The organism is Segatella copri (assembly GCF_019249795.2).
In the GTDB taxonomy this organism is placed as follows: Bacteria; Bacteroidota; Bacteroidia; order Bacteroidales; family Bacteroidaceae; genus Prevotella; species Prevotella copri_B.
The window spans coordinates 720,001-777,671 of the sequence record NZ_CP156891.1 but is presented as its reverse complement, the minus strand read 5'-3'; the positions used below and the strand labels follow the sequence as shown (position 1 = coordinate 777,671).

At 48.6% G+C, this 57,671-nt stretch carries 48 protein-coding genes, 2 tRNA genes, 1 rRNA gene, 1 other RNA gene and 2 pseudogenes (1 of these 54 running past the window's edge); 31 read left to right on the top strand and 23 right to left on the bottom strand.

All coding sequences use genetic code 11. The features are described from left to right. Positions 1-386: 386 nt before the first annotated feature. The 3 genes from rnpB to KUA48_RS03690 all read left to right on the top strand — a co-directional run bounded on the left by rnpB (position 387) and on the right by KUA48_RS03690 (position 1,758). Positions 387-787, top strand: an RNA gene (gene rnpB / locus KUA48_RS03700) — RNase P RNA component class A. Between the two features lie 86 nt (positions 788-873). Then, entirely contained in the window at positions 874-1,311 is a 438-nt protein-coding gene (locus KUA48_RS03695; RefSeq protein ID WP_006847472.1) for a hypothetical protein, read from the top strand. 39 nt (positions 1,312-1,350) lie between these two features. Continuing rightward, entirely contained in the window at positions 1,351-1,758 is a 408-nt protein-coding gene (locus KUA48_RS03690; RefSeq protein ID WP_153073225.1) for a YkvA family protein, read from the top strand. On the opposite strand, the gene KUA48_RS03685 is transcribed toward KUA48_RS03690, so the two are convergent. From KUA48_RS03685 to lon, 7 genes are all read right to left on the bottom strand, one after another. Then, positions 1,668-2,024, bottom strand: coding sequence for a hypothetical protein (locus KUA48_RS03685; RefSeq protein WP_256624445.1), 357 nt, complete (start codon positions 2,022-2,024; stop codon positions 1,668-1,670). The two genes, KUA48_RS03690 and KUA48_RS03685, sit on opposite strands and share 91 nt — an antisense overlap. A 780-nt stretch (positions 2,025-2,804) precedes the next feature. Continuing rightward, on the bottom strand, positions 2,805-4,139 hold the full coding sequence (locus KUA48_RS03680) for an NADP-specific glutamate dehydrogenase (RefSeq protein ID WP_218432766.1): 1,335 nt from the start codon (positions 4,137-4,139) through the stop codon (positions 2,805-2,807). Positions 4,140-4,358: 219 nt separating this feature from the next. Beyond that, complete coding sequence (locus tag KUA48_RS03675) at positions 4,359-5,660, bottom strand: ComEC/Rec2 family competence protein (RefSeq protein ID WP_218432768.1); 1,302 nt, start codon at positions 5,658-5,660, stop codon at positions 4,359-4,361. A 31-nt stretch (positions 5,661-5,691) separates the two neighbouring features. Next, positions 5,692-7,326, bottom strand: coding sequence for a DEAD/DEAH box helicase (locus KUA48_RS03670; RefSeq protein ID WP_218432770.1), 1,635 nt, complete (start codon positions 7,324-7,326; stop codon positions 5,692-5,694). An 86-nt stretch (positions 7,327-7,412) separates the two neighbouring features. Then, positions 7,413-8,654 carry an LptF/LptG family permease gene (locus tag KUA48_RS03665; RefSeq protein ID WP_153073894.1) on the bottom strand — a complete coding sequence of 414 codons (1,242 nt, stop codon included), beginning with the start codon at positions 8,652-8,654 and terminating at the stop codon, positions 7,413-7,415. A gap of 13 nt (positions 8,655-8,667) precedes the next feature. After that, a complete protein-coding gene (gene tgt / locus KUA48_RS03660) occupies positions 8,668-9,795 on the bottom strand; it encodes a tRNA guanosine(34) transglycosylase Tgt (RefSeq protein WP_153085112.1) in 1,128 nt (375 codons plus the stop codon). Positions 9,796-9,797: 2 nt separating this feature from the next. Further along, positions 9,798-12,263, bottom strand: coding sequence for an endopeptidase La (lon, locus tag KUA48_RS03655; RefSeq protein WP_218432772.1), 2,466 nt, complete (start codon positions 12,261-12,263; stop codon positions 9,798-9,800). Between the two features lie 223 nt (positions 12,264-12,486). Between lon and KUA48_RS03650 the strand changes: the two genes are divergently transcribed. After that, positions 12,487-13,233 (top strand): tRNA1(Val) (adenine(37)-N6)-methyltransferase, encoded by a 747-nt coding sequence (locus KUA48_RS03650; RefSeq protein ID WP_203054691.1) that lies wholly within the window; start codon positions 12,487-12,489, stop codon positions 13,231-13,233. 24 nt (positions 13,234-13,257) lie between these two features. Here KUA48_RS03650 and KUA48_RS03645 read toward each other — a convergent pair whose 3' ends face one another. Further along, the gene (locus KUA48_RS03645) at positions 13,258-14,298 is read right to left on the bottom strand and encodes a diacylglycerol kinase family protein (protein ID WP_218432774.1); all 1,041 of its coding nucleotides are present in this window, start codon (positions 14,296-14,298) and stop codon (positions 13,258-13,260) included. A 195-nt stretch (positions 14,299-14,493) separates the two neighbouring features. Here KUA48_RS03645 and KUA48_RS03640 point away from each other — a divergent pair, with 195 nt between their 5' ends. The 10 genes from KUA48_RS03640 (at position 14,494) to KUA48_RS03595 (ending at position 21,663) form a co-directional block, all read left to right on the top strand. After that, the gene (locus tag KUA48_RS03640; protein ID WP_118085927.1) at positions 14,494-15,684 is read left to right on the top strand and encodes an aminotransferase class I/II-fold pyridoxal phosphate-dependent enzyme; all 1,191 of its coding nucleotides are present in this window, start codon (positions 14,494-14,496) and stop codon (positions 15,682-15,684) included. Positions 15,685-16,031: 347 nt separating this feature from the next. Further along, on the top strand, positions 16,032-16,568 hold the full coding sequence (locus tag KUA48_RS03635) for a GNAT family N-acetyltransferase (RefSeq protein ID WP_214462005.1): 537 nt from the start codon (positions 16,032-16,034) through the stop codon (positions 16,566-16,568). 27 nt (positions 16,569-16,595) lie between these two features. Further along, a complete protein-coding gene (locus tag KUA48_RS03630; protein WP_214462006.1) occupies positions 16,596-17,096 on the top strand; it encodes a nucleotidyltransferase domain-containing protein in 501 nt (166 codons plus the stop codon). Between the two features lie 11 nt (positions 17,097-17,107). Continuing rightward, positions 17,108-17,857, top strand: coding sequence for a nucleoside phosphorylase (locus KUA48_RS03625; RefSeq protein WP_214462007.1), 750 nt, complete (start codon positions 17,108-17,110; stop codon positions 17,855-17,857). Positions 17,858-18,208: 351 nt separating this feature from the next. Next, positions 18,209-18,282, top strand: a tRNA-Pro gene (locus tag KUA48_RS03620). Between the two features lie 40 nt (positions 18,283-18,322). Beyond that, a tRNA-Pro gene (locus KUA48_RS03615) sits at positions 18,323-18,396 on the top strand. A 126-nt stretch (positions 18,397-18,522) separates the two neighbouring features. Continuing rightward, positions 18,523-19,089, top strand: a complete 567-nt coding sequence (locus KUA48_RS03610; RefSeq protein WP_118254105.1) for an AAA family ATPase — start codon at positions 18,523-18,525, stop codon at positions 19,087-19,089. A gap of 40 nt (positions 19,090-19,129) precedes the next feature. Beyond that, on the top strand, positions 19,130-19,489 hold the full coding sequence (locus KUA48_RS03605; RefSeq protein ID WP_117728647.1) for a CidA/LrgA family protein: 360 nt from the start codon (positions 19,130-19,132) through the stop codon (positions 19,487-19,489). Beyond that, a complete protein-coding gene (locus tag KUA48_RS03600; protein WP_153073898.1) occupies positions 19,486-20,178 on the top strand; it encodes an LrgB family protein in 693 nt (230 codons plus the stop codon). The genes KUA48_RS03605 and KUA48_RS03600 overlap by 4 nt, the downstream gene beginning before the upstream one ends. Positions 20,179-20,220: 42 nt before the next feature. After that, the gene (locus KUA48_RS03595; protein WP_218432779.1) at positions 20,221-21,663 is read left to right on the top strand and encodes a right-handed parallel beta-helix repeat-containing protein; all 1,443 of its coding nucleotides are present in this window, start codon (positions 20,221-20,223) and stop codon (positions 21,661-21,663) included. Between the two features lie 113 nt (positions 21,664-21,776). On the opposite strand, the gene cdd is transcribed toward KUA48_RS03595, so the two are convergent. The 3 genes from cdd to KUA48_RS03580 form a co-directional block, all read right to left on the bottom strand. After that, positions 21,777-22,259, bottom strand: coding sequence for a cytidine deaminase (gene cdd / locus KUA48_RS03590; RefSeq protein ID WP_118254108.1), 483 nt, complete (start codon positions 22,257-22,259; stop codon positions 21,777-21,779). Positions 22,260-22,283: 24 nt separating this feature from the next. Next, positions 22,284-23,573: a M64 family metallopeptidase gene (locus tag KUA48_RS03585; protein ID WP_153094109.1), complete on the bottom strand. Its 1,290-nt coding sequence runs from the start codon at positions 23,571-23,573 to the stop codon at positions 22,284-22,286. A gap of 74 nt (positions 23,574-23,647) precedes the next feature. After that, positions 23,648-24,571 (bottom strand): glucosaminidase domain-containing protein, encoded by a 924-nt coding sequence (locus tag KUA48_RS03580; protein WP_218432781.1) that lies wholly within the window; start codon positions 24,569-24,571, stop codon positions 23,648-23,650. 147 nt (positions 24,572-24,718) lie between these two features. Here KUA48_RS03580 and KUA48_RS03575 point away from each other — a divergent pair, with 147 nt between their 5' ends. After that, complete coding sequence (locus tag KUA48_RS03575) at positions 24,719-25,135, top strand: 2-amino-4-hydroxy-6-hydroxymethyldihydropteridine diphosphokinase (RefSeq protein ID WP_153083548.1); 417 nt, start codon at positions 24,719-24,721, stop codon at positions 25,133-25,135. A 61-nt stretch (positions 25,136-25,196) separates the two neighbouring features. Here the strand turns inward: KUA48_RS03575 and nrdG are convergent, their stop codons facing one another. From nrdG to KUA48_RS03555, 4 genes are all read right to left on the bottom strand, one after another. Beyond that, complete coding sequence (nrdG, locus tag KUA48_RS03570) at positions 25,197-25,712, bottom strand: anaerobic ribonucleoside-triphosphate reductase activating protein (RefSeq protein WP_022121338.1); 516 nt, start codon at positions 25,710-25,712, stop codon at positions 25,197-25,199. Between the two features lie 2 nt (positions 25,713-25,714). Continuing rightward, positions 25,715-27,934: an anaerobic ribonucleoside triphosphate reductase gene (locus tag KUA48_RS03565; RefSeq protein ID WP_218432783.1), complete on the bottom strand. Its 2,220-nt coding sequence runs from the start codon at positions 27,932-27,934 to the stop codon at positions 25,715-25,717. A gap of 368 nt (positions 27,935-28,302) precedes the next feature. Next, positions 28,303-29,136, bottom strand: a complete 834-nt coding sequence (gene coaW, locus KUA48_RS03560) for a type II pantothenate kinase (RefSeq protein WP_022121336.1) — start codon at positions 29,134-29,136, stop codon at positions 28,303-28,305. A gap of 45 nt (positions 29,137-29,181) precedes the next feature. Beyond that, the gene (locus tag KUA48_RS03555) at positions 29,182-30,648 is read right to left on the bottom strand and encodes a DASS family sodium-coupled anion symporter (RefSeq protein WP_117695224.1); all 1,467 of its coding nucleotides are present in this window, start codon (positions 30,646-30,648) and stop codon (positions 29,182-29,184) included. Between the two features lie 48 nt (positions 30,649-30,696). Here KUA48_RS03555 and KUA48_RS03550 point away from each other — a divergent pair, with 48 nt between their 5' ends. Both KUA48_RS03550 and KUA48_RS03545 read left to right on the top strand, forming a co-directional pair. After that, entirely contained in the window at positions 30,697-30,840 is a 144-nt protein-coding gene (locus tag KUA48_RS03550; protein ID WP_218432785.1) for a hypothetical protein, read from the top strand. Positions 30,841-30,886: 46 nt separating this feature from the next. Further along, positions 30,887-31,174 carry a hypothetical protein gene (locus KUA48_RS03545; RefSeq protein ID WP_022121334.1) on the top strand — a complete coding sequence of 96 codons (288 nt, stop codon included), beginning with the start codon at positions 30,887-30,889 and terminating at the stop codon, positions 31,172-31,174. Between the two features lie 252 nt (positions 31,175-31,426). Here the strand turns inward: KUA48_RS03545 and KUA48_RS03540 are convergent, their stop codons facing one another. Together KUA48_RS03540 and KUA48_RS03535 are read right to left on the bottom strand one after the other, a co-directional pair. Next, positions 31,427-31,969 (bottom strand): DNA-binding protein, encoded by a 543-nt coding sequence (locus KUA48_RS03540; protein ID WP_153096066.1) that lies wholly within the window; start codon positions 31,967-31,969, stop codon positions 31,427-31,429. Positions 31,970-32,006: 37 nt separating this feature from the next. Next, on the bottom strand, positions 32,007-32,099 hold the full coding sequence (locus tag KUA48_RS03535; RefSeq protein ID WP_022121332.1) for a smalltalk protein: 93 nt from the start codon (positions 32,097-32,099) through the stop codon (positions 32,007-32,009). A 780-nt stretch (positions 32,100-32,879) separates the two neighbouring features. On the opposite strand from KUA48_RS03535, the gene KUA48_RS03530 reads away from it, so the two are divergent. The 8 genes from KUA48_RS03530 (at position 32,880) to KUA48_RS03495 (ending at position 41,704) form a co-directional block, all read left to right on the top strand. Then, complete coding sequence (locus KUA48_RS03530; protein ID WP_218432787.1) at positions 32,880-33,887, top strand: hypothetical protein; 1,008 nt, start codon at positions 32,880-32,882, stop codon at positions 33,885-33,887. After that, positions 33,874-34,896 (top strand): hypothetical protein, encoded by a 1,023-nt coding sequence (locus tag KUA48_RS03525; RefSeq protein ID WP_218432789.1) that lies wholly within the window; start codon positions 33,874-33,876, stop codon positions 34,894-34,896. The genes KUA48_RS03530 and KUA48_RS03525 overlap by 14 nt, the downstream gene beginning before the upstream one ends. A 131-nt stretch (positions 34,897-35,027) precedes the next feature. Next, positions 35,028-35,651: a hypothetical protein gene (locus KUA48_RS03520; RefSeq protein WP_218432791.1), complete on the top strand. Its 624-nt coding sequence runs from the start codon at positions 35,028-35,030 to the stop codon at positions 35,649-35,651. Positions 35,652-35,880: 229 nt separating this feature from the next. Beyond that, entirely contained in the window at positions 35,881-37,413 is a 1,533-nt protein-coding gene (locus tag KUA48_RS03515) for a hypothetical protein (protein ID WP_218432794.1), read from the top strand. A 3-nt stretch (positions 37,414-37,416) separates the two neighbouring features. Further along, entirely contained in the window at positions 37,417-38,430 is a 1,014-nt protein-coding gene (locus tag KUA48_RS03510) for a CHC2 zinc finger domain-containing protein (RefSeq protein WP_218432796.1), read from the top strand. 56 nt (positions 38,431-38,486) lie between these two features. Beyond that, a complete protein-coding gene (locus KUA48_RS03505) occupies positions 38,487-38,996 on the top strand; it encodes a hypothetical protein (RefSeq protein WP_153085126.1) in 510 nt (169 codons plus the stop codon). Between the two features lie 377 nt (positions 38,997-39,373). Further along, complete coding sequence (locus tag KUA48_RS03500) at positions 39,374-40,633, top strand: ABC transporter substrate-binding protein (protein ID WP_218432799.1); 1,260 nt, start codon at positions 39,374-39,376, stop codon at positions 40,631-40,633. Between the two features lie 39 nt (positions 40,634-40,672). Further along, a complete protein-coding gene (locus KUA48_RS03495; protein ID WP_118254133.1) occupies positions 40,673-41,704 on the top strand; it encodes an iron ABC transporter permease in 1,032 nt (343 codons plus the stop codon). Positions 41,705-41,790: 86 nt separating this feature from the next. Here the strand turns inward: KUA48_RS03495 and KUA48_RS03490 are convergent, their stop codons facing one another. From KUA48_RS03490 to thrA, 4 genes are all read right to left on the bottom strand, one after another. Further along, the gene (locus tag KUA48_RS03490) at positions 41,791-42,747 is read right to left on the bottom strand and encodes a D-2-hydroxyacid dehydrogenase (protein WP_022120314.1); all 957 of its coding nucleotides are present in this window, start codon (positions 42,745-42,747) and stop codon (positions 41,791-41,793) included. Positions 42,748-42,875: 128 nt separating this feature from the next. Then, on the bottom strand, positions 42,876-44,177 hold the full coding sequence (gene thrC / locus KUA48_RS03485; protein ID WP_006848737.1) for a threonine synthase: 1,302 nt from the start codon (positions 44,175-44,177) through the stop codon (positions 42,876-42,878). Positions 44,178-44,252: 75 nt separating this feature from the next. Beyond that, complete coding sequence (locus tag KUA48_RS03480; protein ID WP_218432800.1) at positions 44,253-45,503, bottom strand: cofactor-independent phosphoglycerate mutase; 1,251 nt, start codon at positions 45,501-45,503, stop codon at positions 44,253-44,255. 21 nt (positions 45,504-45,524) lie between these two features. Next, positions 45,525-47,966 (bottom strand): bifunctional aspartate kinase/homoserine dehydrogenase I, encoded by a 2,442-nt coding sequence (gene thrA / locus KUA48_RS03475; protein ID WP_117695719.1) that lies wholly within the window; start codon positions 47,964-47,966, stop codon positions 45,525-45,527. Between the two features lie 301 nt (positions 47,967-48,267). Here thrA and yfcE point away from each other — a divergent pair, with 301 nt between their 5' ends. From yfcE to KUA48_RS03455, 4 genes are all read left to right on the top strand, one after another. Then, positions 48,268-48,813: a phosphodiesterase gene (yfcE, locus tag KUA48_RS03470; RefSeq protein ID WP_118254150.1), complete on the top strand. Its 546-nt coding sequence runs from the start codon at positions 48,268-48,270 to the stop codon at positions 48,811-48,813. A gap of 109 nt (positions 48,814-48,922) precedes the next feature. Next, entirely contained in the window at positions 48,923-50,602 is a 1,680-nt protein-coding gene (locus KUA48_RS03465) for an NAD(P)/FAD-dependent oxidoreductase (protein WP_006848731.1), read from the top strand. A gap of 13 nt (positions 50,603-50,615) precedes the next feature. After that, positions 50,616-52,175: an ABC transporter substrate-binding protein/permease gene (locus tag KUA48_RS03460; protein WP_256624446.1), complete on the top strand. Its 1,560-nt coding sequence runs from the start codon at positions 50,616-50,618 to the stop codon at positions 52,173-52,175. 31 nt (positions 52,176-52,206) lie between these two features. Continuing rightward, complete coding sequence (locus KUA48_RS03455; RefSeq protein WP_153080773.1) at positions 52,207-52,947, top strand: amino acid ABC transporter ATP-binding protein; 741 nt, start codon at positions 52,207-52,209, stop codon at positions 52,945-52,947. A gap of 142 nt (positions 52,948-53,089) precedes the next feature. On the opposite strand, the pseudogene KUA48_RS03450 reads toward KUA48_RS03455, so the two are convergent. Continuing rightward, positions 53,090-53,740: pseudogene (locus KUA48_RS03450) on the bottom strand (SulP family inorganic anion transporter); the annotation flags it as partial. Here KUA48_RS03450 and KUA48_RS03445 point away from each other — a divergent pair. After that, positions 53,730-54,110, top strand: a pseudogene (locus KUA48_RS03445) (amino acid ABC transporter ATP-binding protein); the annotation flags it as partial. The pseudogenes KUA48_RS03450 and KUA48_RS03445 sit on opposite strands and share 11 nt — an antisense overlap. 142 nt (positions 54,111-54,252) lie before the next feature. Here the strand turns inward: KUA48_RS03445 and KUA48_RS03440 are convergent. Beyond that, positions 54,253-55,950: a SulP family inorganic anion transporter gene (locus KUA48_RS03440; RefSeq protein ID WP_118192188.1), complete on the bottom strand. Its 1,698-nt coding sequence runs from the start codon at positions 55,948-55,950 to the stop codon at positions 54,253-54,255. A gap of 633 nt (positions 55,951-56,583) precedes the next feature. Here KUA48_RS03440 and KUA48_RS03435 point away from each other — a divergent pair. Beyond that, a 16S ribosomal RNA gene (locus KUA48_RS03435) occupies positions 56,584-57,671 on the top strand; it runs 444 nt beyond the window's last position.

The following is a 57,671-nucleotide window of genomic DNA, read 5'->3' as shown; positions in this document are numbered from 1 at the left end:
ACTGCAGCAGCTAATATCATGCCAAAAGTCAGCTTGCCATGCACCGCTCTGTTTTCCGGTTGCAAATATAGGGTCATTTTTTGAGATACGCTTCATTCTCTGCATAAATTTATTCCGTTTTAACATTTTAAATTAACACTTTAACGGCTATTAAACAAGAAATGCCCTAAATTCACAAATATTTGAATGTGAACATGAAAAAGATAGTTTTGTATATGAAACTATCTTTTGTTAATTATTGAATATCTGTTAAAAGATAGAGGCTCAAAAACTCGGTTTAACCGGGGGGAAGAGTGAAAATAGCCTTGCGAATAACTAATGATGCATAAAAAAGTGAGGAATCGTGCGATAGTATCAAAAGTTTTTTGTACTTTTGCATGTCGAAAGCAGTGCTCCGGTCTGTCGCTGGCATCTTTCAGGTGCGAGAGGAAAGTCCGGGCAGCATAGGGCATCCCACTTCCGAAACTAGAAGCTATTGGTGACAGTAGGTGTCGGTAGAAGAAAATAACCGCTTTCACTTATCCCGTTTGTCCAGTCTGGGGTGGTGAGAGTAAGGGTGAGAAGGTGGTGTAAGAGACCACCAGCTGGCGGGTGATCGTCAGGCTGTGCCATCTGGGAGCTGTAAGCTCATGTATACCGCAGATTGAGGGCGGCTCGTCCGATTGCCTTCGGGCTGCTGTGGAGGGTAGAGTGCTTGAGCCCAAGGGTGACTTTGGGACTAGATAAATGACAGACGTTCTTATTTTCAATAGGAACACAGAACTCGGCTTACAGGGGCACTGCTTTTCTTTTCTTTTTCAGCATCGCAGCCTTTATATATAATTAAGGTATAAGATGCATTCATTTTAAACGATTTTAAAAACTAGCAAGATTATGAAACTCAGAGAACCGGAAAAGCAGATATTAGATGATTTCGAACATAAGGTAACGGGCAAGATAGCGAAATATGGCAATGAGCCCGATTTCCCAAAGTTTGAGAACTATGGCATTACCCGCATGGAGCTGGATGATTATCTTTTCGATAAGCAGGCGATACTCGACATGGGTGGTTCCAAGCGCAGCCAGCTCACTATCGGCGGTTTCATCACCGTCCTCCCCGTACTGGTGCTGTCCTGTTTCCCGGATAAGTCACCCGTCTACGACAACGGCAAGATGCTCGCTACGGTCATAGCCGTCATCATCGGTCTGCTGCTGGCGTGTTTTGTCAAGGCACTTCTCCAGATGATCATCGCCTATCGCGTGAACCATCATAAGGAGCCTAAGATGGAGACCTTCATCAAGGCAGTCCTCTTCTACGAGAAGCGGTCGTAACTGTAAACTGTAAATAATAAACTATAAACTATAAGTAGTATGACATTACCAGACTTTATGGACTATAAGGACAAGTTCACCCAGCGTGCATTTGTCGAGAAGATTTCGCATGTTGCCAAACGTGCCGGTGCCAAGATGGTTTATACAGCGCTCATTCTCTATTATACGTTAGAGAGTGACAAGGTTTCGCTGAAGGACAAGGCTCTGATCGTAGGTGCCTTGGGTTATCTCATCAGTCCGCTCGATGTGATTCCAGACGCCATACCTATTGCCGGTTTGGGTGATGACCTGGCTGTATTGCTGTTTGTGCTCAAGAAAGTTTGGGGTGAGGTTTCAGAAGATGTAAAAGCAAAGGCTCAGGACAAGTTGAAGAAGTGGTTTGATGAAGATGAGATTCCATCAGCCGATGACCTCTTGAAGGATTCAGCCACCGATACTCCAGTCTGAAAATGATAATGACCGGAAATGACCATGACCGGAAGAGCGGTGAACTTGTCGGCTCTCGAATAAACACTACCATGTGAGGTGATGTGCTTGGCAAACTTCTCGATGGGCATGATGTCAGTGTACTGTGAGATGGCGAAAGCATTCTGCTTCTCAGTCTTCACGAGTTCCAGGTCCTTTGGGTCAGGATTCTTGCCCTCCTTCTTCGCCTGGTTGATTTCCAGAAGATTTGCGTTCACGCTACGCATTACGATGCTGTAATTAATCATAGTCGTTTATAGTATGTTTAGAGTCCTTTGTTTTGCAACTCCCCAGAACGCCCCGTTCCTGCCGTTTTCGGGGTCTTCATTGATGACCGGCGCCTGCCATCATTTATGGCCCGTGTTGGTCTTAATAGAAGACCCGAGCAAGGCACAAAAGGCTGTTCTTTCGATTGCCGGTGCAAAGGTACGAAGATTTTCGGTAACCGCCAAATTTAAGCATGTGATAAGGAGCGATTTTCAGCAACTTACGATTTGAAAGTTAGTTATGAAGAATAAATTCTATGTTTTATGGGGCGCATCTCTATGTTTTAGCGGCATAGAAAACTATGTATTATGATATAAATCAGCATGTTACAAAGTAATACCCGATTACGGGGAAACGTGTTCAGTATTCAGTATTCAGTTTTTTTCGCGATAGTTACCCATTTTGTGGTTACAAATTGTAAGTAATTATTTTATATTATATATTATTATATATATAATATACCTTCTATGTAGAGGATGGTAACAACAGCGAAAAAAACTGAATACTGAATACTGAACACCCTTTTTAGGCATTATAAGCCTGTAAAGGCAAAAGCTTTCCAGCCTGCCCAACTTTGTGATATATCCATTAGCCACGATTCATGGGCATAATGAATTTGCCAACAAAGCCTGTCCCTGCTTTGATGTAAAGAAGGAGTGGGGGAAGGAGTAGACACAAAAAATAGCGGATCTTCACAGACCCGCTATTTCCTAATTTCCTATTTTTCTATTGTATTAATTTTATTTAAAAATTTTCTAGCCTTATACAATGCCCTGAGCCATCATAGCCTTAGCTACCTTCAGGAAGCCGGCTACGTTTGCACCCTTTACGTAATTTACGTAACCGTCTGGCTCTGTACCATACTTCACGCAGTTAGCGTGAATATCGTTCATGATGTCGTGGAGCTTAGCATCAACCTCCTCACGAGACCACTTCAGACGCTCTGAGTTCTGGCTCATCTCAAGACCTGATACTGCAACACCACCTGCGTTGGCTGCCTTACCTGGAGAGTAGAGAATCTTAGCATCCTGGAATACCTTGATAGCCTCTGGAGTAGAAGGCATGTTAGCACCCTCGCTTACTGCGATTACGCCGTTGGCGATGAGAGCCTTAGCTGCCTCCTCGTTGATTTCGTTCTGAGTAGCTGATGGGAGAGCGATGTCTGCCTTCTCAAACCAAGGCTTAGCACCTGCAACATATTTTACACCATACTTCTCTGCATACTCCTTGATACGGCCACGCTCTACGTTCTTGAGCTCCATGATGTAATCGAGCTTCTCGCGGTCGATTCCGTCTGGGTCGTAGATGTAACCGTCTGAATCTGAACATGTAACTGGCTTAGCACCCAACTGGAGCAACTTCTCCATAGTGTACTGGGCTACATTACCTGAACCTGAAACCAAAACTGTCTTGCCCTTGATGTCAATACCCTTGGTAGCGAGCATGTTGCAGAGGAAGTATACGTTACCGTAACCTGTAGCCTCAGGACGAATCAATGAACCGCCGAACTCCTGACCCTTACCGGTCAAGACGCCCTGGAACTGGTGTGTCAACTTCTTGTACATTCCGAAGAGGTAACCTACCTCACGGCCACCTACACCGATATCACCAGCTGGAACATCCTCGTCTGGACCCATGTGACGATAAAGTTCTGTCATGAAAGCCTGGCAGAAACGCATTACCTCGTTGTTGCTCTTGCCACGTGGAGAGAAGTCAGAACCACCCTTAGCACCACCCATTGGGAGAGTAGTAAGAGAGTTTTTGAATGTCTGCTCGAAAGCCAAGAACTTCAAAATACCCAAGTTTACTGACTTGTGGTAGCGAAGACCTCCCTTGTAAGGGCCAATCACGTTGTTGTGCTGAACGCGGTAACCCATGTTAGTCTGTACGTTGCCCTTATCATCTACCCAAGATACGCGGAACTGGATGATGCGGTCTGGAATGCAGAGACGCTCGATGAGGTTTGCCTTCTCAAACTCTGGGTGCTTGTTGTACTCTTCCTCGATAGTACCGAGAACCTGACTAACTGCCTGAATGTACTCAGGCTCGTTTGGGAATCTTCTTTGGAGATTCGCGATGACTTCTGATGCTTTCATAATCTTTAATCTTTTATTGAGTTTAAATTCTTATTTTTTATTTCTGGTTGCAAAGATACATGTTTTTCTCGAAAACACCAACAAAAAGAAAGAAAAAATGCAGAAAAAGTAGAAAAAAGTTATTTTTTAACATTCTTAACCTCGATTTGTAGCGCTTTTGTGTACGCACACCTTATTATATAAGAGACGTTTTTCGGGGTTTAAGCCTTTATCTCCGTTTTATGGAATCTTGCATTCTGACGACTTCTGTTTATCTATCCTGCGCCATAGGGCATAAATGAGCAGGATGATAGCGTAGAGACCGATTACCTGAGGCAGACTGATTCTTACGTTTTCGATGCTTGCTCCAGGCAGCATGCTGATCAGTTTTATGGCTGTATTCAAAAACTGGGTGATGCTGGTCAGGGCGCCTGATGTAAGGCTGATGAGTGGGGCGGCAACCGGTGCTATGGGCGCCCATAACGTGAGTGGGGAGAACAGGATTAATGCTGCCCCAAGATATAGGATGAGGGTTGCTGCGGGAATGGCGATGTAATTGGTGAGAAGTGAATAGCACGATATTCTGCCGAAGGTGTAGACGATGACCGGAAGGGTTCCTATCTGGGCTGCCAGTGAAACGCAAAGGAGTCCCCATGCCCAACGGATGAAACGGCTGCGGATGGGGAGGAGGGTGTAAAGGGGTGTGAAGAACAACAGAATGGAGGCTACGGCCAGGAACGAAAGCTGGAAACTCAACTCGAAAAGATAGAGCGGACTGATGAAGAGCATAAATATATAAGCTGAGGATAAAGTATTGAGCGGCAGACCGGTACGATGAAAAGCTAAGCTTAAGCTGTAGGCTGAAAGCATGATGGCTGCACGGACTGCACTTGCCGGCAATCCTATGAGAAAAACGTAGGTCCAGATGGAGATGAGGGACAGGATGATGGTGTAAACTGAGTACTTTCTGCCGCCTAGCAGAAAGATGAAAAGCTGGAAGATAATGCCTATATGAAGTCCGCTTACTGCCAGGATGTGACTGGCTCCGGAAATGGAGTAACTGTTTCGGGTGTTCGAGTCGAGTGCGCTCTTGTCGCCCAGCGCCATGGCTGCGATGACTGCATAGTCTTGCTGTTTTACGTGAAGGGAAACCAGTTTGCTTTCAATATTGCTTTTATAGCGTTCGGTATTGATTTTTGCCCGTGTGAGGTAAGGCAGTTCCTGCCAGTTTTTCAGTTGTGTAGAGGTTTGGGAATCAGCTATTTGCTTGCAGGTAAGAAAAGCCCCAAGGCTCAGAATGCATAAATGCATCATCACGCATTGGGAGTAGATGAGAAACTGGTGGCTCCTGCTGAAGTAAGCTTTTTTGCTTAAAAACTTAGTAAGGAAAAAGATGATGCTGCTAAGGGCGCATGAAATGATGGAGATGATGAGCCAGAAGCGCATATTGAAATCATCATAGCCCCATTTGGCTATGATGATTCCGATCGTCAGTGTGAGGCTGATGGTCATGAGCGGGGTGAGGGGTAGCGCTTTCATCATTCCTCTTTTCTTTTAAAAGATAATTTATTTCCTATTTCTTGAATCCGAAGATGCGCTTGATGAATTTCTTCACAGCATTTTCTTGCTTCTGTGGATTTACGATAGGGGTGTGCTTGCGTGCAGCCGACTTGTCGCCCTTTTTCTGGGCTACGCCTCTGCCACGGCCGTTGCTGCCTGGGCGAATATTGTTCTCGGTGCCTGGGCGCTGCTGGTTGCTGTTATTGCGGCGCTTCTGGCTGTTGCTGTTCTTTGGCTGCTCGCCTGGCTGGGCTGGCTTTCTGTTCTGCTGCTTTGCGTTCTGCTGCTTGTTACCCTGCTGAGGCTGCTGTTCGTTGCTGCGTGGTGCTTTTTCCTGACGCTCGTTTGGCTTGTTTGGCTTGCGCTTGTGAGAAGTCTGGTCGCGGTCTTTCTGTCGGCGGTTCTTGGCACTGTTCTTTCCGGCCTCGCCGTTTTTGCCGTTACCGCGTCTGTTGTTTCTTCCGTTTGCGCCTTTCTTCTTCGGCTTGTTAAGCTTGATGTATTCAGGACCTTCGCCGCATCCCTCAGGGAGAGGCATTTTGTCTACCACCTTCTCCAGGAACTTCTCTATCTGCTGGAACCAGTACTGGTCTTCTTCGCTCACGAAGGTGATGGCTCTACCATCGCGGTTGGCACGGGCAGTACGGCCGATGCGGTGAACGTAATCTTCTGTATCGTGAGGAACATCGTAATTGATGACCATCTCAATATCATCGATGTCGATTCCGCGCGCCACAATATCGGTAGCTACGAGAACATCATACTGTCCGCTCTTGAACTTGAACATCACATCATCGCGCTCAGCCTGTTCCAGGTCGCTGTGCATGGCTCCGCAGTTTACTCCAATCTGCTGGAGGGAAGCTGCGAGTTGCTTCACCTTGAATTTGCTGCCGCTGAAGACGATGACGCGTTTCAGGTCGCCCGCCTTGAAGATGTCCTTGATGATGGTCATCTTCTGGGTTTCGTAGCATACGTATGCTTCCTGCTTGATTTTCTCGGCTGGCTTGCTGACGGCAAGTTTGATTTCTACCGGATTCTTGAGCAAGGTCTTAGCCAGTTCTTCTATCTTCTCAGGCATGGTTGCCGAGAACATGATGGTCTGGCAGGTCTTTGGCAGTTTTGACGCGATGGTCTTGATGTCGTCAGAGAAACCCATGTCGAGCATGCGGTCGGCCTCGTCAAGAATGAAGAAACTTACCTTGCTGAGGTCTACATTGCCCAGAGAGATATGGGAGATGAGGCGGCCCGGGGTGGCGATGACTACATCGGCGCCCATGCGGAGGCTGCGCAACTCCTGATCGTAACGGTTGCCGTCGTTGCCGCCGTATACGGCTACGCTGCTCACGCCCTGCAGGTAGTAGCCGAAGCCTTGCATCGCCTGGTCTATCTGCTGGGCGAGCTCGCGGGTTGGTGACATGATGACGCAGTTGATGGCGTCTTTCGGATAACCGCCGTCATCGAGCTTGCTCAATACTGGCAGCAGATAGGCTGCGGTTTTGCCGGTTCCGGTCTGGGCTACACCCAAGACATCGTGACCTTCTAATATCTCTGGAATGCACTTTTCCTGTACTGGAGTGCATGTGTCGAAGCGCATGTCATATAATGCGTCGAGCACGTTGTCGTTTAAATCTAATTCGTCAAAATACATTCTTCTATAGTTTATAGTTTACAGTTTATAGTTTATAGGGGAGCATGGCTGCTATAAACTATAAACTCTTAATTATTAATTGATAATTACCTCGGTGCCTTGCGGTAGCAGAAGTAGGCTACGATGGCGAAGAGGAAGTTTGGAAGCCACGCTGCCAGAACAGACGGGAAGTTGGCCTGGATGGCGAAGGTGGCAGAAACCGTCTGCAGCATGATGTAGCCGAAACTCAGCGCAAGTCCAACGCCCAATGCTGCTCCCATGCCGCCCTTGCGCTTGCGGGCTGAGAGGGAGACGCCGATGATGGTGAGGATGAACGAAGCGAAGGAAGAGGCGATGCGCTTGTGGTATTCTACCTCGTACTGCACTACGTTGCCCGAACCGCGGTTAATCTGCTTGGAGATGTAATCGCGGAGCTCAGGACTGGTGAAGGTTTCCTGCTGACCCTTGGAATAGACCAGGTCGGTAGGTTCCATCATGATGATGGTGTCCTTCTGGGCTCCGCTCGTAATATGCTCCTTCATGCCCTGGAGCTTGCGGATTTTCCAGTTGCTCAGTTTCCAGTGATACTTGCTGTCGGAAATGGTGTCGTACTGGATGTCCATCGCTGTAAGGTGGCTTACGAGTTTCTTGTCCTGGAACTTGTCGAGACAGAATCCGTAGCCGCGTTTCATGCTGTTGTCGTAATGCTGCATATAGGCAATCACTCCCTTGTCTACCTGCAGCTGTACATTCTCGGCACTGGTATTCTTCTTCTTGTTCTTGTACATCGTCTCGAAGTTCTGCCTGATGACGGTTCCGTGGGGAATGACGTAGGCTGAAAGCCCGAAGGAGAGGGCTGAGAGCAGCACGCAGGTAATCATGTATGGGCGAAGGAGACGCTTGAAGGATACTCCCGACGCCAGGATGGCGATGATTTCGGAATTGCTTGCCATCTTGGTGGTGAAGAGAATGACCGCCACGAACACGAACAGCGCACTGAAGAGGTTGGCAAAATAGGGCACGAAGTTGGCGTAGTAATCGAAGATGATTGCGCGCGCCGGTGCATGGTGCTCTGTGAATTTTGACAGGTTCTCGTTGAAGTCGAAGACGATGGCGATGGAGATGATTAGGGCGATGGAGAAGAAATAGTAGCCCAGAAACTTCTTGATAATGTACCAGTCGAGCTTCTTGATGTACCTGAACGGGTTGAGAAACCTGAATATGCGCAGGAACCGGAGCTTGTGAGCCAGCCAGCGCACAGCCCTGATGAGCCACCCGAACTTGCGGGAAGCCCATCGGCCGGTGCGGTAGAGCCGGCGGTGTTTTCTTATTTTCTTAAAATCTTTCATGATGCTTGCTTACTTAAATTCTTCGGCCAAGCTGGTCGATGATGGAATTCTTCCATGCCACGAAATCGCCCTGCTCGATATGATGGCGGGCATCGGTCACGAGGCGCAGATAGAAAGAGAGGTTGTGGATGCTGGCTATCTGCATCGCCAGCAGCTCCTGGGCCTTGAAGAGGTGGTGGAGGTAGGCCTTCGTGGTTACGAGGTCGATGTCGCAGCCGTCTGGATCTACCGGACTGAAGTCTTTCTCCCACTTCTTGTTGCGCATGTTCATCGTGCCCTGATAGGTGAAGAGCATGGCGTTGCGGCCGTTGCGGGTCGGCATTACGCAGTCGAACATGTCTACGCCGCGCTCGATGGCTTCGAGGATGTTCTGCGGGGTTCCTACGCCCATCAGATATCTCGGCTTGTCTTTCGGCAGGATTTCGTTCACTACTTCTATCATCTCATACATCACCTCGGTAGGCTCTCCTACGGCAAGTCCGCCGATGGCATTTCCGTCGGCTCCCTTGTCGGCAATGTATTTGGCTGCTTCGCGGCGCAGTTCCGGGAAGGTGCAGCCCTGAACGATAGGGAAGAGACTCTGCTGATAGCCGTAGAGGGGCTCGGTTTCGTTGAACCGCTTGATGCAGCGGTCTAGCCAGCGCTGGGTGAGCATGAGGCTGTTCTTGGCGTACTGGTAATCGCTCTGTCCCGGTGGACATTCATCGAAGGCCATCATGATGTCGGCTCCGATGATGCGCTCGGTGTCCATTACATTCTCCGGTGTGAAGAAGTGCTTGCTGCCGTCGATGTGGGAGCGGAACTCGCAGCCTTCTTCCTTGAGCTTGCGGATGCCGGTGAGCGAGAAGACCTGGAAACCGCCGCTGTCGGTGAGGATAGGACGGTCCCAGCCGTTGAACTTGTGCAATCCGCCTGCTGCCCTGATGACGTCAAGACCTGGGCGCAGGTAGAGGTGATAGGTGTTTCCGAGGATAATCTGTGCCATGACCTGCTTCTTGAGTTCCTCGAAGTGGACGCCCTTCACGCTTCCTACGGTTCCTACGGGCATGAAGATTGGGGTCTTGATCTGTCCGTGGTCGGTGGTGATGATGCCTGTACGCGCATCGCTTGCTTTATCTGTTACTTGTAATTCAAATTTCATTTCTATTCTTTTTTATCATTTTCCTCAATGCTGAAGTCTGTAGGTTTTTTCACCTTCTCGTCGGTCAGCGCGAACTGCCAGACGTCAGCCACATTCTCTACATAGTGGAAGTCTACGCCCTTGAGATATTTCTCCGGTATTTCCTCTACGTTCTTCTGGTTCTCCCTGCACATCACGATGTGCTTGATTCCTGCCCGCTTGGCTGCCAGAATCTTCTCCTTGATTCCGCCTACCGGGAGCACTTTGCCGCGGAGGGTTATCTCGCCGGTCATGGCTGTGTTGGCACGCACCTTGCGCTGGGTGATGGCTGAGGCGATGCTGGTGGCGATGGTGATTCCGGCAGAAGGACCGTCTTTCGGGGTAGCTCCCTCAGGCACGTGGATGTGGATGTTCCATTGCTCGAAGATGCGGTAGTCTACCTGGAGCAGGTCGATGTGCGACTTGACGTATTCCAGTGCGATAATGGCTGATTCCTTCATCACGTCGCCCAGATTTCCGGTCAGGGTGAGCTTGCCTGCCTTGCCCTTGCTGAGCGAGGTTTCGATGTAGAGGATTTCGCCGCCCACTGAGGTCCAGGCTAGTCCGGTTACCACTCCTGCATAGTCGTTGCCCTGGTAGATGTCGCGGTTGAACGGCGGATTGCCCAGCAGGTCTTTTACTTCGGCAGGGGTGATGGTGTAGTTCTTCAGCTCCTGGTTGCAGGCAAGTTTGTAAGCCATCTTGCGCAGACTCTTGTCAATCTGCTTCTTCAGCTGTCTTACGCCGCTCTCCCGGGTGTAGTGCTCGATGATGAACTCGAGGGCATTCTTGTTGAAACTTACCTTTGGCGAAACCTTGTCGAGTCCGGTGCTTTCCAGCTCTTCCGGTACGAGGTGGCGCTTGGCAATCTCTGTCTTCTCTTCGGTGATGTAGCCGCCTACTTCTATCAGCTCCATACGGTCGAGGAGCGGACGCGGAATGACGCTCAGGTCATTGGCTGTGGCGATGAAGAGTACCTTGGAGAGGTCGTAATCCATATCGAGATAATTGTCGTGGAAGGCATTGTTCTGTTCCGGGTCCAGCACTTCGAGCAGGGCTGATGCTGGGTCGCCGTTGAAATTGCTCTGCGCCACCTTGTCAATCTCGTCGAGGATGAAGACCGGATTGCTGCTGCCTGCCTTCAGCATGTTCTTGATGATGCGGCCCGGCATGGCTCCCACATAGGTGCGGCGGTGACCGCGGATTTCGGCTTCATCGTGCAGACCGCCCAGCGACATGCGTACATACTTGCGCTTCATGGCTGCTGCGATGCTCTTGCCCAGACTGGTCTTTCCTACGCCCGGAGGACCGTAGAGGCAGAGGATAGGACTCTTGCCGCCGCCGTTCAGTGCTCTTACGGCGAGGAATTCCAGGATGCGTTCCTTCACATTCTCCATGCCGTAGTGGTCGTGGTTCAGAATGCGCTTGGCACGGGTCAGACTGAGGTCGTCCTGGGTGTAGGAGTTCCAAGGCAAATCTACCATGGTCTGCAGGAATCCTATCTGTATCGAATAGTCAGGACTCTGCGGGTTCAGGGTGTCGAGCTTGGCAATTTCTTTCTTGAAGATTTTGGCAGTTTCCTCGCTCCAGTTCTTCTTTTTCGCCTTCTCCAGAATCTCCTTCTTCTCCGGACTGGCGTTGCCTTCTCCCAGTTCTTCCCTGATGTTCTTGATCTGCTGCTTGAGGAAGTATTCCTTCTGCTGTTCATCGAGGTCGTAGTGGGTTTTGTTCTCAATCTCAGTCTGGATGCGTAGCAGATGGCGCACCTTGTTCAGGGATCTGATGGCAAGCATGATGCGCTCGCTGAGATTTTCCTCTTTCAGCATCTTGATTTTATCCTCGATGGAGAAAGGGAGGAGGGAGCACATGAAGTTGCACTGCATATGAATGCTCGAGAGTTCGTTGATGGCCTGGATGGCCTCATCAGTATAGTTGGCGTTTGATTTGATATAGTCTGTCGCTTCGTAATGGAAGTTCTCGTAGAGCATTCTGAAGAGTTCATCGTTGTTCTCGTCAGGCCATTTCTCCGGAAGACTTTTTACGTCAATTACTGTGTAAGGTTCTTTTTGAACGAGATGTTTCATCTGACATCTGCCCAGACCCTGGATGATGATGCTCATCTGCTCTGTGCCAGGCATCTTGATCACCTTGATGAGTTTGGCGAAGACACCTACAGGGTAGAGGTCTTCTTCGTAGGGCGATTCTGTATCTTTGTTCTTCTGGCAGAATACGCAGAATATGGTGTCTGGTTTCTTTTCCAGCATCCGGACGAGATTCAGACTTTCCTTTCTGCCCACAACGATAGGGGTCATGTTGGTAGGGAAAACTACAATATCTCGCATGCAGAGGGTAGGGTACAAACCTTCTTCCTGGTCTTCGATCAGGGTTTTCGGGTCGCCCTCGTAATCTGCAATCATTTGTATTCGGGTACTTGTTCTTCTATTATCCATTTTGTTATGATTTCTATTTTCCGTGCAAAGGTACTCATTTTTTATGAAATATCGTGGAAGATGATAGATTATTTAATAATAAAATTGCTTTTTCTATATATTAGTACCCGTTTTTATAGATGTAAGTAGCTGCTTTTGCAGGTGGAAGTGGCAATTTCTGCTGTTTGCGATAAAATAAATCGGCGGCGCATTCGTTTTCTTCTGTAAAGAGACAGAAGAATTTATGGGTAATTTTCGATTTAAACAGTTTGAGATAGAGCAAGACCGTTGTGCCATGAAAGTGGGAACTGACGGCGTTTTGCTGGGTGCATGGGCGCAAGGTGGCAGGCGGATTCTGGACATCGGTTCCGGAACGGGACTGATTTCGCTCATGATGGCGCAGCGTTTTCCTGAAGCTGAGGTCGTAGGGATTGATATGGATGCTGATGCCTGCGGACAGGCGAGGGAGAATGTGATGGCAAGTCCGTTTCGCGACAGGGTGGAAATAGAATGCTGCAGACTGCAGGATTTCGGGGGAACTTCGGAAGCTGCTGAGGCTTTGGAAACTGCTGAAGATTTGAAGTCTGCCGGTGTTTTTGATGCGATAGTGAGCAATCCTCCGTTCTTTGTAGATAGCTTGAAAAATCCGGACAGTAAGAGGACGATGGCGAGACATACGGACAGTCTTCCGTTCCGCGATTTGTTTGCGGGTGTAAAACGGCTGCTTTCTGATGACGGTATTTTCTCTGCAATTGTTCCCGTAGAAGTAGTGGAGCAGTTTGTTGCAGAGTCTTGTATATTAGGTTTTTATCTTATACGGAAGTGTGGTGTGAAGACGGTAGAGCGCAAGCAGCCAAAGCGCTTTATGCTGAGTTTTGCCAAGCATCGCATTTCGCCTTATGAAGAGCATGTTGAAACGATGATGGATTCGCAGGGAAACCGCTCGGAATGGTATAGGAAAATAACGGAAGAATTCTATCTTAGTGAGTAGTGATTAGTGATCACTACTCACTACTTAAAGGTTCAGCTTCTTCTGTACCAGTTTGCTGATAGCTTCTACTCTTTTGCTCTGGCGCTGGATGTCTTTATGAATATCATCGCGCACGGCATTGATGTCGTTGAAGAAATCGGCAAAGGCAGACTGAATCATGTTCGGCTTGCGGTCGTTCTTGTTGGCAAATGGGTTCACCACCATCTTGATTCCTTTTTCTTCCAGATGGACATCAATCTCTTCACCCGTCATCACAGGGTCGCCATCATAATGGATTACGCCTGGCTGACTGCGGGTGATATGGAGCTTCTTGCAGCGGAACGACTTGATCTTCGAGTTCTTGTCCAGCGTCTTGTTGAACATGTCGAAACTTACCTGAGGCGCCTCGATTACATCGAATGGTTCCATGATGACAACATCCATCAAACCGTCGCTCATGGATGCTTGAGGGGCAATATAGGCATTGTTGCCATACTGAGATGCGTTGGCACAGGAAATGAGGAACGCCTTATACTGCTTGGTGCCCGTCTCGTCCTCCAGCGTGTAAGTCTCAGGCTTATACTTCAATCCCTCGCGCAGGATATTTTCAGCATAAGTGATAGGACCACGCTTGCCGCTCTCGGCAAACTTCATGCTGACGAAAGCGTCAAAGCCCATGCCGCAGGTGCAGAAGAACGGGTGGTCGTTGATGACACCATAATCCAGATCTCTAATCTGGCATTGGTTGATGACCTCTATGCATTTCTTCAGGTTCATCGGGAGCAGCAGATGTCTTGCCAGTCCGTTGCCCGAACCGCAAGGCAGAATGCCGAGGGCAGTATCGGAGTGAACCAGTGAGCGGGCCACCTCGTTGACGGTTCCGTCACCGCCAACCGCCACAACCACATCTACATGGTTGTTCTTCGCTTCGGTAGCAATTTCCGAAGCGTGCCCAGCTCTTTCAGTCATTCTTATCTCGTACTCAAAAAGTTCTTTGTCCAAAACAGAATCTATCAGACTGGGAACTGCCGCCTTGCTGGCTGTTCCTGAAATCGGATTCATGATGAAAAGTATCTTTTTCTTCATTATATAGTCAAGAGTTTGTAAAATTTAGGCTGCAAAAGTAATAAAAATACCCAAAATAACAAGAAATATCGATTAAAAAAACTATAAAAGTAAACTTTCTTATAAAAAAAGCCATTTATTGAGTTCTTTTTTGTATCTTTGCACCCTGAAACTTAGAAAAATATAAAAAAAGATAATAAAGTACACCTATTAATAATGGGACAATTACAAGAAAGATACAAGAATTATCGTGAACCTCAGAAGTATATGGCTGCCGGTGTGTATCCATATTTCCGCGAGATCACAAGTAAGCAGATGACAGAGGTAACCGACATCGATGGTCATAAAATCCTGATGTTCGGTTCTAATGCTTATCAAGGTTTGACTAACGACCAGCGTGTTATTGATGCAGCAAAGGCTGCGCTCGACAAGTATGGTTCTGGTTGTGCAGGAAGCCGTTTCCTCAATGGTACGCTCGATTTGCACGTGCAGCTCGAAAAGGAGCTTGCTGAGTTTGTGGGCAAGGATGAAACTTTGTGTTTCTCTACAGGATTCTCTGTTAACCAGGGTGTCTTGGCTTGCGTAGTAGGTCGTAACGACTATGTTATCTGCGATGACCGCGACCACGCAAGTATCGTAGATGGCCGCCGTCTCTCATTCGCTACCCAGCTCCACTACAAGCACAACGATATGGAAGATTTGGAGCGCGTGCTCTCTAAGCTCCCTGAGGAGGCTATCAAGCTCATCGTTGTTGACGGTGTGTTCTCTATGGAGGGCGACCTGGCTAACTTGCCTGAGATTGTAAAACTCAAGCATAAGTACAACTGCTCTATCATGGTAGACGAGGCTCATGGTCTTGGCGTATTCGGCAAGCAGGGTCGTGGTGTCTGCGACCACTTCGGTCTGACCGATGAGGTAGACCTCATCATGGGTACATTCTCTAAGAGTCTGGCTTCTATCGGCGGTTTCATCGCATCAGACAAGGATACGATCAACTTCCTCCGTCACAACTGCCGTACTTATATCTTCAGCGCATCTAACACTCCAGCTGCCACAGCAGCAGCTCTCGAGGCTCTCCACATTATTCAGAATGAGCCAGAGCGTTTCGAGAATCTCTGGGATGTAACCAACTATGCCTTGAAGCGTTTCCGCGAGGAAGGTTTCGAGATTGGCGAGACAGAGAGTCCTATCATTCCTCTCTACGTACGCGATGCTGAGAAGACATTCGTTGTTACCAAGATGGCTTACGATGCAGGTGTGTTCATCAACCCTGTTATTCCTCCAGCTTGTGCTCCTCAGGATACATTGGTACGTTTCGCACTCATGGCTACTCATACAAGAGAGCAGGTTGAGCAGGCTGTCCAGATCTTGAAGAAGATTTTCGTAGAAGAGGGAATCATCAAGTAAAATCAGATTTCTGATTTAAAAGTTCAGCAAGTATTGTTGCGGTTCTTTGCCGCTACTATATATAACAGAACTTTTGCATGTGGTTCAAGTACGGGCTGAAGGCCCAAAAGCTCCTAGCCCAGGGCATCGCCCTGGGTATAATGGCAATCAGCAAGGCGCCCTGTAAGGGCAAAAGCTTTATGTTTTGCCTGGAGTTTTAAAGCTTTTGCCCTTACAGGGCGATAGGCTAGCGCCCGTAATACCCGAAAGTGTAAAATGAACTGTGTCAAGGCTGTTAGATAAAGTTCGAAGATAGATACAATTTGCTGTGGATTTGTTATATTTAAACCGATAAATCGAAATTTAGCATGAAACTGATAAAAATACAGTCAAGCAAAGACCCGCTGATAGCGCAAGTTCCAGAGCTCTACGAGTCTGCTTTTTCCGAAGCGGAGAGAACTGACACTGAACGTTTCCTGTGGATGATAGACCACTGCCAGGAAATGTCTTTTTATGCCATCACTGAAGATGACGACTTCTGCGGTATGGCTGTAGTATTTGAATTAGGCATATGTCGTTATCTCCTGTATTTGGCTACGCTTGACATCCACCGTAACAAGGGTTTGGGCGCATTGACGCTGAAACTCCTGAGGGAAGAGACCAATTTGCCGATAATCGGGGAAGTGGAGCCTCCAACTGATGACATCACACGCCGACGCATCGCCTTCTACGAGCGTAACGGTTTTCATGTTGAGTTGGAGGATCCCAGAATCCTGAATGACGCACACCTCGACCCCTCCTGTGTCCTTATGCTTATCAGTACCCACCCTCTTTCCGATGCCGACGAATGCCAGCGCAGAGTGGTAGACACGGTATACAAGCCTATGCAGGCAGAGGAGGTATAACTCTGAACCATCATAAATTCGAATTTTATGGTAACTTGTTTTGATGTATGTGAGATTCTTGAAATGCTGTCTGAAGCATCTGTAAAGGTGTTTCTAGACGGCGGTTGGGGTGTCGATGCACTTATAGGCAGGGAAACAAGAACACATAACGACATCGATCTGTTCGTAGAGAAGAAAGACTACTGTATAACCATATCCGTGATTACAGGGAAGGGATACAGAGAAGTTATAATGGACTATACGACCGACAGCCATACTGTCTGGAAAGATGACAACGGAAGAATAATCGATATGCATTGTTTCGAATATGTAGAAGATGGAATCCTATATGACGGATACATTTTTCCAAGCGAAACTTTCTCAGGTAAAGGAAATATCGGGAATATTGAGGTGTCCTGCATAAACCCGGAGGCACAGGTACAGTTTCATCTTGGATATGAATATGATGAAAATGATGTCCATGACGTCCTGTTATTATGCAGAACTTTCAATCTTGAGATACCGGAGCAATATAAATCTCACATCTGATTCAATATGCTATGATTACTGATAGTTATGATATTGAAACTGAACCAATGATCAATCTGTTTGATTTCTACGGCAGACGTGGAGATTTTGCAGATATATGCCTGATAATATTCTCGAAGGAGATTCATCGGCATTTACTTGATTCCTACGAATCTGAAATTATTGCAACTATGCCGGCTTGCAATGGCGACACGCATATCTATAAAACAACTTATAAAGGAGTTACGATAACTTTCTACCTGTCAGGAATAGGTTCAGCAGTAGCATCCTCTCAATGTTATCTTGCAAGCTGGCTAACTGGAGCATCAAAGTTCATTATGTTCGGTTCCTGTGGCAGTCTTGACCGTACAACCACACAAGGTAGATTTATCATACCGACACAAAGTTACAGAGGGGACGGGTGTTCATATTATTTTGCAGCACCATCCGACTATATTGATATAGCCGCAAGCAAGGAACTTTCCATAATTTTCGACAAATTATCTGTACCATATATTACAGGTAAAATATGGACGACAGATTCGATGGTCAGAGAAACAAAAGGACTTGTACGCAAACGTATGGAAGAAGGGTGCATCGCTGTAGAAATGGAATTGGCTGGAGTTCAATCTGTGTGCGACTTCTACAATTTGAAGTTGTATGCTTTTTTTGAAACAGGTGACATTTTGGATACAAATGGATATGAAGCCAAAGGCTTGAACAATGCCAACCATAGTTTAAACAAACTTTATATTGCTTTAGAAACGGCAACCTACATCTGAAGTATATCAGAATTGTAAATTCCCATTTAGTTAACAGCCTTGACACAGTTCAGCTGACGCCCCCGTAATACCCCAGGGCGATGCCCTGGGCTAGGAGTTTCTGCCCTTTCAGGGCGTGTGGTGCAAAACTTGCGAAAGTTCTATAAATATAATAAGGTATAAGGGCAATTCCGGATAGGGGTTGCCCTTATTTTTTGCCTGTTTCCCAGCCATTTTGCATTAAAATGCATATTTTTTTGAAAAAAGTTAGGGAAAAATTTGGTGGAATCGAAAAAATGTAGTACCTTTGCACTCGCAATTCAGAAATGATGCTTAAAGCAATGCTTAAGAGGTGTCGTAGAGATGAGTAAGCGGGGTGTAGCGCAGCCCGGTAGCGCTCCTGTTTTGGGAACAGGTGGTCGCAGGTTCGAATCCTGTCGCCCCGACTCTATTTTTCTCTCACACAAACCTTTAGCAAAGCACAAGCGGGGTGTAGCGCAGCCCGGTAGCGCTCCTGTTTTGGGAACAGGTGGTCGCAGGTTCGAATCCTGTCGCCCCGACACAAGAAAGCTAAGAAGAGTCAAATCTTCTTAGCTTTTTTGCTATATAAAACTCCCGCCCTGGATGGGCTGGAGGGGGATAACGGAACTGAGTAATTATTATATACGTTTTAATTTTATAGAATCATGATTATAACGATAGCGCGCCAGTGTGGATGTGGCGCTATTCGCGTGGGCAAGCTGCTCGCCGAAAAGTATGGTATTCCTTTTTATACCCGTAAAAATATGATGGAAATGGCTGAACAGAGAGGAGTGCTCGACGAGATGGAGGCTTTCTTCGATGAGCGGCCGGTAGATGAACTGCTCTTCTCGATGTCGTCGCTTGGCGAAACGCAGAGGGCGCTGACAGAAAAACCGCTCCATACACTTGCCGATATGATAGGCGATGAAGACTGTATCATCATTGGCCGTTGCGGAAACTATATCTTCCGCGAGCGCAAAGACCTGATTTCTGTTTTCCTGAGCGGCAATCTGGAGGCTCGCATCAAGGAGATTCAGGAGGAGAAGGGCTTTTCGTATGAGGAAGCTGAGGAGTTTGTAGAGCACACCGAGGATTGCAGAGTGGCTTATCATAAGTATTATACAGGCCTTACCTGGGGAAATGCCGATGATTACGACATCTGCCTGGATACTGTGCGCCTGGGCGTAGAAGAGACGGCAAGCCTCATTGAGCAGTACGTTAGCTTGATTTAGATTCAAAGGTTCAAAGTTCCAAGGTTTAAAGTAATTCAACATGAAGTTTTTAATTCAATTTTTGATAATCATAGCTTTCTCCTTTGCGGGGGAATTGCTTCATTTTTTGCTGCCATTGCCTATTCCGGCAAGCATCTATGGCATCATCCTGCTCTTCCTTGCGCTGGAAACAAAACTGATCAAGGTGAAGCATATCCGCGAAACCAGCAGTTTCCTCATTGCCATCATGCCCGTGATGTTTATTCCGGCTGCCGTAGGACTCATTGATTCTTATCAGGATATCGGCAATGCATGGTTTCAGTATATCGTAGTTACGGTGGTCAGCACCTTCGTCGTGATGGGTGCTTCGGGCTGGATTACGCAGTTGGTAATCAGAAAAGGAAAGGAGGCGAAGAAATGAACCAGTTGTTCCAGGATTCTGTCTTCTTCGGCGTTCTCATCAGTCTGGCAGCCTACGGCATAGGCATGCTGCTGAAGCTGAAGACGGGATGGTCGCTGATGAACCCGCTGCTCATCTCCATCATCCTCGTCATCATCACGCTCCTGCTGACTGGCGTAGATTACAAGACCTATTCGGCAGGCGCCAACAGCATCAGCTATCTGCTCACACCAGCCACCATCTGTCTGGCTGTGCCACTTTATCAGCAGGTTGAGCTTCTGAAGAAGAATTATCGGGCTGTGCTGATCGGCATTGTTTCGGGCGTGCTGGCGAGTCTCTGCTCCGTGCTCATTCTCGCCCTCATCTTCCATTTCGACCATGCGTCCTACGTTACCTTCCTGCCTAAGAGCATCACTACCGCCATCGGTATCGGCGTTTCTGAGGAGTTGGGTGGTCATGTTTCGGTTTCGGTGGTCGTCATCATCGTAACAGGTGTGCTGGGCAACATCTTTGCCGAGAAATTCCTGAAGCTTCTCTCCATCAAAGAGCCTATTGCCAAAGGTATCGCCATCGGCTGTTCTGCCCATGCGCTGGGTACGGCAAAGGCGATGGAAATGGGTACCATAGAGGGAGCCATGAGCAGTCTGAGCATCGTGGTTTGCGGTGTGCTGACGGTTGTAGGATCATCCATCTTTGCTCTGTTTATGTAGAGGCAGATACAATAATATTTCCCTTTTTCCGTTTTTATAGATATGAAACGGAAAAAGGGATTTTTGTATATAATGGGTGTAGGGATGGCGATGAGCGCCCTGCTTGCCAGTTGTGCCGACGATGAGAGTTTCTCAACGTCGAGGGGAGATGTGCTCTCGTTTTCGGTAGATACGCTGAAGATGGACACCACCTTCTCGAATGTGCCTACGCCTACCCGAAGCTTCTGGGTTTACAACCGTACGGGCAAGGCTCTGCGCTGCCAGTCGGTGCGGCTGGAAAACGGTAACCAGAAGGGCTACCGGGTGAATGTTGACGGCTCTTATTTGGGCAGCGAAGTGGGATTCCAGACGCAGAATGTGGAGATCAGGAAGGGTGACAGCATACGTGTGTTTGTAGAACTGACTTCGGCGATGCAGAACAGCAAAGAGCCGCAGCTGGTGAGCGACAACCTGGTGTTTGCGCTGGAAAGTGGCGTGGAGCAGAAGGTGAACCTGAGGGCGTTTTCATGGGATGCGATGAAACTCAATTCGCTCGAGGTGAAGCAGGACCAGCTGCTGGAGAGTACGCTGCCGGTAGTGGTTTATGGCGGCATCAGGGTTGATTCGGCGGCTACGCTGACCATTGCTCCGGGCACCCAACTCTATTTCCACGAGAATGCGGGTTTGCAGGTGTTCGGTTCGCTGAAGATTGAGGGCGAAAAGGACAGGGAAGTGGTGATGCGGGGCGACCGACTGGACCACATGTTCGATTATCTGCCTTATGACCGCACACCGGGACAATGGCAGGGCATCAGACTGATGTCTTCGGCTCATGACTGCAGGATTTCGTTTGCTGATATTCATAGTGCCTACGATGCTGTGATGATAGAAGCGGGCGATGCTACGAAGCAGAAACTGCTCATCGAGAATGCCACGATTCATAACAGTCAGGGCTACGGTGTGAGGATTGATTCTGCCAAGGTGCAGGTTTATAATTCGCAGATAACCAATTGCTTAAACCATCCGCTCTATGTTGAGGGTGGCGATGTTGAGGTAAACGGCTGCACCATAGCCCAGTTCTATCCGTTTGACGGGCGCCGCGAGTCTGCCATCGGTTTTGCCTCTCCGCTGCCTCGTTTTGAGGTGAGAAATTCGCTCGTAACGGGCTATCATGATGATGAGGTGGTCTGGGAGGCTCCGAAAGAGGAGGATGCCTTCAATTTCCTCTTCGACCATTGTGTGTTGCGCACGGAGAAGCTGGAGACGGACGACAGTCTGAAGTTCACCCATGTGGTTTATGAGGACATCAAGGATAAGACGGTGTTTGCCGAGAAGCATTTCCGCCTTTTCGACACAGATAATCTGAAGTATGATTTCCATCTGAGCAAGGAGTCGGCAGCAATAGGAAAGGCAGCTGCCGAAACCCTGCCTGCAACCGACCGTGATGGTTTGCCGAGAAAGAAAGAGCAGCCTGCCGCAGGATGCTTTGAATATAGGGAGGAATAATGAGTATAAGGAGGAATAAGAAGAAAGCCCTACAGGAAAGTCTGCATGATGCAAACTTCCTGTAGGGCTTTTTCTTATATCCTGAGCCCTTTTTAGAGGTGGGCTCTGTAATCTTATTCCTTCATGTTCGAATCTACGAAGCTGAAGGGGAGAAGGTCTTTGATGCTGTCGAAGCAGTAGGTGCCGTTCTCGCCATAGAGCAGGATGCGTACGGGGCGCTGGTAGCGGTCTTCCATCTCCAGTATCACCTGGCGGCAGGCTCCGCATGGCGAGATAGGCGACTTGAGGAAACCATTTCCGTTTCTCGCTGCTATGGCGAGCGTCAGGATAGGCTGGTCGGGATAGTTGCTCTGGGCACCGAAGATGGCGCTGCGCTCGGCACAGAGTCCCGACGGGAAGGCGGCGTTCTCCTGGTTGGCTCCAATCACTATTCTGCCGTCGCCCAGCAGCAGGGCTGCTCCCACATAGAAGTGGCTGTAGTTAGCATACGCATTGCTGGTGGCAGCCTTCGCCCTGTTAACGAGCTCCTGCTCCTGCTGGCTCAACTCTGAGAGCTGAGCCACCATGTATCTGATGTTTAGGTTTTGCTCTTTCATAGATATAATGTTTTTATGATTTCTTTATTTCGTGTAGAAGTCGATGAGGTCCTGCAGCGCCTTCTTGCATACTGCACAGAATTCCGGCGTTTCGTTGATGCGCATACGGCAGTCCTGCACACCGCGGTAAACGCCCTTCAAGCTGTATCCGGCACCTTCGAAGACACCCACCTTGCTCACCGCCTCCTTCTCTTTCTTTGAGAGCGGAGTAGGAATCTTGGTCTTCTTGTCTATCATGTTCTCCCATTTTCCGTGGAAATCGGCAAGGGTAGTGATGTTCTTCTCCCAAGGCTCTACATCGTGAGGATACATCGGTATCTGCTCCTGCTCGTAGGCGTATTCATCGGCAAGTCCGGCAAAGGAATGGCCAAACTCATGCACCACTACCGGCTTGAACCATTTCTGGTGGCAGGTAGTGAGATTGTATGAATTGAGGATGCCGCCACCGCCATACTTATCCGAATTTACCAGCACGATGATGTGCTCGTAAGGGGTACCTGCCAGCCAGTTGTGCAGGTCTTTGAGATGCAGGGTGGTAAGGTAGCGGTCGCTGTAGAAGGTGTCGAAATGAGAGCTGAGGGCGGTCTCGTGCCAGATGCCCTGGGCTGGGATGCTAGGTCCGCTCTGCTTGGATGGCGATTTTACGGCTACGATGTTGAAGCGGTCTCTCATGCTCTTGAAGGGTTCGTGGGCGAAGATGGCCTCTGTAGCTTCCTGCGCATCTTTCAGGAAGACAGGCATCTCTGCATCGGTATAGCCTTCAGCCACGTATGCGATGTGGATGCATCGGGTGGTGTCGGCAGCCTGCTGCAGGGTGACGTATGGTGTAGGCTTGTTGCCTTTCTGATGAATCAGAATGTCTTTCGGCGCTACCTGGTGGGTGAGCGTGGTGGTTATCTCGCGGCGGTTGTTGCGCAGGTCGAGGGTGATGTCTACGGTATCTTTCGGCATCGGAACGAGGAATACGTTCTCGAAACTCTGCGTGTTCTTCTCTGCCTCTGGATAGGAGAGCCATTCCTGGAAGAGGGTGGAGAAGGAGTTGCGGTAGATGATTTTGCCCGAGCGGTGGTCGCGTACGGTTATCTGTCCGTTGCCCTCTACCGGGAGTTCGGCCAGTCGCTGCCGTTTGCCGTACCAGCGTGGCATTACGTTGAGTTCGTCTACTGCTATCATCTGCTGCTTCTGGTTGCCGGCAAAGGTATAGTCTACCCGCAGCGTCTTGTCTGTGAAATAGTCGTCAAAGTTTTGCGCTTTTATTGTGCCGGGCGCCATCAGCATCGCCATGGTGGCGAGGGATAATATCATTCTCTTCATTGTATTTTCATTTAAAATTCACATTCACATTCACATTTCTCATCGAATCACCAAGTGACCGAATCACTAATCACTTATCTCACCCTCAGTCTTGTTCCTACGCTTACCGGGATGTTAGGGTCGAGATGGTTCATCTTGTAGAGTTTCTCCAGTCGGATGCCATACTTCTGCGAGATGGTGTACATGCTTTCGCCCGGCTGTATCACGTGAGGGCGCTTCTTATACTGCTTAGGTGCCTTGGAGCGTTTCTTTTTCAGATAGATGATGTCGCCCTTGTGCAGCACGGCGTGCTTGTTGCGCTCGTTGTAGCGAGCCAGTTTGCGCCAGCTGATGCCCACCTCCTTGCCTATGCTCTTGAAGGTGTCGCCTTCGCGGGCATAGAGATAGTAATTCTTGTTGAAGATATGGATAGGGTGCAGCAATCCTTCGGCGTTTACAGGCTGGTCGGTACCGCTGTGGGTAGCCATGAAGCGGTCGTAGCGCTTGGCCTTGTCATACTGGTTGAGCTTGTAGAGCTCTATAATCTGTATCAGCTTGCTGGCATACTGCGGGTTGGTGGCGTAGCCGCAGGCTTTCAGTCCGCGAGCCCATCCCTTGTAGTCGTGCTGCGAGAGTTCGAAGAGGCGTGCGTAGCGTGGCTGGCGCGCCAGAAACTTGCTGTGGTCTTCGTAGCTGTCTCTTGCGTCCTGGTATACGCGGAAGCATTCGCCCCGGGCATCATCGTCGTGGTACTGGGTTGGGCCCGTCCAGTTGTGACATTTTATGCCGAAGTGGTTGTTGCCCTGGCGTACGAGGACGCTCCTTCCTGCCGCACTCTCAAACAGTCCCTGTGCTAGGGTGATGCTGGCTGGAATGCGGTAACGGAGCATCTGCTCGATGGCAAGATCCTTATACTGATTGATATATGTCTGATAGGACTGGTTCCACTTCAGCTGTGCGCCCATCGGGAGGCAGCAGAGCAGAGCGAGCCCTAAAATATTTGCTTTTAGATGATTCATTCTGCAAAAATATAAAAAAAAACGGATAAATCGCGGTTTATTACAAAATTTTTAATATCTTTGCACAAAATATGACATACAAATGCAGGGGCTATCTGTCTTTTCTGAGAGAAACTGACTTGTTTTGTAGAAATAATGATTTTAATAATGAAAACTCGTACAAAAGTAATTATAGCTATCGGCTCTAACAGAAATCAGGAGGAGAATGTGTTGAAGGCGCATGAACATCTGAGTTGTATGTTCAAGAACAGCCTTTTCGGTCCGCGCATGTGGACTGAGCCTATCGGACTGGAGAATTCAGACAAGTTTCTGAATCAGGTGATGTTGGGGGAGACCATCTGCTCTAAGAAGTCTGTGCTTGCCGCGCTGCGGAGTGTGGAGCAGAGATGCGGACGCAGAATCCGTGGTCCTTATCGTAAGGTAGATGTTCCGCTGGATCTCGACCTTCTGCTCTATGGCGATGAGAAATTGCACGAGAGCGAGTGGGAGCGTGATTATATTCAGAGTTCTATCAGCTACCTCGAAGAGAAGGATGCTAAGAGGGATAGGAAATATTTAAGATAAGAAAATCTGTGTATTCCGTGCATGAAAAAATAAACGGGAAACCCGAATCTGGTATGTAGATTTACAATACCGGATTCGGGTTTTCTGTTGTAAGATTGAGCTCTATCACTCTTCCTTCTTTCAGCGACTTCTGCACGTTGATGATGCGCTGGTTGCTGCTGCCCCTGAAGAAGAGGTCTTCATCGCGCAATGCTTGTACGAAGGGACCGTCTACCAATACATCGATTTGGCGGAGGAGTTCCAGCTGCTCGGGATTCTTCACGAGATTTTCGAAGAGATAGCCCGTAAAGCACCAGATGCTCTTGCTGCTCTGCTCCCTGATGGCGCGCGCCAGCTCGGCAAAGCCCTTTGCCTGAAACATTGGGTCGCCGCCCGAGAAGGTGACGTTGGCGAAGGGGTCGCTCATGATTTCCTTCATCAGCTCGTCGGTAGAGGTCATCGTGCCGTGGCTGATGTCCCACGACTGCGGATTATGGCAGCCCGGACAATGGTTGGGGCATCCCGCACAATAAATGGATGTGCGGAAGCCCGGACCGTCTACCATCGTATCATGTACGATGCTTAATACACTAATCATTTTTACTTTTCCCCTCCGATATGGGTTACTCGGTCGTGGAGCTCGGCAAGCTTGCCGCTGTTCCAACGGTCTGTAGTACCTACCAGATAACCGGTGATGCGCTGCAGCTTGTCGATGTGGTGGCTGCCGCACTTAGGACAAACCTCGAGGTGGGCGTCAGCATTCTCGTAGCCGCAGTCGAGACAGCGGTTGCGGTTGTGGTTTACTGAGCCGTAACCCATGTTGTACTTATCCATCATGTCTACCACGCTCTCGATAACTGAAGGGTTGTGGGTAGCATCGCCGTCAATCTCTACATAGAAGATGTGGCCGCCACGGGTCAGGTCGTGGTATGGAGCCTCGACCTGTGCCTTCTTCAGGGCTGTACACTTATAGTATACAGGCACGTGGTTGGAGTTGGTATAATAGTCGCGGTCTGTAACGCCAGGGATGACGCCAAACTGCTTTCTGTCCTTCTTAGTGAACTTACCGCTCAATCCCTCGGCTGGAGTAGCCAGGATAGAGTAGTTGTGATGATACTGCTCGCTGAACTCGTTGGCACGGTCGCGCATGTAGGTGATGATCTTCAGTCCCAGCTCCTGTGCCTTCTCGCTCTCGCCGTGGTGCTTGCCGATGAGGGCAACCAGGCATTCTGCCAATCCGATGAAGCCGATACCCAGGGTTCCGTGGTTGATGACGCTCTCGATAGTCTCTTCCGGCTTCAGGTTTTCTGCGCCTACCCAGAGATACTTCATGAGCAGAGGGAACTGCTTGGCCATCGCCGTCTTCTGGAACTGGAAGCGCTCGTCGAGCTGCTTGGCTGTGATGTCGAGGATATTGTCGAGCTTGGCAAAGAACATGTCGATGCGCTGCTTTTCGTCTTCGATGCCCATGCACTCGATGGCGAGCTTCACGATGTTGATGGTAGAGAAGCTCAGGTTACCGCGGGCGATGCTGGTCTTCTCGCCCCAGCGGTCTTCGAACACGCGGGTACGGCAGCCCATGGTTGCAATCTCCCACTTGTAGCGCTCCGGATCATCAGCACGCCACTTCTCGTTCTGGTTGAAGGTGGCGTCGAGGTTCAGGAAGTTAGGGAAGAAACGGCGGGCTGTTACCTTGCACGCCAGCTTGTAGAGGTCGTAGTTTCTGTCCTCAGGCAGATAGTTTACGCCTCTCTTCTTCTTCCATATCTGGATAGGGAAGATGGCTGTTTCGCCATTGCCTACGCCCTGATAGGTGCTCTGCAGGATTTCGCGCATGATGCAGCGGCCCTCGGCGCTGGTATCGGTACCGTAGTTGATGCTTGAGAATACTACCTGGTTACCGCCGCGGCTGTGGATGGTGTTCATATTGTGGATGAATGCCTCCATCGCCTGATGCACACGGTTCACGGTCTTGTTGATGGCGTGCTGCTCCAGGCGTTCGCGGCCCTGCAGCTCGTCGAGCGGCTTCTCTATGTAGTCGTCGATTGGCGCATCATAGAGGTTGCTCAGGTCTTCGCCTGTCAGCTTCTCCAGGTTCTTCACCTCTTCCTGGTACGACATGCGTACGTATGGAGCCAGATAGAAGTCGAAGGCTGGGATGGCCTGACCGCCGTGCATCTCGTTCTGGCAGGTCTCGAGAGAGATACAAGCCAGCACGGCTGCGGTCTCGATGCGCTTGGCAGGACGGCTTGAACCGTGACCGGCTGTGAAACCGTGGTTCAGAATCACGTCGAGCGGATGCTGCACGCAGGTGAGACTCTTGGTTGGGTAATAGTCCTTATCGTGAATATGTATATAGTTGTGCATGACGGCGTCGCGTACATCCTCAGAGAGGAGGTAGTCGTCGACGAATGGTTTAGTGGTTTCTGAAGCGAACTTCATCATCATGCCGGCTGGTGTGTCGGCATTCATGTTGGCGTTTTCACGGGTGATGTCGTTGTTCTTGGCATTGACGATACTCATGAATACGTCGCGTGTCTTCGCCTTGCGGGCGATGTTACGCTGGTTACGGTATGCGATATACTTCTGGGCAACATCTTTGCGGGCACTCTTCATGAGCTCCATCTCGATGGCGTCCTGAATGGCCTCAACGCTCATCTGGCTCTTGCCGCGATAAGAGATGTGGTCGGTTATCTGCTCGATAAGAGTGGTATCTTCACCCTTGTCGGTATGCAACATGGCCTTGCGAATGGCTGCCATGATTTTCTGTTCGTTGAATCCAACGATGCGTCCGTCACGCTTTACTACTGTCTGGATCATTTTAGTATTACTTTTACGATTGATGTTTAAATTACTTAGTATTAAGTCATTATGACTTGAAGAGGTAAACAGGAACCTCCTTTTGACATTGCAAAGATATAAAATATTTCTGAAAGTAATTGCTTTTGGACAACTTTTTTATCGTTAAAAAATATTAAGTCACTGATAATCAGGTAGAAACGAAAAAGTTTTGGAAAACTTTGACAAATTTCTGTTTTCCGAAACGTTTAAGTTGTTATCTATCAGCGTGTTGCGCATTTTGTGCGCTTGTGTGCGTTTCCAGCTTGTTGTCTGTGCGTTGTGACAGAATGGAGAAAGCAAATCGCCGCAACGCCCGTGTATAGGGCATTGCGGCGATTTGGGGGTGATTATTTTGCCTGTCGCTTATAGTCGAGCGCAGCTCCGATGGCGGTGCAGAATTCCGAGTATTTCGGTATTCTGAACCTCACTCCGTAGAGTTTCTCCATGGCTGGGAACACCTCGCGGCATTGCGGCAGCAGGGTGAGGTTGCCGATGAGCACGAAATCCTTGATGCCCGATTCGAGCGATGAGAGGATGGTAGCCGAACCTATCGACTGCAGCACCATCCAGATGAGTCCCATGGCGATGTCTTCGCGCGAAGCGTTGGCCTTGGCGTTGCTGAAGAGCGATGCGGTGGCGTTCATCGGGAGTCCGGGCAGAGGCTTGGCGCTGATGTCGCCTATCAGCAGGTTTATCTTGCTCACGTCGCCGTCCTTGGCGAGGTTGATAATCTGCTTGATGTCGTCGGTCTTGAGCATGATGCGGCTCAGTCCTGCCAGGGTTCCGCCGCCTATGCCGATGCCTCCGATGTGCCTTATCTCGTTGTCATCGCATTTTACGAGCGATGTACCGGTTCCCATGCTCACCACGATCATGCGGTCGAGCTTGCTTTCGTATCGGGCGCCCAGTCCGTCGGCCACGAATTCCTCGCTCTTCGAGGTAGGCAGTCCGTAGATGGGCTCGTCGATATAGGCAGAACCTACGCCTGTGAGCATCACCTGTTCTACATCGCTCAGCGCAATCTTGTTGTCGTGAAGATACTTGCCGAAGGCTCCGTAGAGCGAGGTGATAGGGTCGGTGGCCTTGATGCGGATGGGGCTTACCACCACGCCGCTTTCATCGATGCCCACAATCTTGGTCGTAGAGATGCCTACGTCGATTCCTATAACAATCTTTTTCATTCCTTTATATATATAATAATGTGTATTTTCGCAGATGATGCCCCTCTAGAGCACGCCCATCTTGCAGAAGGTGATGAGCACGGCGTAGCCCACTATCATGCTCAGGATGCCTACCGTGAGTCCTGCCTTCACCATGTCGGTCTGCTGGATGAGTCCGGTAGAGTAGGCGATGGCGTTAGGAGGGGTTGAGATAGGCAGCGACATGGCGCAGCTGGCCGATACCGCTACTCCGATGAGGATGGTAGAGGTGCCGCCGATGGTGTTGAGCTTGTCGCCCATGCCGGCGCATACCACCGTGAGGATAGGGATGAGCAGGGCGGCGGTGGCGGTGTTGGAGATGAAGTTACTCAGGATGAAGCATACCAGTCCGGATACAATCATGATGACCAGCGGATTGAATTCTGCAAACGGAATGCTCTTTACGGCTGCCTCGGCTAGACCGGTGCCGTTCATCGCCAATCCGAGGGCGAATCCGCCTGCCACCATCCAGATGACAGCCCAGTCAATCTCCTTCAGGTCCTTGGCTGTAACCACTCCCGTAAGGGCGAATATGGCGATAGGGAGCATGGCCACGGTGTTGGCGTTGATGCCCAGCTGCTTGCCGAATACCCAGAGCACGATGGTTGCAAGGAAGGTGACGGCCACTACCGTGGTGCGCCAGTTGTGCTGCATGTTACCCTCGATGTTAAGCTCGATGGTCTTGGCAGAGAATGGGAACATCTTGCGGATGATGACCCATGCCATCAGGAGCATGATGAGCACCATAGGAGCCATGATGAGCATCCAGTCGCCGAAGCTGAGACCCAGGTTGAGTCCCGCAGGATCGTTCAATACCTTGAAGGCGAAGGCGTTAGGAGGGGTTCCGATAGGGGTACCCATACCGCCCAGGTTGGCTCCGATAGGAATGGCCATGGTGAGCGCCACGCGGCCCTTGCCCGAAGGCGGCAATGATTTGAACACCGGTGTGAGGAAGGTGAGCATCATGGCGGCGGTGGCTGTATTTGAAATAAACATCGAGAAGATGCCGGTGATGAGCATGAAGCCCAGCAGCACGTTCTCAGAACGCTTGCCGAATGGCGCAATCAGGGCCTTCGCCATCATCACGTCGAGTCCGCTCTTGGTAGCGGCTATGGCGAGTACGAAACCGCCCAGGAAGAGGATGATGGTAGGGTCGGCGAAGCACGCCATCACACCCTGATAGTCGAGCAGCTTGCCCATCTCAGCCTCCGAACCTTGCATAATCTTAAAGGCGGAGTCGCTGACGAAGAACAGCAGCACGAAGATGATCACTACGCTGGTAGCCCATGCCGGTATGGCCTCGGTGAGCCAAAGCATCACGGCCATGACGAAGATGGCGATGACGCGCTGCTGCACGATGGTGAGCCCGTCGATGCCGAAGCTGTCGATGGGCAGGTTCCAGACGATAACGGTAAGCAGAGCCGTTATGAGAAACAGCAATGCTTTCTTGCGATTAAAATCGCCATTCAATACTTTCTTTACAGTTTCTTGCATTATCTTTCTGTCTTAAGGATTATTTTCTTGCAAAAATACGTGTTTTTTTTGTATTTAGCAAGTTTTTTTGCAGAAATAGTGAAAAAAATGCCGAAAAATGTTGTTATTTCAAGAAAAAATGCTATATTTGCAGTGGATTTACCGATAGCGGCTATCGGTGATGACGAAAACTTGGAGCACCCGGAAGGGTGATTCAGCGAACCTAATATTGTCTAATCAATTAAAAGGAGATAAGGAAATGAACAAGTCTGTAGTATTTATTATCATCCTGCTCGTGATAGTTCTCTCTATCATTGTATCGCAGTACTTCCACAAGCGTCACCATGAATATAAGATGGCAGACATCGAGAAGGCTATCCGCAAGGCTTATCCTAAGGGTGTAGGCTCGATAAGCAAGGAAGAACTGGTAACAGCTGTGAAGAAATACTTCCACTGTTCGGCGAAGGAGGCTCATTATATAATAGGTGTAGCCCGCCGCAAGAAGCTGGTTGATATCGCTGCAGAATATGTTACCATCATGTTTTGAAATGAGATAAAAGCTTTAAATATGCTTTAGCCGAGAGGCTAGGATTGGATTTAGTTTGAAAAAAAGTATTATTTATTTGAGGCACAAAGGATTGTTAGCGACATGCTGATTTCTTGGGGTTATGTGTGGGTTAGCATGTTGTGTTCGGGACGTCTGGTAAATTGCCTTCTATCTAAATTGCCAGACAAAGTTTACCCTCCCTAGGACTTTTTAAGACCTGGGGAGGGTTTTAGTTTTCAGGCTCAGCACCTTTTATTCAAGTCCATCGCCGCCGGTTTCGCTTCCGGTTCCGCCAGTAGAATCGCCGCCCGTTGGGGTGTCGCCTCCGGATGGATTATCGCCGTCGGATGGGGTAGTAGGAGGCGTATCGGTAGAGGTAACCTGCTTCACCACCTTGCCGTTTCTATCGTAGCAGGTGATGTTGACGGAAGTCTCTTCGAGTTCCTTCTTGATGTCGGTGTTAGGCACGAAGATGATGTATCGGCGGGTGATGAGGTTGGCGCTCACCTTGTTCACATCCTCTACGGCGGTAGAGTTAAGACCGAATCGGAGGCTGCCCAGTCCTGGCACAGCCACGCTGTGGCCCTCGGTGGCCCATGCTGCAATCACTTCGCCTATGGCCGACCATCCGGCGTTGATCACCGCCTTAGGCAATCCGCTGCGCACGGCGGCTTCTTCTATCACCTTCGTGGCGTTGAGCTGGCTGTAGAGTTCAGCCTGCATCACGAATGCCCACTTTTGCTTACCTTTTTCGAACGCTACGTTGCGCTCAATTGCTTTTACTTTAATACCCATAATTCAAATCGTTTTTTTAATGGTTAAACAAATCAGTCTACATGCAGCTGGTAACGCCGAGCGTAGTGCCTACGGCAGTAAGTACAGCAATAATCACCTGCAAGATAGTTTTCCAAACTTCCTTTTTCATTTTCTTTTTTCCTTTCTTTTTTTTAATGGTTCAACAATCAGTTTTTTTTAGTGGTTAATTCAGCCTATCTCTGAACGACAATGCAAAGATATAACATTTTTCTCTGAAAAACAATAGTTGTCCCGAATCACGTGCATCCTTGTCCCGAATCATGTGCATTCCTCCCTCATATCCCATTCTCTTCCGCCTAATTTAACCGCCATTAATTTAATGGCCATTAAATTAAATGTTAAATCCGTTAACATTATATGGCATGTTTTGCCTTTCCAACTGCGTCCCGATGCAGTCGGCGCTACGTCCCGACGTATCGTCATCTGCGTCGGGACGTGGCTGGCGGTGCGTCGCCACGCAGTTTTGGGAGCATCGGGCGCACAGTTACTTGCTATGTGGGTTAGCTGGTGGATAGGAGGAAAGGCAAAAATGTGAATGTGAATGTGAATTTGAAATGTTTTTCAATGTTACCTGAAGGAGAAGCGTATAATCGTGTTTAAGTAATAGTAGTCATTATAATAGGTTCATATTATATATATAATAAGGTACGCGCGCGAGGACTGAATTTCATTCACAATATCCAATTAAAGGAATGGATGGAACAACCCGATACATTGATTTACATTTCAAATTCACATTCACATTCACATTTTGTTTTGATGGTTTTATGAAAAAAAGACAATTTGGTAAAAAATAATTTAGAATTTATTTGTTTATTCGGGGAAAAAGTGTTACTTTTGTAGCTGCTATGGAAAATAACTTTCATGGTACAACTTAAATCGCAAGCCAATGACTGGACGAACTAAAAACAGCACAGAAAAGACTTCTTTTGTTGTCTTCAAGTATGATTTCTGCAAAAGCCGGAATCTTTCAAGTATCGAGGGTACTCTACCCTTGGATTTTCTCGAAATGTCATCGCCTGAAAAATATCAGGAATGTCAGACTGGTTTCGAGAAGGTAATGGACAGTTTGCTGAAAAGCAAGAAAATGATTTTGGTGGAATCACGGAAGAATGAGGAAGACGTTATTCACGACAACCGAATATTGGGATTTCGCGAAGGTGTGGCTGTGCTGGATGTATGCGCAGACAAAAAAGAATTTTATTGGAGTAACTTTAAGGAGAATGAAATTCACAACCAGCCTTTCTGTAAGGTAATCATTGATAATCGCCCCAACAGAGGTTTCCTTTTTGTGGAAGAATCTAGAATCTTCGGCGGCAAAAGGGGACAGGACAAGGTGGTGGCTCTTCTGCGTGATAATATCAACAGGGTGGCGAATCAATATGGCTGGAATATGGTGATTTCTGCCAAGTTGCCACCTGGTGATTTCTTTGATGCCGTGGCTGAAAGAATCAAGGCTGGCTGCAGACCAAAGGCTGTGGTGTTTTCTTTTCCTCGCCATCAGTCTCTCAGCGATGCGCCATATTCCTTTGTCATGCAATTACAGATGCAGCAATCATTAATGGAGTGTCTCAATGCCAGTATGTATGAGGTAAAATTTGGTACAGATAAAGGTAAGCAGTTGCACTTAGACAAGGCAAACAGAGACATTGCCTTGATGGTGAACCTGTGCAGCAAGGAAGATTACGGTATCAAGGTATATTATTGGAAAGGTCCGTGCACCTCTTCCCGTTCGCTGAAACGAACCAAGGTGAAAATCTCCGATGTTGAGATTGTTGCTCTGGTTAATGGAGATGCTGTCTGTTGCGATTGTCATGGAGATTCTCAGTTTGCTTTGATCAATTCTCTTGATGTGATTCTTGATGATTTAAATGGTTACGACGATGAGGTTATTTAAGATGAAGACCAGACAGATGGTAGATAAATCTTTTTCGCAACACATGATTTATCAGGTTTTCAGAGCCATCACCCATGATATCTTCAATGATAAAACGTGGTTTCCTACGTCCAGATGTTCATGCGAGGATGTTTTTTATGAGGTGTTCTGCATCGTAGACAAAATGATGTTTTCGCATACCGATACCGAGAGCCGCCTAGCCTTTGTGGAAGGAATAGGGCAATATGAAAAAAACTATGTTGACGAGGATGAGTATGCTACAGCTCAGGACGAGCGGCAGAGAATCGTATTTGTCATCCTGTATATGGCAGCTGTGATACTTCAGATGATGCCTTTGGAATCGAAAGTGTTTCAATTTTGCTCAATGATTATGGGGCAATGGAGAGGCTACGTAACTCAGGAGTTTTCTCAGCGGTGCCTCGGAGCAGTCGTGAAGAACCGGGATGTGGTTGAGCGGCTGGCAGCCAATATCGGTTATTATGGCGAGGATGGTTTCTTCGTTTCATCTCAGATTAATGAACTGATGCGCCAGAACAATGATGAAGATTATCTGCACGGATTCGAGCCTGAACAGAAGAGGACATTGGAATTGGAAGTGACAGACGATGAGCATCAGGAAAACGGCGGGCAGGAAAAAACGGAAGAAGATAATGAGAAGGAATGGGGCGACTTGAGCCAGGGAGAAAGAGTAAAGCGAGCCTTGCAGAAGATGATAGACGAGAAGGCTATTCCTTTGAAGAAAGACTATGCCCTGATTATGGAGGCGCTCTCTGAAATCAACGATTTTGATGGCAAATTTGATAATGGCGCATCTTTCTGCAAGTATCTTACAGAGCAGCTGAAAATGCCTTCCGACCTGACCAATGCCAGTGTCATCTCCAAGCGTTTCTCCAAAATGCGTGGCGAATTTCCCAACTGGAGTTTTGATGATGTAAGAGATCCTAACGCCCGGGAGGAACTCAACAATATCGCTAAACGTTTTGTTTCCATCTACCGTAAGGGACAGTAGGAAGCGGGGAAATGATTGCTTCTTGTGAGTGTTGGCAAGTTTTAGATGGAATGTTAAAAACGTAAAATAGAGCAAGTTTTAGGCATATTCTACGTTTAACAATAGAATAGGTTTAATAAACAAATTAGGATATGAAGTATTTAGTAAAAAAATCAGTCTTACTACTGTTGGTAGTCTTGGCTTTTTGTGCGTGTGACAACAGCAATGACAATGGTGACGTTATTCCGCCAAATCCACAGTCATCGAAAACTGTCGTCAATTATACTGGCGAAGTAGAGTTTGTGGTGGATGCGCCACAAATTCGTGAGGATATAGAGCAGGATTTGAAGGCAAACCCTCCTTTTGGAGGAAGCAAGAAATATCAGTTTATCACAAAAAAATACTCGACGCTTCCTGCTTTATATATGCTATATGCGGTGAATCCTGAGGACGATAAGTCTGCTGACGGATATATACTGGACATCGCTAGTGAAGTGGAGAGTAAGGACAATTATAGATTGTTCCCTGCCGCTTCTGCAAATGCTTGGTATAAGATGGATATTGTGCCTGTCGACACAAAGGATGGCAAGCCTGTTGCAACATACGATGTGTTTATAAAGCAAAATATTCCTTCTTCTTTGCTTCATAGCAAGATGTATTTCTGCGAAGACCTTACGGAGAAATATCGCCAGAAGTTCCCTAACGAAGACATTCATGCCGTGGTTCGCCGTTTGGTTCTTTCTTATGTCAGTGGGGGTGATATTATAAAGGAATAGGAACATATCTGAACAGAAGAATTTTTAGAAATAATACAGTATCAGCACTTTTTGCTTCGTTTGCAAGCAGAAAGTGCTTTTTTTATGCCTTCAGATGAGCTGGAGGCTTAGCGGAAGGCTTAGTTGCCGGCGATGAGGCTTAGTAGGAGGCGAACCGGCAGGATGCCTATTGCCGGGGAGGCTTTTTTTCCTTACTTTTGCATTCAGAAAAAATCAGTATTTGTTGATTATGGAAAAAGTAAAGAAAATACCTCCACAGGAAGCGTCTCAGACTAATCCAGTGGTAAAGCCTGAGGATACCAAGGGCGGAATCAATAACAAGGTATCATCTGGGTTGATAGGAAAAAAGCTGGCTGAACAGGCTGAAGAGAATGAAGAGATGCCCATGCATCACCTGATTGCCGACAAGGATTATCCGTCGGGCATCAGAGAATGGATGATCACTTCGCCTTCTGACCTCAAGTATCCTACGCTGGTGGTGGCTGCTGCCATGCTCAGCGTTTATCTTACACGTGTCAGAATACAGTATGTGTATGATAATCAGGGAGAAAAATCGGCCATCGTGTTGCAGGTCATCGTAGAGGGCGAGCAGTCGAGCGGAAAGTCGTTTGCCAGATACATCATGCGTACCCTGATGAAACCTTTCATCGAGCGCGACAGCGAAATGAGAGCCAAGGAGCAGGAGTATGCTGCCCTGAAGCGACGCCAGGGCAAGAAGGATGGCAAGCTACCACCTGAACCGAAGACCGACATCACCATCCTGCCCGAAACCGTATCGCTCACCATGTTTATCAAGCGATGCGATGCAGCCGTCAAACTTTATGGTGCTCCGAAGACGCTCTTCGAATTTGCCGATGAGATTTCTGCCATCGTGCATTCTGCCAAGCGCCAGTTTGCCGACCTCTCGCAGGTTATCAAGACGGCATACGATCTGGGCAGCGTCTATGGTCAGGATTTCATGAGCGAATCCAGCTATAGTGCCATGGTAGATGCCTTGCTGTCGTTCGTTTTCTGCGGCACTCAGAGTGCGGTGAGCAGATATATGAACAAAGCTGCCATTGAGGGCGGTGCTGTAACCCGAACCATCTTATGCCCGCTCATCAGTCATCTGGGCGACAATCCGCCACAGTTTCAGGCGTTGACCGATACGCAGCGTAATGAGCTGGAGAATACATTGGATAAGCTCTTCGGGTTGTGCTACGAGGAAGATGGAAAATTCCATCAGGAGATAGAGGAAGATATGAGCTGGCTCTACAAGACGGTGGTAAAATGGTGTAACGACTGCCGCCAGCAGGTGGTGAAAACCATGTCCAAGTCGATGGATGTCTTCTACAAGCGCAGTTCGGTTTCAGCCTTCCGCATCGCTGCCCTCATGCAAGTGCTTTACAAAGTGGAAGGGAAGAAGAGCGAGAAGGAAATCCGGAAACTGGTTAGGCAGACCTATCTGGCTTGTGCCGACCGCATCTTGCAGAATATGTTGCAGCGGTGGGGCAAGGCTTTCGAGCAGATTTCTGCCGAGGGCGAAGGAGAGCCTTATCATACTGTAGACTATTTCAGCGAGTTGCCGCAGGAATTCTCTTATCAGTTCCTGGAGGAATTTCTGAAGCAGAAGGAGCTCAAGACGCCTGCCCGTAACATGGTGTGCAACTGGCGCAGATGGGGATGGCTCGAAAAACCAGCAAAGGGCGAGGATAGAAAGGTGCTTAGAAAGACGCAGCAGAAAGGCACTATTGGTGATGGTAATATTAAAAAAGACAATTAGAAGATGGCAGAATATATAGATTCAAATACGCTCTCTAAACTTAGAGCTATCAGCATCCTGGAGGTTGCTGATGAATTGGGAATGGGTTTGCGGTATCATAATGCCCTTTGTATCAGTCATAATGATACCCATCCGAGTTTGCATTTCTGGACTTCCACCAACACTTGTCATTGCTTTGCATGCGGGTGGGGTGGAGATAATATCGACCTGGTGATGAAACGGGAGAGTCTCTCTTTTTCGGAGGCTTGCCAATGGCTGTGCAGAAGATTCAATATCAGCACCGGTAATCATTCTGCGGGAAACCGTAAGGATGTGCTTCATCGGGATAAAGCTGTTGCTGAGCATAGAAAATCTGAATGTGATACGGACAGACTCAATCTCAGAGGCGAGTTTCAGCATAAGCCTGACGTAGATTATCTGATGCGTATGCTCATGGGTAAGAAACTGACAGATAAAGCCAAGGATTTCCTGTTCTATCAGAGAAAGTTGCGCCCGGAATATATCTATTGGTGTAGAGTGGTGAGCACAGATTTCTCCATTGCTGGCTATCGCTTTGGTGGAAAGTTTTTTGATGGTCCTTCCCTGTTGATTCCCTATTATGACGTTCATGGCAATCTGCTGACGGTTCAGAGCAGATATCTGGGAGATAAGACTGAAGAAAAACCGCGGTTTAAGTTTGCACCAGGTAGCAAGCCGATGGTATATGGGATGCAGATCTTGCCGCAGGTGACAGAAAAAGAGCCATTGGTTATTACCGAGGGATGTACCGACTGCTGGAGCGCTATGTCTATGGGTTACAAGGCAATAGCCATCCCGAGTGCTACGCTTTGTAATGAAGAATGTCGCAATCTTTTAGCGGGAAGGAATCTTCACATGTGGCCTGATCAGGACAAACCGGGCCTCGGTCTTTATATGAAACTGAAGGAAATGTTCCCTCAGCTGGTGTATCATCAGTTGCCGGAAGGTTGCAAGGATTTGTCTGATTATTACCAGTCGTTTTACGTTCAGAAAATGTGAAAGTGAATGTGAATTTCAAATGTTTTTCTATTGTTGTTTTTAAGTTGTTGCGTATTATGATGAAGTTGTTTTTAAATCGTTTTCGTAGAGATCATGGCGCCATTGTTGGTCGCCTTAGTCAGGAAGTAGTTAATCGCCAGGGTATCGTTGTAGGCCATCAGTACATTTGTGATACGATGGAGCGCGAGGGTGGCTGTCTGGAGCCGGGTGAATATCACATCATGGTGGCTAAATGCAAATGCTTCGCCCGCCAGATGCTTTTCCTCGAACCGATAAGGGATGATTCTTCTTCATCTTCCTCTCTTCCTCTCCCCGAAACCTGCAAGCTTTGCCGCATGGAGCGCAAGAGTCATGAGTTCGGGTGTCTGGAAGAGCTTTATGCCCTTCCTTGTCCCATGATGCAGCCGGGCAATGGTCCGTTCCGTCTGCGCCAGGGTGGCATCCTCATCGGAGAGGCTCATGCTCCCGGCTTCGTACTCAAGAGTCAGGAACGCTTCCTCCAGCTCTTCGACCGGGTGAAGAAGGCGATGGTCAGGGGCAGCGAGGTAGTGGTAGTGATAGAATAGAAAATGGGGGGGTAAGGGACATCTTGGCAAGAAAAACTGCATTTTCTCGGTTTCCCAGAAGTTTCATTGCGTAAAAATCATCATATTATTTTCAATTATTCTTAGTCCTTATAATCTACCTTGATCACGATGACGCGGATGGTCTGGATAACCTCTCTTGCAGCCGCATTTCTGTGCTGGATTATGACAGCAGGTATGCGCACCAGCGACCATCGATGTACTGAAAAAAAGGGCTATGCCACAGATAATCTTCTTCATTTTGACTTATTAAATTGTAGCGTTAGTTAAATTTGAGGGCAAAAGTACAAAGAATATTCGAGAAAACAAACGGAAAATGGAGATTTCTTCGTATCTTTGCACACATATTTTGTAAGATTATGAAGAAACTGTATATTCTTTTGTGTGGGGCAACGGCGGCTCTGCTGATGGCGGCATGCCAGGGAGGAAAGACGGCTGCTGCTGATGCTGAGGCTGGCGATACCCTGGAGATGAAGTACGCCAAGTTGCTCACCATCGTGAAGCATGGCGATGTGGAAGAGACTTCCGATGCAGCAGAAGGTGTTGACTATCAGTATACTGAGGCTATCATCGCCAACCCCTGGAAGGTGGGAACGATGCTGCATCGCTACATCCTGATTCCGAAGGGAGAGGAGGGGGATAAGACGGTGGCGATGCTTGCCAGAAGGCACAGCACGGGGGCGAGATGCACTACCGATACCGTGCGTACACCGGTGGAGAGGAGTGCCGTTTTCATCGCTCCCCATTGCCAGCTGATGTACGAAATGGGCTGCCAGCAGGCCATCCGTGGTGTCTGCGATCTCGATTACATCAATATTCCGGATGTAAAGAAGAGGGCTGCTCTTTCCGGGAATACTTCTGCTCAGAATCCTATCGAGGATTGCGGTTCGAGCATGGCACCCGACATCGAGCGCATCATCGCCCTGAACCCCGAAGCCATCCTACTTTCGCCTTTCGAAAACAGCGGAGGATATGGCAAGCTCGACAAGCTGCACGTGCCCATCATCGAGGCTGCCGACTATATGGAGTCTTCGCCACTGGGCAGGGCGGAATGGATGAAATTCTACGGCATGCTCTTTAAAAAAGACGGGAATGCACCGAAGACCGCTCTTGCTGCATCTTGCGAACCAAAGGCAGATTCGCTCTTTGCGAAGATAGAAAAGGAATATCTGAAGCTGAAAGCTGAGGCAGCCGGGTATCCGAAGGGCCTCTCTATCCTGACCGAAAGAAAGACGGGAAATGTATGGTATGTGCCTGGAGGTCAGAGTACTATCGGTATTCTGCTGAAGGATGCCAACGCCCGTTATATCTTCGAGGACGATGAACACAGCGGAAGTCTGGCGATGAGTCCGGAGCAAATCTTGGCGAAGGGAAAGCAGGTGGATGTATGGGCGTTCAAGTATTTCGGTGGTGCCCCTCTTTCGCAGACTCAACTGCTTCAGGAATATGACGGCTACAAGGCTCTTGCTGCCTTCAGCCGGGGTAATATCTATCAGGTAGATACCTCTACGGTACCTTATTTCGAACTTACAAGTTTCCATCCCGAACTGCTGCTCAGAGAGTTCATCATCCTGGCTCATGGCGAGCGGTTCGGCAAATTGAGATTCTATAAGAAATAGGGCTTTAATCAGAGATTTTACAAGAAATAGTTTTAGTGAATGAAAACCATCGTTTTAGGGGCAATCGCCATTATCATACTGTTTTTCGCCAACCTGGCATGGGGGAGTGTAAACATCCCATGGCAGGACGTGGGGGCGATTATTTCGGGCTCTCAGACCGACGAAACCTACCGCTATATTCTGTTGGAATCGCGACTGCCGGCGGCGATTGCCGCTTTGCTTTCGGGCGCAGCCCTCGCCACGAGCGGCTTGCTCCTGCAGACAGCCTTCCGCAACCCCCTGGCGGGTCCTGACGTATTCGGTATCAGCAGCGGAGCCGGACTGGCGGTAGCCATCGTGATGCTTGCCTTTGGCGGCAATATTGCCCTGGATGATTTAGGGGTAGGTTTTCTGGGCGATGCCGGCAACTATGCCATCGGCGGTTTCCTGGCTATCCTCATCGCTGCCTTTATAGGGGCTATGGTGGTGATGGGCATCATCACCTTCTTTTCTGCCATTGTGCGCAGCCATACGGTACTGCTCATCATCGGACTGATGGTGGGTTATCTTGCCAGCAGCGCCATCTCTTTGCTCAATTTCTTCAGCACGGCAGAGGGCGTGAAATCGTATATGGTTTGGGGCATGGGCAGCTTTGGCAATGTTTCGAGCCAGCAGATGATGTTCTTCATCCCGTTAGCCCTCATTGCCCTGGCTGCGTCTCTGCTCCTTGTAAAACCGCTGAACGCCATGCTGTTAGGCGAACAGTATGCCGAGAATCTGGGCTTCAACATCAGGCGTCTGCGCATCGTTCTGCTCATCATCACCGGTCTTCTTACGGCTGTGGTTACCGCCTTCTGCGGTCCCATCGCCTTCATCGGTCTGGCAACACCGCATATCGCCCGCCTCATCATCGGCACGGAGAATCATCGCCGTCTGTTGCCCGTCACGATGCTGATGGGTGCAGCCATTGCCCTTCTCTGCAATCTCTTCTGCACCCTTCCGTCGGATGGTGGCATCATCCCCCTGAATGCCGTCACCCCGCTGTTCGGCGCCCCCGTCATCATCTATGTGTTGGTGAAAAAGCGCATCTAATTGCATATAAAAAAGCGTTTCTAGTTCAAAGAGATGAACCAGAAACGCTTTCTTTGTTATACGATGTTTTACTTGCGGAAGTTCTGTTACTTATTCACGACATTAATCGGATTGCCCTCGAGAAATGCCTTGACGTTGGCGGCTACCTGCTTGTTGAGGCGCTCGCGAGCCTCGTAGGTGGCCCAGGCAATATGAGGGGTGAGGTAAGCATTAGGCTCGCCAAAGAGCGGATTCTCCTTTGATGGCGGCTCCTGAGCCATTACGTCGGCACAGTAGGCACCCAGACTGCCTTCGTGGAGGGCAGCAGCTACGGCCTCCTCATCTACCAGCGGACCGCGACCCGTATTAACCAGGATGGCGGTATCCTTCATCTTCTCCAGACTCTCCTTATTGATGAAATGATAGGTGTCATCAGAAAGCGGACAATGGAGCGAGAGAATATCGCTCGTGGCAAGCAAACCCTCCTTGCTCACCTTCTGGATCCACTCAGGCAGATTGCTCGAATTCTTGCTGGTGCAGGCACAGATGTTCATGCCAAACTGGCGGGCGATGTTGGCAACTTTCATGCCGATATTGCCCAGTCCCATGATACCCAGGGTCTTGCCGGCAAGCTCCATCAGTGGGGTATCCCAATAACAGAAATCCTTATTGTAAGCCCAGCGCTCGTTGCGGTTCTCCTGGGTATAATGCTCTACGCGGTTGGTTACGGCAAGGATGAGGGCAAAGGTCATCTGCGCCACGCTGTCGGTGCTGTAGGCAGGAATATTGGTTACGATGATGCCCTGTTTCCTGGCAGCCTCGATGTCTACCACGTTGAAACCGGTAGCCTGGATACCGATGTATTTCAGTTTAGGAAGCTGCGCCAGTGTCTCTGCATCTATCTGCACCTTGTTCAGAAGGATGATGTCGGCATCCTTGGCACGTTCCACTTTCTCTGCATCTGATGTGCGAGGATAAACTACCACCTCGCCCAGTTTCTCCAGAAGATGATAATCCAAATCTCCCGGGTTTGCGGCATAGCCGTCTAGAATAACAATCTTCATAAATTTTTCCCGTTTTCTGTTGTTATAAAATTCAAGACCCATCTGTCCTGACAAATCTGAGTCTGAGTTTATTTTAATGGGAAAAGCCTTCCCCTTGAGAAAGAGAAAGGCTTTTCCGTATGTATGGTTTATTCGTTCATCAAGTAGTTTTTGAATGATGCGAAATCCTTGGTCATCTGGATGCTCTTTTTCTCACCCTTCATGAATTCTGCAAGGCGTGCAGGAATCTCTATATCGCTGTCAAGGATGCTGTCTACCTTCTCCTTGAACTTGGCTGGATGAGCGGTCTCGAGGAACACGCCAACCTCACCTGGCTTCAACTGCTCCTTCAGGGCGCGATAGCCGCAAGCTCCGTGAGGGTCAAGCACATACTTGGTTTCATTGTAGCACTGCTTCATGGTTTCTGCAATCTGCTCGTCCTTGTATGTAGCACCACCGATGTAGGCTGCGATGGCATCATGATCGCCCTTGTAGAGGTCGTAGATGCGGGCAAAGTTTGATGGGTCGCCTACGTCCATGGCATTGGCGATGGTCTGCTTGCTAGGCTGTGGATTATACTTGCCTGTCTGCAGATACTCGTAGAAGATATCGTTGGCGTTGTTGGCTGCGATGAAGCGGTGGATAGGCAATCCCATCTCATGACCGAAGAGTCCGGCTGTGATGTTGCCGAAGTTGCCGCTAGGCACGCAGATAACCAGCTTGTCGGCGAGACCCTTCTCCTTCATGCGGGCATAGGCATTGAAATAATAGAATGCCTGAGGCAGGAAGCGGGCAACGTTGATAGAGTTGGCTGAGGTGAGCTTCATGTGCTTGTTGAGCTCCTCGTCCATGAACGCAGATTTCACCAGTGCCTGGCAGTCGTCGAATACGCCATCTACCTCGAGGGCTGTGATGTTCTGGCCGAGGGTAGTGAACTGGCTCTCCTGAATCTTGCTCACCTTGCCCTTAGGATAGAGCACGTAAACATGGATGCCGTCAACGCCGAGGAAACCGTTGGCAACAGCCGAACCGGTATCGCCCGATGTAGCTACGAGCACATTCACCTCTTCCTTGCCCTCCTGACGTACGAAGTACTGCAGGAGACGGGCCATGAAGCGCGCACCCACATCCTTGAAGGCGAGGGTAGGACCATGGAACAGCTCGAGAGAGTAGATGTTTGGCTCTACCTCGACTACAGGGCAGTCGAATGCCAGGGTATCGTATACAATCTTCTTCAATGACTCGGCATCAACGTCCTCGCCAAAGAAGGCATCTGCTACCTTGTAGGCAATCTCCTGGAAGGAGAGCTTCTCGATGTTGTCGAAGAAATCCTGTGGCAACTTCTTGATGATTTCTGGCATATAGAGTCCACGGTCTTCTGCCAGACCTTTAACTACCGCCTTGTGAAGGTCGGCGATGGGTGCTTTCTTATTTGTTGAATAATATTTCATTTTTTACTTTTAACTTTGAGATTTGAACATTAAACTTTATGATTAGCTTTGGGGACTATCATGAAGCCGTTGATTTTAATTGATCGCCATGAAGGCATTCATGAATTCCTGCAGCTGCAGCATGCCGTAACCGCCACTCACGCAGCTTACCTCATCATACTTCTCTACGCTATCCGGCTCCATGCCAGGGTAATAGATGATGAAAGGCACAGGCTCCTTGACGTGGGTACGAATCTCTACCGGAGTAGGATGGTCGGGGAGAACTGCGATGCATACCGGCTCGTCCCAGGTGCTTACCTCATCGAAGATAGGCTTGATGAGTCGCTGATCGAGGTTCTCGATAGTCTTCAGCTTCAGTTCCAGATCGCCATCATGACCTGCCTCGTCGCTCGCCTCTACGTGAACATAAACGAAGTCGTCGCCGTCCTTCAATGCCTGGATAGCTGCAGCTGCCTTGCCCTCGTAGTTGGTATTGGCAAGACCGGTAGCGCCCTCAACGATGATGTTGCGCAGACCGGCGTAATGGCCGATGCCTCGAATCAGGTCTACGGCAGAAATCACAGAACCCTTCTTGATCTGTGGATACATCTGGGAGAGGGTGAGCATGTGCGGACGGTAACCGCCGCCCCAAGGCCAGATAAGATTGGCCATTCGTTCGCCACGCTCCTTGCGCGCCATATTGAAAGGATGGTTCTCCAGGAGTTCCTGACTCTCGAGAATCAGCTGGTTCAGAAGGTCGGCTGTATCACGACGGCTGATGTGACCCTCATCGCCTCCAATCTCCGGCAAGATGGGTTTCACCATCAGCTTATGCCATTCCTCGTTGGGATGATCATGAGGTGGGGCACAGTCGATATGCTTGTTTCCGTGCTTCACCACCAGAAGATGGCGATACTGGATGCCGGTAACAAACTTGACATCAGGATATTTCTTGCCGAGGGTATCGTTGAGATACTTGATGAGCACATCCGCATCTTCCGTTTCCAGGTTACCACCGTTGTGGGTGATAATCTTGCCGTCCTGCACATTGATGATGTTGCAGCGCAGGGCAAGGTCGGTAGGCTCCAGTTCATAGCCGATGCTGGCAGCCTCCAGCGGTCCGCGTCCTTCGTAAACCTCGTTCTGGTCATAGCCCATGATAGAGCTGTTAGCTACCTCAGAACCCGGATGGAATCCATCTGGCACGGTAACGAGTCTTCCTGTCTTGCCCTTTTTGGCAAGCATATCCATATAGGGTTTGTTGGCGTATTGCAGGAGTGTCTTTCCACCCAGTCTTTCTACCGGGTGGTCAGCCATTCCGTCGCCAAGAATGATAATATGTTTCATCTCTTCTTTTAATGTTAAGTGTTAAATGTTAGCGATACTCATGATGTTGGCGAATACACCGGCAGCAGTTACGCTGGCTCCGGCACCATAGCCCTGAATCATCATAGGGTATTCCTTATAGCGCTCGGTGGTGAGCAGCACGATGTTGTTGGAACCTTCCAGATTGTAGAACGGATGCTCTGGACCTACAGCCTGCAAACCTACGCTAGTCTTGCCGCCATCCAGGGTAGCAACGAAGCGCCAGCGTTTGTGCTCTACATCGAGCGCCTTGCGCTTAGCCTCGAAATCGGCATCGAGCTCAGGAAGTTTCTTCCAGAAGTTGTCGAGCGAACCCTTGAAGTATTTGTCTGGCACGAAGAGGTTTTTCTCTACATCTTCCTGCTCTACGCGGTAACCTGCCTCGCGGGAGAGAATCACCAGCTTGCGAATCACGTCCATACCGCTCAGGTCGATACGTGGATCAGGCTCGCTGTAGCCCTTCTCCTTAGCCAGTCTCACGGTCTCAGAGAATGGGACGACGCTGGAGATGGCGTTAAAGATAAAGTTGAGCGTACCTGAGAGAACTGCCTCAATCTTAAGGATTTTATCTCCGGAGTTGCGGAGATCGTTGATGGTTCCGATGATAGGAAGACCAGCACCTACGTTGGTCTCAAAACGGAATACTACACCACGCTGGATGGCAGTCTTCTTCAGTTTCTCGTAGTTCTCATATTCGCTTGATGCAGCTATCTTGTTGGCTGCGATAATGCTTACGTTGTGCTCCAGCAGACTCTGGTAGAGAGCGGCCACATCCTTGCTGGCAGTACAGTCTACAAACACGCTGTTGAAGATGTTCATCGCCAGGATGGTATCGCGCAGAACCTCTGGAGTGCTTGGGTCTGATTTCTTCAGTTCCTCGCTGTAGTTCTCGAGATCAATACCATCGCGGTTGAAGATGGCGTTCTTGGAAGAAGCGATACCCACCACGTTGAGCTTCAGTTTGCTGCGCTCCATGAGGTCGGCATACTGGTTCTTGATCTGCTCGATAAGCTTTCCGCCCACGGTACCCACACCGCAGATGAAGAGGTTCAGCACCTTGTATTCTGAAAGGAAGAAACTGTCGTGGAGTACGTTGAGTGACTTTCTCAGATAATCGCTCTTCACTACGAACGAGATGTTGGTCTCTGAAGCACCCTGTGCACAGGCGATGACGGAAATACCGCTACGGCCGAGGGTTCCGAAGAGCTTACCGGCGATACCGGCAGCATGCTTCATGTTTTCACCCACGATGGCGATAGTAGCCAAGCCCTTCTCTGCGTGCATTGGGAACATGGCACCATCGGCAATCTCGTTGTGGAACTCATTGTTCAATACCTTTACAGCCTCTTCTACATCCTGCTCGCGCACACCGATAGAGGTTGAGTTCTCTGATGATGCCTGTGACACCATGAACACAGAGATGCCCTCGTTGGCAAGAGCGGTGAAGATACGGCGGTTTACACCAATCACACCGACCATGGAAAGACCGGTTACGGTGATGAGCGCTGTACCGTTGATGGAAGAGATACCCTTGATAGGCTTCTGGTCGCCATCTATCTTGTTCTTGATGATGGTGCCCGGAGCATCTGGGTTGAAGGTGTTCTTAACCTTGATAGGAATATTCTTGACACAAACCGGGTAGATGGTTGGAGGGTAGATGACCTTTGCACCAAAGTTGCAAAGCTCCATCGCCTCAACGTAACTCAGTTCGTTGATGGTATAAGCTGATTTGATGACACGTGGGTCAGCGGTCATGAAACCGTCTACATCAGTCCAGATTTCGAGCACTTCTGCATCGAGGGCAGCTGCTATGATGGCAGCTGTGTAGTCGCTACCGCCACGGCCAAGGTTGGTGGTGCGATCTGTGTTCTTGTCACGACTGATAAAACCCGGAACGAGAGATATGCGTGGAATTTCTGCAAAGGCTTCTTTTACCAGTTTGTTGGTCAGCTCGCTGTCGAGTACATGCTTGCCTTTGCCGTTCTTGCGCTCAGTCTTGATGAAGTTGCGTGAGTCGAACCATTTGGCTCCACGAATCAATGTGGCAACAATCTTGGAACTGAGTCTTTCACCATAACTCACGATGGCATCCTGCGTTTTCTCGCTGAGGTCGTGGATGAGGTACACACCAAAATAGATGCTCTTCAACTGTTCGAAGAGTGCATCAACCGATTTGAATAAGTTTTCTCTGTCTGTAGTGTCGGTGATGATGGTATCTATCATCTTGTGGTGGCGATCAACCATGGCTTCGAATTCTACTTTCCACTGTTCATCACCCTTGAGGGCAAGTTGAGAGGTTTGCAAGAGTTTGTCCGTGATACCGCCAAGCGCGCTCACGACAACCACTACACTCTGTTTCTTAGCCTCGTTTTCAACGATACGTTTCAAGCTGAGGATGCTTTTTACGGAACCAACCGATGTTCCGCCGAATTTTAATACTTTCATATGTTCTTGAATTTTACGTTGGTAATGTAATGCCTCCCCCGAAACGACCGGGGCCGAAGCAGAACTTGAGGGCAAATGTACGAATAATATATCAGACTGCCAAGGATTTTAACAAAAAAGTAGCATATTGTAGATAAAAAAGCTATTTCAGTAGATAATTATAGGCTCTTCCTCTCCCTTATACCTTATTATATATATAAAAAACGTTGAAATGTTTGGGGGTTTCGGATTATTTGCTTAATTTTGCGCTTGCAATTCAATGCATAAAAGACATAAGCATAACAAACATAAGAAGGAACGAATGAAATATCTTTTATTCTCAGATATCCACGGCTGTTTGCCAGCCCTGGAAAAGGTCCTCGATTTCTTCGAGGCTGAACATTGTGACATGATGTGCATCATGGGGGATATCATCAATTATGGTCCCCGCAACCGCATTCCGGAAGGAATCGATCCTAAGGGTATCGTAGAAAGACTGAATGCGCTGGCAGATAAGATTGTCGCTGTGCGTGGCAACTGCGATGCGGAAGTAGACCAGATGCTCCTCGATTTCCCTATCATGGAGACCTATGCCTTGCTGGTAGACGGAGGCAAGCGCTATCTTCTGACTCATGGACATGTATACAATAAAGAGAACATGCCGAAGGGTCCTTACGAGGCTATGATCTATGGCCACTCCCATCTCTGGGAACTCTCTCATAACGAGAAGGGGCAGGCCATCGTAAATACCGGCAGCATCACCTTCCCGAAGGGTGGCAATCCGCCAACCTTTGCAACATTGGAAGATGGTAAGTTCACCATGTATCAGCTGGATACGCTCGAAGTGCTGGCTACAATGGAAGCATGAAAAAGTGAAAGTGAAAAGTGAATTGTGAATGTAATGCGAAATCCGTAATATGGAATCGGTCACTTGTCACTCGTCACTTTTATAAAACTAATCATAAAGTTCAAAGTAAATGATTCAAGAATACCAGATAAGAATTCTGCCCGAACAGGCAGCAAGCGAGGAAGGCATCAAGCGTTATCTCGCCAAAGAAAAGGGATTGGATGTAAGAACGCTCAACCAGGTGAGGGTTTTGAAGAGAAGCATCGATGCCCGTCAGCGCACCATCTTCGTCAACCTGAAGGTGCGTGCTTATATCAACGAATTTCCGCAGGACGACCAGTATGTCCATACCGAATATCCGGATGTGAGCAGCAGACCTCGTGTTATCGTTGTGGGTGAGGGACCTGGCGGTCTCTTTGCTTCCCTGCGCCTGATAGAACTGGGTTATCGTCCTATCGTGCTGGAGCGAGGCAAGGATGTGCGCGAACGCAAGAAGGACCTCTCTAACATTACCAAGACTCAGAAGGTAGATGGGGAGAGCAACTACTGTTTCGGTGAAGGTGGAGCCGGTGCTTATAGTGACGGCAAACTTTATACACGAAGCAAGAAAAGGGGAAGTGTAGATAAGATTCTGAACGTATTCTGCCAGCATGGTGCCAATACCAATATCCTGGCAGATGCCCATCCGCATATCGGTACCGACAAGTTGCCACGCGTCATTGAAAACATGCGCAACACCATCATCAAGTGTGGCGGCGAAGTGCATTTCCAGACCAAGATGATTCGTCTGATCCTTGAGAGTGAAGGTAAGCTGACGGCACCTGATGCTGCAGCTGGCGATAGGGTGATAGGCGTAGAAGCCGTGAATCTGGCTACGGGTGCTGAGGAAACTTATCGCGGACCGGTTATCCTGGCAACAGGCCATAGTGCCCGCGATGTATACCGTTATCTCGCTTCGGCAAAGATAGATATCGAGGCAAAAGGCATCGCCGTAGGTGTGCGTCTGGAACATCCTTCCCAACTCATTGACCAGATTCAGTATCACAATAAGAGTGGTAGAGGAAAATATCTGCCTGCTGCCGAATATAGCTTTGTTACTCAGGTAGATGGCAGAGGTGTCTATAGCTTCTGTATGTGTCCGGGCGGTTTTGTGATTCCGGCTGCTACAGGACCGGAACAGCTCGTGGTGAATGGTATGAGTCCGAGCAACCGCGGTACTGCCTGGAGCAACTCGGGCATGGTGGTGGAAACTCATCCCGAGGATGTGGCGCAGTTTGTGAAGGAACATCAGTCTGTCATCGAACAGCAGGAAATGAAGGCGCAGGAGAATGCTTCACTCTTCACTCCTCACTCTTCACTCCAAATGATGTACTTCCAGGAAATCGTGGAAAAGCAATGCTGGCAGCAGGGCAACATGAAGCAGACTGCTCCGGCACAGCGCATGGCTGACTTCGTGAACAATCGATTGAGTTATGATCTGCCAAAGAGCAGCTATGCTCCAGGCTTGATTTCGAGTCCGTTGCATTTCTGGATGCCGTCTTTCGTGAGCAAGCGACTGCAGGAAGGCTTCAAGACCTTCGGCAAGAATGCCCATGGTTTCCTGACCAACGAGGCTACGCTGATAGCGATGGAGACGAGAACCTCATCGCCTGTCCGCATCGTCCGTGACCGCGAAACCTTGCAGCATGTCCGCATCCAGGGACTCTTCCCATGTGGCGAAGGTGCTGGTTATGCAGGCGGAATCGTATCGGCTGGTGTAGACGGAGAAAGATGTGCAGAGATGTGTGCTGAGTATTTGAAACAACAATAAGCGAATGCCTGAAATGATGAAATACAGAAAAACGGGAAAGTTTAAGCTGGGCTTCTTGACTTTACTCCTGAGTGTGCTCTTCGTGGCGTGTGGCTCGGGAGCGTCAGATGCTGACAGGCAAATCAAGAGCAAGACTGATTTGAAGGGGGCTGTGATTGGTGTGCAGCTCGGTACCACTAGCGACGGACTAGCTACGGAGCTGGAAAAGGAAGGTGGCGGTACCAAGGTAGAACGGTATAACAAGGGAGCCGATGCCATCCAGGCACTCCTGCAGGGTAAGATAGACTGCATGGTGACCGATGAGGCGCCAGCCAAGGCATTCCAACGGGTGAACCCATCGCTCCGTATCCTGCCCGAAACCTTCGATGCATCCTCTTTCGCCATCTGCGTGGCTAAGGATCATGCTGAGTTGCAGCAGTCAATCAATCATGCCATCCGTATCCTGAAAGAGAATGGCGTCATCGATTCCATCGTCAACCGCCATCTGGAACGGGGCATAGCCGTGGCTTATACGCCAAAGACTTCTGAGGTGAAGAAGGTGGGACCGGAAGCGCTGCAGAAACTCGGCTTGAAGACGAGTCTCCGTTTTGCCACCAACGCTACCTTCGAGCCTTTCGAATATTACCAGAATGGCAAGATTGTGGGCATCGACGTGGATGTGGCGAATGCCATCGGCGATGTGCTGGGCGTGGATGTCGAGATTCTCGATATGGAGTTTGATGCCATCATCACCTCTGTACAGGCTGGTAAGGCAGATGCGGGTATTGCCGGCATCACGGTTACTCCTGAACGGAAGAAGAATATCGGATTTACAGATTCCTATGCCGATGTGCGACAGGTTATCATGGTGAATTCCAATGAAGTGAAAGCAGCTGGTAACCAGCCGGGAGTGATAGATAAGTTTAAATCCTGCTTCATAGATGACAACCGTTATCAGTATCTGTTGCAGGGTTTGGGCAATACACTCATCATCACCTTCTTCGCCATCATCCTTTCCGTGATACTCGGAACGCTGATAGCTATTGTCAGAGCACGTCATGAACGTAAGAGCGACTGGAAGATTCCGAACATGCTCTGCCAGCTGTACCTTACCATCATGCGAGGCACGCCAACCATGGTGCAGTTGCTCATTATCTATTATGTGGTGTTTGCATCAGCAGATGTCAATAAGATACTGGTGGCTGTCATCGCCTTCGGCTTGAACTCGGCAGCTTATATTGCCGAGGTAATCCGCTCGGGCATTATGTCGGTGGATAATGGTCAGATGGAGGCGGGTAGAAGTCTTGGTCTTTCGTATGGCAAGACGATGCGTCTCATCATTCTTCCGCAAGCCTTCAAGAATGTGCTTCCGGCTATGGGTAACGAGCTTATCACTCTGCTCAAGGAAACCTCTATCAGCGGTTATATCGGACTGGTAGACTTGACCAAGGGTTCCGACATCATCCGAAGCATTACTTACGAAGCGATGATGCCGTTGGGCGTAGTAGCCTGCCTCTATCTCGTTCTTGTTCTCGGACTGAACGCTGGAGTGAGAAGGCTGGAGAAGAGACTGAGAAAGAGCGAAAGGAAATGAGGAATCCTGAAAGGGCAAAAGCTTTAAAACAATGGATAAAATGAACGAAATAATCAAGATAGAAGGACTTCGTAAACGCTTCGGCGACAACGAGGTGCTGAAAGGCATTACCACCTCGGTGAGTAAAGGTGAGGTGGTTGCCATCATTGGTCCGTCGGGTTGTGGCAAGAGTACCTTCCTGCGTTCCATCAACCTTCTGGAAGAACCTACCGAGGGTAAAGTCTTTATCGATGATATGGATATTACATCAAGCGATGTTGATATCAACCGAATGCGCCAGAGGGTGGGTATGGTATTCCAGCAGTTCAATCTCTTCCCTAATATGACCATACGCCGCAACATCATGCTGGCTCCGGTAGAATTGGGTAAGATGACAAGGGAAGAGGCTGATGAGAAGGCAACGGAACTCCTGACCCGTATCGGATTACTGGATAAGGCCGACAGTTATCCCGACAGTCTGTCGGGCGGACAGAAACAGCGCGTAGCTATCGCCCGTGCCTTAGCGATGAATCCTGAGGTAATCCTCTTTGATGAGCCGACTTCGGCTCTCGATCCGGAAATGGTGGGAGAGGTGCTGCAGCTGATGAAAGATGTTGCTGCCGAGGGAATGACGATGGTGGTGGTGACCCACGAGATGGGATTTGCAAGAGAAGTGGCCAACCGTGTACTCTTCTTCAGTGACGGCTATATCACGGAAGACGGAACTCCTGAGCAAATATTCAACCATCCGAAATCGCCAAGATTGCAGGAGTTTCTGGGAAAGGTTCTGTAATAGTTGATAGTTAACAGTTTTGTAATAGTTGATAGTTAACAGTTTATAGTTAACAGTTACTTGATGACAATAAAAAAAGATGCATTACTGGTATATCCAGCAATGCATCTTTTTTATTTGATGGTCTACAGCCTGTAAACTATTAACTATTAACAGTTTTCTTCTCTATAATCTCTTCTGCACGTTTCAGAGCCTTGCTGATGTGATCTGTGATATTATCCTTGCCAAGAATATTGTAGAAGCCAGCCTTTTCCAACTGGGCGTTTACCTTCTCGCAAACACCGGAGAGTACAACCTGAATGTCCTCCTTCTGACTCATCTCGCAGAGGTTGGTGAGGTTATGGATACCGGTTGAATCAACAAATGGAACCTTGCGCATACGGATGACGCGTACCAGTGGACGGTCACCGAAAGCTGCCATCACTTCCTCAAACTTGTTACCAGCTCCGAAGAAGAAAGGACCATTGATTTCGTATACCTCTACGCCCTTCGGAATCGTATAGTGCTCCAGGTTGGTAGAGAGGAAGTCAAACTCCTTGTTCAAGTCAATCTCATCATCGGTAATAGCTGTCACGTCGGTGGTTTCGCTCATTCGCTTCATGAAGAGCAGACAGGCGATAATCAGACCCACTTCAATGGCTACTGTCAAATCGAAGATGATGGTGAGGAAGAAGGTAATCAGAAGTACGGTTACATCGCTCTTCGGATTCTTCATCAATGCCAGGAAACTTCTCCATCCGCTCATTCCGTAAGATACAACTACCAATACACCGGCAAGACATGAGAAGGCAACGGAACTCCTGACCCGTATCGGATTACTGGATAAGGCCGACAGTTATCCCGACAGTCTGTCGGGCGGACAGAAACAGCGCGTAGCTATCGCCCGTGCCTTAGCGATGAATCCTGAGGTAATCCTCTTTGATGAGCCGACTTCGGCTCTCGATCCGGAAATGGTGGGAGAGGTGCTGCAGCTGATGAAAGATGTTGCTGCCGAGGGAATGACGATGGTGGTGGTGACCCACGAGATGGGATTTGCAAGAGAAGTGGCCAACCGTGTACTCTTCTTCAGTGACGGCTATATCACGGAAGACGGAACTCCTGAGCAAATATTCAACCATCCGAAATCGCCAAGATTGCAGGAGTTTCTGGGAAAGGTTCTGTAATAGTTGATAGTTAACAGTTTTGTAATAGTTGATAGTTAACAGTTTATAGTTAACAGTTACTTGATGACAATAAAAAAAGATGCATTACTGGTATATCCAGCAATGCATCTTTTTTATTTGATGGTCTACAGCCTGTAAACTATTAACTATTAACAGTTTTCTTCTCTATAATCTCTTCTGCACGTTTCAGAGCCTTGCTGATGTGATCTGTGATATTATCCTTGCCAAGAATATTGTAGAAGCCAGCCTTTTCCAACTGGGCGTTTACCTTCTCGCAAACACCGGAGAGTACAACCTGAATGTCCTCCTTCTGACTCATCTCGCAGAGGTTGGTGAGGTTATGGATACCGGTTGAATCAACAAATGGAACCTTGCGCATACGGATGACGCGTACCAGTGGACGGTCACCGAAAGCTGCCATCACTTCCTCAAACTTGTTACCAGCTCCGAAGAAGAAAGGACCATTGATTTCGTATACCTCTACGCCCTTCGGAATCGTATAGTGCTCCAGGTTGGTAGAGAGGAAGTCAAACTCCTTGTTCAAGTCAATCTCATCATCGGTAATAGCTGTCACGTCGGTGGTTTCGCTCATTCGCTTCATGAAGAGCAGACAGGCGATAATCAGACCCACTTCAATGGCTACTGTCAAATCGAAGATGATGGTGAGGAAGAAGGTAATCAGAAGTACGGTTACATCGCTCTTCGGATTCTTCATCAATGCCAGGAAACTTCTCCATCCGCTCATTCCGTAAGATACAACTACCAATACACCGGCAAGACATGCCATAGGAATGTACTGGGCAAGAGGCATCAGAAAGAGGAAGATGAGCAGCAGAACTATGGCGTGGATGATGCCTGCAATAGGAGTCTTACCGCCATTATTGATATTGGTCATTGTGCGGGCAATGGCACCTGTTGCAGGAATACCGCCAAAGAGGGGAGAGGCGATATTGGCCAAACCCTGAGCTACCAACTCGGTGTTACTGTCGTGATGATCGCTGATTACACCATCGGCAACAGTTGCTGAAAGCAAACTCTCAATGGCTCCCAGGATGGCGATGGTGATAGCTGGTGATACAAGACTCTTGATGGTCTCCCAATTCATGGCTGGTACCTGAGCTGCAGGCAGTTCGTTGCTGATAGAAAAGCGGTCACCAATGGTCTCGATACTCTCAACGCCGGCAAACTGCTTGAGCAGTAAGGCTACAACGGTCATCAGGATGATGGCAATAAGAGAGCCCGGAATCTTCTTGCTGAACTTAGGGGTGATGGCGATAACCACTACGCTTACTACTCCGATAAGGGCACACCAAGGATCTATGGTGTCAAAGCTTTGGAAGTAGACGCCCCATTTCTCCAGAAAATCAGAAGGATTTGAAGTCAACGTCAATCCAAAGAGATCCTTGATCTGGGTCGTGAAGATGGTTACGGCGATACCACTGGTAAATCCCACAACGATAGGGTAAGGGATATACTTGATGATGGTTCCAAGACGGAGAAGTCCGAAGAGAACCAGGAACAGACCAGCCATCAGTGTCGCTATCGTCAAACCTTCCATGCCATATTTCTGGATAATGCCATAGATGATAACGATGAATGCTCCCGTAGGACCACCAATCTGCACTTTGCTTCCACCGAAGATGGAGATGATGAGACCTGCTACAATGGCGGTGATGATACCCTTTTCAGGGGTCACGCCAGAAGCGATACCGAATGCGATGGCCAGAGGCAGGGCTACGATACCAACGATGATACCTGCCATGAGGTCAGACATGAATGTTTTCTTGTTGTATGTCTTTAAACAGGAAAACAAACTCGACTTAATTGCTAATGCCTTCATTTGAAAGTTTTAAAATATATGTAATTAATCTTGTTATCCGTTAAAACGTGTGCAAAGGTACTATATTTTTTTTAATTGGCAAAATGTTTTTCTGAGTTTCTCCCTTTTCTTCGATAATATTCTTCTTTGATAGATATATTCTCCGGATAATACTTTTCTAGTTGAATCCTGATTTCTTTTCGGTCTTGGAATATGAGTACAATATTATTAATGCGCTTGCGGGTGTGCGCCCGCACATGCAGGCAGGCGTGTGCATGTATAAAATAAAGTGTAGTGGTAAGAAAAACTCTAGAAAGTCTTTATAAGTGTTAAAAATGCGCTAAAATCTAAACTTTTTTGCGAAAAGATTTGGTGGAATGAAAAATAGTTAGTACTTTTGCACTCGCTTTTGAGAAATACGGTTTCTCTTAGCAACTAAAGAAAGAGTTCTTTGAAAGATTTTACATAAACAGACAAGTAGTACAAGAAGCGGTTAACTTCTTAGAAATAAGAAAGTTGACTGGGTAAAAGAAACGAACCGTCAAGCAATTGACAAGTCAGGTTTACTAAGCTTCAATAAACGAAAAGGATATTCGTCCTAAGTACAGACAACAAACAAACCAAGCCGCAAGGCTAGGTAAAAAAAGATATTTTACAATGGAGAGTTTGATCCTGGCTCAGGATGAACGCTAGCTACAGGCTTAACACATGCAAGTCGAGGGGAAACGACATCGAAAGCTTGCTTTTGATGGGCGTCGACCGGCGCACGGGTGAGTAACGCGTATCCAACCTGCCCACCACTTGGGGATAACCTTGCGAAAGTAAGACTAATACCCAATGATATCTCTAGAAGACATCTGAAAGAGATTAAAGATTTATCGGTGATGGATGGGGATGCGTCTGATTAGCTTGTTGGCGGGGTAACGGCCCACCAAGGCAACGATCAGTAGGGGTTCTGAGAGGAAGGTCCCCCACATTGGAACTGAGACACGGTCCAAACTCCTACGGGAGGCAGCAGTGAGGAATATTGGTCAATGGACGAGAGTCTGAACCAGCCAAGTAGCGTGCAGGAAGACGGCCCTATGGGTTGTAAACTGCTTTTATAAGGGAATAAAGTGAGTCTCGTGAGACTTTTTGCATGTACCTTATGAATAAGGACCGGCTAATTCCGTGCCAGCAGCCGCGGTAATACGGAAGGTCCGGGCGTTATCCGGATTTATTGGGTTTAAAGGGAGCGTAGGCCGGAGATTAAGCGTGTTGTGAAATGTAGATGCTCAACATCTGAACTGCAGCGCGAACTGGTTTCCTTGAGTACGCACAAAGTGGGCGGAATTCGTGGTGTAGCGGTGAAATGCTTAGATATCACGAAGAACTCCGATTGCGAAGGCAGCTCACTGGAGCGCAACTGACGCTGAAGCTCGAAAGTGCGGGTATCGAACAGGATTAGATACCCTGGTAGTCCGCACGGTAAACGATGGATGCCCGCTGTTGGTCTGAATAGGTCAGCGGCCAAGCGAAAGCATTAAGCATCCCACCTGGGGAGTACGCCGGCAACGGTGAAACTCAAAGGAATTGACGGGGGCCCGCACAAGCGGAGGAACATGTGGTTTAATTCGATGATACGCGAGGAACCTTACCCGGGCTTGAATTGCAGAGGAAGGATTTGGAGACAATGACGCCCTTCGGGGCCTCTGTGAAGGTGCTGCATGGTTGTCGTCAGCTCGTGCCGTGAGGTGTCGGCT

Excerpts from the sequence above, each read along its gene's own strand:
- KUA48_RS03695 (WP_006847472.1), top strand. The coding sequence starts at position 874 with ATGAAACTCAGAGAACCGGAAAAGCAGATATTAGATGATTTCGAACAT.
- KUA48_RS03690 (WP_153073225.1), top strand. The coding sequence starts at position 1,351 with ATGACATTACCAGACTTTATGGACTATAAGGACAAGTTCACCCAGCGT.
- KUA48_RS03685 (WP_256624445.1), bottom strand. The coding sequence starts at position 2,024 with ATGATTAATTACAGCATCGTAATGCGTAGCGTGAACGCAAATCTTCTG.
- KUA48_RS03680 (WP_218432766.1), bottom strand. The coding sequence starts at position 4,139 with ATGAAAGCATCAGAAGTCATCGCGAATCTCCAAAGAAGATTCCCAAAC.
- KUA48_RS03675 (WP_218432768.1), bottom strand. The coding sequence starts at position 5,660 with ATGATGAAAGCGCTACCCCTCACCCCGCTCATGACCATCAGCCTCACA.
- KUA48_RS03670 (WP_218432770.1), bottom strand. The coding sequence starts at position 7,326 with ATGTATTTTGACGAATTAGATTTAAACGACAACGTGCTCGACGCATTA.
- KUA48_RS03665 (WP_153073894.1), bottom strand. The coding sequence starts at position 8,654 with ATGAAAGATTTTAAGAAAATAAGAAAACACCGCCGGCTCTACCGCACC.
- tgt (WP_153085112.1), bottom strand. The coding sequence starts at position 9,795 with ATGAAATTTGAATTACAAGTAACAGATAAAGCAAGCGATGCGCGTACA.
- lon (WP_218432772.1), bottom strand. The coding sequence starts at position 12,263 with ATGGATAATAGAAGAACAAGTACCCGAATACAAATGATTGCAGATTAC.
- KUA48_RS03650 (WP_203054691.1), top strand. The coding sequence starts at position 12,487 with ATGGGTAATTTTCGATTTAAACAGTTTGAGATAGAGCAAGACCGTTGT.
- KUA48_RS03645 (WP_218432774.1), bottom strand. The coding sequence starts at position 14,298 with ATGAAGAAAAAGATACTTTTCATCATGAATCCGATTTCAGGAACAGCC.
- KUA48_RS03640 (WP_118085927.1), top strand. The coding sequence starts at position 14,494 with ATGGGACAATTACAAGAAAGATACAAGAATTATCGTGAACCTCAGAAG.
- KUA48_RS03635 (WP_214462005.1), top strand. The coding sequence starts at position 16,032 with ATGAAACTGATAAAAATACAGTCAAGCAAAGACCCGCTGATAGCGCAA.
- KUA48_RS03630 (WP_214462006.1), top strand. The coding sequence starts at position 16,596 with ATGGTAACTTGTTTTGATGTATGTGAGATTCTTGAAATGCTGTCTGAA.
- KUA48_RS03625 (WP_214462007.1), top strand. The coding sequence starts at position 17,108 with ATGATTACTGATAGTTATGATATTGAAACTGAACCAATGATCAATCTG.
- KUA48_RS03610 (WP_118254105.1), top strand. The coding sequence starts at position 18,523 with ATGATTATAACGATAGCGCGCCAGTGTGGATGTGGCGCTATTCGCGTG.
- KUA48_RS03605 (WP_117728647.1), top strand. The coding sequence starts at position 19,130 with ATGAAGTTTTTAATTCAATTTTTGATAATCATAGCTTTCTCCTTTGCG.
- KUA48_RS03600 (WP_153073898.1), top strand. The coding sequence starts at position 19,486 with ATGAACCAGTTGTTCCAGGATTCTGTCTTCTTCGGCGTTCTCATCAGT.
- KUA48_RS03595 (WP_218432779.1), top strand. The coding sequence starts at position 20,221 with ATGAAACGGAAAAAGGGATTTTTGTATATAATGGGTGTAGGGATGGCG.
- cdd (WP_118254108.1), bottom strand. The coding sequence starts at position 22,259 with ATGAAAGAGCAAAACCTAAACATCAGATACATGGTGGCTCAGCTCTCA.
- KUA48_RS03585 (WP_153094109.1), bottom strand. The coding sequence starts at position 23,573 with ATGAAGAGAATGATATTATCCCTCGCCACCATGGCGATGCTGATGGCG.
- KUA48_RS03580 (WP_218432781.1), bottom strand. The coding sequence starts at position 24,571 with ATGAATCATCTAAAAGCAAATATTTTAGGGCTCGCTCTGCTCTGCTGC.
- KUA48_RS03575 (WP_153083548.1), top strand. The coding sequence starts at position 24,719 with ATGAAAACTCGTACAAAAGTAATTATAGCTATCGGCTCTAACAGAAAT.
- nrdG (WP_022121338.1), bottom strand. The coding sequence starts at position 25,712 with ATGATTAGTGTATTAAGCATCGTACATGATACGATGGTAGACGGTCCG.
- KUA48_RS03565 (WP_218432783.1), bottom strand. The coding sequence starts at position 27,934 with ATGATCCAGACAGTAGTAAAGCGTGACGGACGCATCGTTGGATTCAAC.
- coaW (WP_022121336.1), bottom strand. The coding sequence starts at position 29,136 with ATGAAAAAGATTGTTATAGGAATCGACGTAGGCATCTCTACGACCAAG.
- KUA48_RS03555 (WP_117695224.1), bottom strand. The coding sequence starts at position 30,648 with ATGCAAGAAACTGTAAAGAAAGTATTGAATGGCGATTTTAATCGCAAG.
- KUA48_RS03545 (WP_022121334.1), top strand. The coding sequence starts at position 30,887 with ATGAACAAGTCTGTAGTATTTATTATCATCCTGCTCGTGATAGTTCTC.
- KUA48_RS03540 (WP_153096066.1), bottom strand. The coding sequence starts at position 31,969 with ATGGGTATTAAAGTAAAAGCAATTGAGCGCAACGTAGCGTTCGAAAAA.
- KUA48_RS03535 (WP_022121332.1), bottom strand. The coding sequence starts at position 32,099 with ATGAAAAAGGAAGTTTGGAAAACTATCTTGCAGGTGATTATTGCTGTA.
- KUA48_RS03530 (WP_218432787.1), top strand. The coding sequence starts at position 32,880 with ATGACTGGACGAACTAAAAACAGCACAGAAAAGACTTCTTTTGTTGTC.
- KUA48_RS03525 (WP_218432789.1), top strand. The coding sequence starts at position 33,874 with ATGAGGTTATTTAAGATGAAGACCAGACAGATGGTAGATAAATCTTTT.
- KUA48_RS03520 (WP_218432791.1), top strand. The coding sequence starts at position 35,028 with ATGAAGTATTTAGTAAAAAAATCAGTCTTACTACTGTTGGTAGTCTTG.
- KUA48_RS03515 (WP_218432794.1), top strand. The coding sequence starts at position 35,881 with ATGGAAAAAGTAAAGAAAATACCTCCACAGGAAGCGTCTCAGACTAAT.
- KUA48_RS03510 (WP_218432796.1), top strand. The coding sequence starts at position 37,417 with ATGGCAGAATATATAGATTCAAATACGCTCTCTAAACTTAGAGCTATC.
- KUA48_RS03505 (WP_153085126.1), top strand. The coding sequence starts at position 38,487 with ATGATGAAGTTGTTTTTAAATCGTTTTCGTAGAGATCATGGCGCCATT.
- KUA48_RS03500 (WP_218432799.1), top strand. The coding sequence starts at position 39,374 with ATGAAGAAACTGTATATTCTTTTGTGTGGGGCAACGGCGGCTCTGCTG.
- KUA48_RS03495 (WP_118254133.1), top strand. The coding sequence starts at position 40,673 with ATGAAAACCATCGTTTTAGGGGCAATCGCCATTATCATACTGTTTTTC.
- KUA48_RS03490 (WP_022120314.1), bottom strand. The coding sequence starts at position 42,747 with ATGAAGATTGTTATTCTAGACGGCTATGCCGCAAACCCGGGAGATTTG.
- thrC (WP_006848737.1), bottom strand. The coding sequence starts at position 44,177 with ATGAAATATTATTCAACAAATAAGAAAGCACCCATCGCCGACCTTCAC.
- KUA48_RS03480 (WP_218432800.1), bottom strand. The coding sequence starts at position 45,503 with ATGAAACATATTATCATTCTTGGCGACGGAATGGCTGACCACCCGGTA.
- thrA (WP_117695719.1), bottom strand. The coding sequence starts at position 47,966 with ATGAAAGTATTAAAATTCGGCGGAACATCGGTTGGTTCCGTAAAAAGC.
- yfcE (WP_118254150.1), top strand. The coding sequence starts at position 48,268 with ATGAAATATCTTTTATTCTCAGATATCCACGGCTGTTTGCCAGCCCTG.
- KUA48_RS03465 (WP_006848731.1), top strand. The coding sequence starts at position 48,923 with ATGATTCAAGAATACCAGATAAGAATTCTGCCCGAACAGGCAGCAAGC.
- KUA48_RS03460 (WP_256624446.1), top strand. The coding sequence starts at position 50,616 with ATGATGAAATACAGAAAAACGGGAAAGTTTAAGCTGGGCTTCTTGACT.
- KUA48_RS03455 (WP_153080773.1), top strand. The coding sequence starts at position 52,207 with ATGGATAAAATGAACGAAATAATCAAGATAGAAGGACTTCGTAAACGC.
- KUA48_RS03440 (WP_118192188.1), bottom strand. The coding sequence starts at position 55,950 with ATGAAGGCATTAGCAATTAAGTCGAGTTTGTTTTCCTGTTTAAAGACA.